This window comes from Corallococcus exiguus (assembly GCF_009909105.1).
Classification (GTDB): Bacteria; Myxococcota; Myxococcia; order Myxococcales; family Myxococcaceae; genus Corallococcus; species Corallococcus exiguus.
Window position 1 is genome coordinate 1 of record NZ_JAAAPK010000018.1, and the last position, 56,235, is coordinate 56,235.

A 56,235-nucleotide genomic window follows, 5' to 3' on the forward strand; every position below is an offset into this window, starting at 1 on the left:
CCGTCAGGAACGCCCGCACCTGCTCTGCGTCAATGGCCACCTTGCGCCTCATGGTGGATGCACTCTTTGCCCGACTGACACCTCCGCCGCACTCAGCTACCGAGCGAGCGTATGCTGATCAACTCGCTAAATGAGGGGATCCTTCAGGCCATGGTGTCCAGTCACTTTATCCTCAACTGGGGGCAATCCCCCTTCTGGGGGAGAGGCAGCCGCCCAATGGCGCGCTACAAGACGCGGGCACGCAGCACTTCGTCGAAAGCACCACCAGAACCGACTGCGAGGAACGCTCGAAATGCTGAGGGCCGTTCAGGGTTCTTGGTCAGACAGGCATGTTGAGGCGAGCCGCCTGGTAGAGAAGGTCCAAGCGGCCGTCGACGCGCAGCGTGGCGAAGATGCTTTTCACGTGGCTCTTCACCGTGTTGCGGGAGATCCCCAGCTCCTCGGCGATTCGCTGGTCGTTCCAGTTGCTGAGCATGCCCATGGCGACAGTGACCTCGGTGGGGGTGAGCTCGCACTTCATCTGCTCGGGGAGCGGGATGGAGTTGGGGAGCTCGTTCATCATGAGGGCCCATTTCCGGGGACCCTCGGGGGCACGCAGTTCGATGAACCGGACCACGCGGGAGCAATTCCCGTGCATGCGGACCCAGGTGTCCTTGCCGAGCCGGGCATCTGGCGTCATGCGCACCAGGGCCTCCAGCTGCTCCTTGAGGGGGATGGGAATGCCAGACGAGTGGAGGTCGGAAGGGGCGAACCATTGCTCCAAAAGGACGGCGGCGTTCGGGGAGCGCAGCACCTCGCGGTGGGGTGGCTCCACGACGAGGATGGCGCCATTGGGGCGGCGGTAGAGCTCCTCGAGGATGTTGGCGTAGGTGGCGAGGCCCTGGGTGACACCGCATTTGCGGATGGCTTGGGTCAGGTGCCGGGTGATGCTCGCGAGAGCGTCGGCATTCTGGGCGGAGAACGGCCGTGGCAGGTGTCTATAGAGCGCGAGGGCGGCGACGACGCCGGGGCGGATGGTGAGGAGGACGGCCATGATGTGCTCCATGGGCGGCCCCAGCTCGATGCTGCGTTGGCGGATGAAGCTCCCCTCGAACTCCTTGCGGGACATGAGCTGCGAATCGCGGACGACCCAGTTGGGCCGTTTGATGATGGGCTCCCGGAAGAAGTCATGTTTGATCACCTCGTCGTACCGCTCGAGGATGGGAAGGCGATGGCCCGGAACGTGCCATTCGTTCCCTGGCGAACGCCCATCCTCCATGAGGCACAGCGCCATGGCGTCTGCCTGCGCGAGTTGGAGGAGGTGGGGGCGGAGTGCCTTGAGGGCTTCAGGAAGGCTCAGCGGGTCATGGAGGGCGAGGAGTGCCTCGTCCCTGAGCGAGTACTCGGCGGCAGTGAGATTCGGTAGACGGACCATTCACCCTCCTGGAGTAGGCCACCCCTCAAGTTGTACGAGGTGACCTCTCATCCATAGCCACCGACTGAAAACCTGTCCCCCACTCTCCAGAGGGATTGACTGGAGCGGAACACGGCGTCCCCAGTCGGTGCCTCAGAGCCGGCGCAGGAACGCGATCAGGTCGACCTGGCCCAGATACGTGACGAACGCCGAACCGATACTCATGAACCCGTCGCTCGGAGTGGCCGCGAGCTCCCACACGCGGGAGCAGAGCCGAAGCCGGAAGAGGCAAGTGCGCCGCCTTTAGCAGCGGCGAGGCAGGAGCGATGCGTTGCCTACGGGGTGCAGAGCGACTGACGCGGGCTGGACGGGCTTGCCCACCAGGAGACGCAGGCCTCGACGTTGCCGGTCGGACCGGGCTTCGGCGCGAAGACGTTGCCGTACACGTCGCTCCGATTGACGAAGTGCGTGGTGGACTCGGAGACGGCGATACCATTGTCCGTCACATGAACCCCCATCAGGGGCCACGACCCGCTGGGATTGGTCCCGTACGCGACGTCGGCCTGGGCGAAGTAGACCGTCGGGGCGCCCACGGAGCCCGGCGTGCACGTCGCCGAGTACAGCCTGACGCAGGCGGCGCCCTGGCACTTGTTCTTGAGCAATGTGACGTTGCTGCACACGCCCAGGGGCTGCGTGGGCGGATTGGCGGGGCAGAAGGCCGGACGGGTGGAGGTCCCCAGCAACGCGCAGATGTCCTCGCCCGGCTGGGCGGAGGCTTCGGCGTAGAGCGGGCGCAGTTCCGAGATGTGGACCTTGCGGTCACCGCTGTTCCGGGTCGCGCGCACGACGAACGTCTGGGCGGTGATGGGGTTGATGAATCCCAGCGTCGCGAACTTGAAGCCCTGGACATAGTCGAACGTCGCGGGCGAGCGAGCGTCCTCGACCACCCATCGGTACGTGCTGGTCGCTGCATCGAAGTATTGGACCGCCCAGCTGTTGTCCCAGGGCGTGGAGCTGCTGGGGGCCACGCCCCCGACGATGCCGGCGAACCCCGTCAGCTTGACCGGGGTGGGGAACGTGAACGTGATGTCCAGGGGCGAGCCTGAATAGTCGATGACCGTGAACTGGTTCGGCACGCAGTCGAGCAGACCGATGGTGTTGTAGAGGCCGCTGGGCGGCGGAGAGATGGTGATGTTGCTCGGCGCATTCCCCATGGGCACGAGTGGACAGGCACTCTGGGCCCAGGCCGCGCTCGTCGGAAGCATGATGGCCAGGAACACGGTCGCCAGACGGTAAAGCCATGCGTTGCGCATGCGAAACCCCCTTGGTGATGGTCCACCCAGGGGGAATGCATACGCAGTCATGAGTCAAATCCAGGCCAGGACTCCGCCCCCTCCAGAATAATACACCCCGTGCTCGGCCTTCGGGGATGGGAGGACAGTGCCAAGGAACAGCAGTGAAAGAGAGCGGGCGGATTGAACGTCAAACAGACACATGATTGAAGCCGTTCAGGTCCATGACAACCCAAGACCCCAATCCGACGCTCGCTCCGTTCCCGCGTGTGCCTCAATCCTTGGTGTTTGCTCAAGCGTGGGCAGAGCCGACGCCGGAAGAGGCAAGTGAGCCGCCTGATGCAGTGGCGAGGCAGGAGCCGACCCAGGAGCACCCGCCGCGGCTGGATGGGGCCGGCTTCTGCGCAGGAGCTTTGCGCTGGACGTGTTCGCGTGCGGCAGGTGTGGAGGCAGGCTCGAGGGGGCAGGTGTAGCTGAGGAAGGGGAGAAACACCGCGCCATCCAGATGATGGAGGAGGGGTGGGATGCGTCCCCAATGGGGAGACATGCTGGAGACGCTTCGGGGCCAGAAAAGACCGAGGCCGGAAACCGCTGGGTCTCAGCGGCTTCCGGCCTCGGTCCTTCAGTGTCCCCGACGGGATTCGAACCCGTGTTACCGGCTTGAAAGGCCAGCGTCCTGGGCCTCTAGACGACGGGGACGTCGTCACTGCTTGAGTCGCGGGGGGCTCGAACCCCCGACCCTCGGCTTAAAAGGCCGGTGCTCTACCAGCTGAGCTAGCGACTCGCTATTCTTTTTTTGGCACCGGCTGCGGATCCGCCAGCGGCCCCGCGAGGCGCTTCCTACCAGCAGCGCCCGGGGAGTTCCACTGGCGATCGCAGGCGCCCCTTCCTGACACGCTCCGTCCCGCCCCTGGGTGAACATCCGCTCGCCGGGCACCCGCCGTCCGTCAGCGTCCGGCGCTATACACAGGGCATGTCCCAGGAAGCTCCCGAACCGCCCGACGACGCCGCCGAGGACGAAGAGGCAGGGGAGCAGGCCCCGTTCCGCCGCTACCTCACCCGCGCGGGCGCCGAGCGCATGCACCGCGAGCTGCTCCAACTGCTCAACGAGGCCCGCCCCAAGGTCACCGCCGAGGTCTCCGCCGCCGCCGCCCAGGGCGACCGTTCAGAAAACGCCGAATACATCTACGGCAAGAAGCGCCTGCGGGAGATCGACCGGCGCATCCGCTTCCTCTCGAAGCGCCTGGACACCGCCACCATCGTCACCCCCTCGGAACAGGCGGACCGCTCGAAAGTCTACTTTGGCGCCACCGTCACCCTGGAGGACGAGGGCGGAATCCGCAGCACGTACCAGATTGTCGGTTCGGACGAGATCGACGCCGCCGGAGGCCGCATCAGCGTCGAGTCACCCATGGGACGCGCGCTCCTGCGCAAGGCCCCAGGCGACACCGTGGAGGTGCGGCGCCCGCGGGGGGAGATTGAACTCACCCTGGTGGACATCCGCTACGACTAGGACGCTCCCATGCCCCGGACGCCAGAGCTCACCACCCATGCTCGCCGCATCTATTCGCGCCTGAACAGCGCGGACCTGGCCGCGTCCGCGGGGGAGTCCCTGTCCCTGGAGGACCTGGGCCTGGAGTCCGGCGGCGACCGCGTGGGCCTGGCGTTCGGCACCTACAGCCGCGAGGGCCTGGAGCACGCCCTCCGGGCCTATGGCTTCGCGCAGCGCCTGGAAGAGCGGGTAGGGCCCGTCGAGCTGCGCCTGTCCTGCCAGGACCCGTTCCAGCCGCGCATCACGCTCCTGAGCCGCCGCTATCACGCTGCCGTCGTGGACCTGTCCCTGCGTCAGGCCATGGGCGCGGAGGTCGGCTTCACCCGCTCGGCCGCGGAGGCGCCGCTGCTCTACGTGGACAGCCTCCTTCTGCAGCACCCGGGGCGCCCCTTCGACTGGAACCGTCCGCCGCTGCCGGGACAGCTCCATCCTGGACTCTCGCTGTCGCGCGACCTGCTGGAGCTCCTGCACCTCATGGCCCGCCGCATCGGCGCGGAAGGCGTGGCGCTGATGCCCGCGACCTTCTCCGCCGCGTGCGTCTACGAGCGGCGCTTCACCTTCGCGGACGGCGTCGCGCAGGGGCACTTCAGCGCCCTTCGCCGCGCGGGCCGCGGCTGGCCCCGCTGGATGCTGGCGTGGGCGGTGGAGTTGGGCTGCATGCGGGACGCGCAGGGACAGCCGACCCTCTTCACGCCCACGCCGATGATCAGCCCCCTGTCGCGGCGGGTGGCCCGGCGGCTCGACACGGGCGGTTGGCACAAGGCCTGGCGCCTCCACGCGAAGCAGGCGCTGTCGCTGGACGAAGAGGCGTTGCAGGCGCGCTTCCCCTGGGCCCGCATGCCTCCCGGCCCTCCGCCCGAAAGGGTGGTGGAGGTGCTCGGGTATGATCCGCTGGCGCCCGCGTCGCTCTTCCAGGACGCCAGCGAGCCCGCGCCGGCCCCGGTGCGCTCGGCCGCGACGTCCTGAGGGGCCCGCGGTAGCGCCCCGTTTCCGGAACGCCCGTGCTGTTTCGGACGGACCTTCGCGCTTTCAGACGGGAATGCGGCTGCTGGCCCCTCGTTCGGTGCCTATATTCAGCGGTGTTGGTCCTCCACGGTCGTCGCTCGCCGTCAGCAATCGCACCCGAACCAGGTCAGGTCGCGAAGCCCTCGATGCGAAAGAACTTCATCCTCGACACGAACGTCCTCCTCCATGACCCCCGCAGCATCTACGGGTTCAAGGACAACAACGTCATCATCCCCATCTACGTCATCGAGGAGATCGATCAGTTCAAGCGCGATCTCTCCGAACTGGGGCGCAACGCGCGACTGGTGGCGCGCTACCTGGATTCCTTCCGCGCCGAGGGCTCCTTGAAGGAGGGTGTCCCGCTGCCGCACGGCGGGATGCTCCGCGTGGCCTTCACCGACCGTTCGCTGCCGTCCTCCATGGCGGACAGCAACCTGGTGGACAACCGCATCCTCGCGGTGGCCCTGGACATGATGGAGACCGAGCCGGAGACCCAGGCCGTCTTCATCACCAAGGACACCAACCTGCGGATCCGCGCCGACGCCCTGGGCCTCTCCGCCCAGGACTTCGACACCGAGCGCGTCGAAATCACCGACCTCTACACCGGCTTCACGGAGCTGCTCGTCCCCACGGAGATGGTGGATCAGCTCTACAAGCCCGGCGGTGAAGTGGAGGTGCCGGCCCAGGACCGGCTCTTCCCCAACCAGCTGGTGCTGCTCAAGGACGAGCTCAACCCGTCCCACACCGCCATGGCCCGCTTCAGTGGCGCCAAGGCGCGGCTGGTGCCGCTCGCGCGCAACAGCAAGGAAGGCACCTGGGGCATCCGGCCGCGCAACATGGAGCAGGCCTTCTGCCTGGACCTGCTGCTCAATGACGAGATCAAACTCGTCACGATCGTGGGCAAGGCAGGCACGGGCAAGACGCTGCTCGCCATCGCCGCGGGCCTGCAGAAGGTGACGGAGGAGGGGCTGTACCACAAGCTGTTGGTCAGCCGTCCCATCTTCCCCCTGGGCCGGGACATCGGCTACCTGCCGGGCAGCGTCGAGGAGAAGCTCAACCCCTGGATGCAGCCCATCTTCGACAACGTCGAGTTCCTCATGAACCTGAGCCGCGCGGACAAGAAGGCCGGGCGCGGCCACCATGAGCTCATCGACCTGGGGCTGATGGAGATCGAACCGCTCACGTACATCCGCGGGCGCAGCATCCCCAACCAGTTCATCATCGTGGACGAGGCGCAGAACCTCACCCCGCACGAGGTGAAGACCATCCTCACGCGCGTGGGCGACAACACGAAGATCATCCTCACCGGCGACCCGTTCCAGATCGACAACCCGTACGTGGACTCCACGAACAACGGGCTCGTGCACGTGGTCAACCGCTTCAAGAACGAGAAGATCGCCGGCCACATCACCATGGCCAAGGGCGAGCGCAGCATGCTGGCCGAGTTGGCGGCCAACCTGCTGTGAAGCGCCCAAGGCCCGTGCCTGATAGAGACGAGTCATGACCCAGGACGGCACCGACAAGCCCGACGCCCCCGGCGAGGAGAAGAAGCCCCTCGTCGAGTACCCCTCCGTCTACGAGTACAAGGTGATGGGCAAGGCGACGGTCGAGGAGACGCCCGGCTTCGAGGAGCACGTGCGCTCGCTCTTCCGGCGGAAGCTGGGCTCGGAGGTCTCCCCGGACTCCATCCACGTGCAGCACAGCCGCAAGGGGAAGTTCGTGTCCCTGAGCGTGTCCGTGCTGCTGTTGTCCGAGGAGCAGCGCCGGGGCATCTACGCGGTGCTGCACCAGGATCCCCGCATCGTCTACTACCTGTGAGGCAGGCGGTGCGCGGGCGGATGCCCCAGGGCGCCCGGAGGCGGCCGGCGGCTGGAAGTCCGGCCGGGGTGCGTATATGAGGGTGGAATGAGTCCCGCTGAGCAATTCCCGCTGTACCACCCGCCGGGGGCGCAGCGCGCGTTCGGATCCGACGACGCCACGCGCCGCTTCGCCAAGGTGGCCCAGTTGGAGCAGGGCTCCCGAGTGCTGGTGCTCGGCTGTGGTCCGGAGGGCGGCGCCGCCGTGCTGCTGGCCCAGGAGCTCAAGTGCTCCGTGGTGGCCGTGGACACGGATGAGACCCTGGTGTCCCCCGTCCGCGAGCGCGTGCGCAGCCAGGGCCTGACGGATCGCATCGAAGTGCGCCGCGTGGCGCCGGACGCGCTGGGCATGCTGGACGGCCCCTTCCACGGCATCCTCGTGCCGGGGCGCGTGCAGTACCCGCTGGACGTGTCGCTGCGCGTGTTCCGCCCGCTGCTGGGCAAGCGCGGCCGCGTGGGCTTCACCTTCCCGGCGCGCGTGGGCCGCTTCACGCCCAAGCCCGTGCTGGACTTCTGGGAGAAGCGCCTGGGCGCGCCGCTGCTGCTTCCGCGCGAACTGCTCCAGGCGCTGGAGACCTCCGGCTTCGAGCCGGAGTCCGTGGAGTCGCTGCACGACACGGAGCTGGACGCGCTCTACAAGGACATGGAAGCGAACCTGCCGGAAGGCGCCTCGCCGGAGAGCGCCACCTTCCGCGAGGAGCTGGCCCTGCACCGCGAGCACAACCAGCGGCCGGGCGTCAGCTACGCGTTCGCGGTGGGCCGTCGCAAGGAACCGGGTGAGAAGCCCCCGGCGTCGCGCGACCGCGGCTGAAGTCTGTCGGAGTCTTGATGCGTGGGGGAGGGCCCGGAGACGCGGGCCCTTCAACCGCCGGGACTACTGCACGCCGTTGAAGTCGAGCAGCTCGATGGACTCGGGCGCCACGGACAGCGTGACCTGCTCGCGGTAGCCGGCCGCGTCGCCGCCGACCTGGAAGGGCATGGGGCGCGCGAAGCGGATGGTGACCTCGCGGGCGTGGAAGTCGTGCAGGCCTTCCGGAGCCCAGCGGCCGTTCCAGAGGCGGGGGAGGTTGGCCAGCACCTGCGTGGGCGACACCTGTCCCAGGCGCAGCTGTAGGAAGCCCCGGCGGTCATTCGCGTGGGGGAACATGCGGAAGCCGTAGCCGTAGAAGGGCATGGTGCCCGCGGCGGCCATCATCAGCTTGCCCCGGAAGAGCAGCGCGCCCGGCGCCAGCGGCCCGCCCACCGTCTGGCCCTCCGCGCCCAGGCGGTAGGCTTCCGACGGGCCGTTGACGACTTCGCACTCCACCAGCACGGAGCTGGTGAGGTAGTGCGGCACCGTCTTGAAGGCCACCGCGGAGAAGTAGCCGCCACCGCCGGACATGACCCGCTTGAACAGGCCCTTGCCCAGCGACTCCTTCACGGCGATGTAGTCGTTGAGCACCTTGCCATCCACGCCCAGTCCCGCGAAGGGCGCGCGCTGGCCGTCCACCTGGACCAGGTCCATGGTGCGCACGCTGGGGATTTCCGCCGCGCGGGCGCGCACCACGTCGTTGAGGATGCCGTCGCCCCGGGTGCTGGACGCGTTGACGAACGCCGCGATGCCGTTGCCCGTGCCCAGCTTGAGGATGCCGAAGCGCGGCGCGGTCTGGCCGGCGAACTTCCCGCGCGGGCCCACCTGCTGCAGCACCTCGTTGACGAAGCCCATGAAGGTGCCGTCGCCGCCGCCGGTGAAGACCGTGGGGTAGCCCCGCTCCAGTACCGTCTGCGCGATGCGCCGCGCGTCCAGCGGCGAGCGCGACAGGAACAGGTCCTCCTCCGGCACCACGTGCGACAGCAGCTTGACCACCCGGGCGTCCACCTTGCGGGCGTTGGCGTTCAGCAGCACCGCGACCTTCGGTTCGACGGACGGAAGCGCCGCGGGGGAGCGGCGGAAGTCCGTGGAACGCAGGGGCTGAACCAGCATGGACGACTCCAAAGGGGCGGGGAGCGGTATGACAGCGCTGACGCGGTTCGGACTGTGCACTTTTCTCGCCAACCCCTGACGCGTGGTGTCAGGCGGACAGGTGGAAGTGATTCCGAGGGGTTGAACGGTCCGCTGGTGTCCAAAATGCCCGCCCGGTTGCTACCGCGGGGTGACGGCAGTGTAGAGCGCGTTACGCACCCGTGGCGCTCGGATGGCGTTCCAGTGACACGCGGTCGGCCGGGCCTGCGCACTGCGCTACGCAGCGGGCGTCATCACCTTTGCGCTGGGTGCCCGGGCCTACGGGAAACCCGTCCTCGCGTTTGACACGCCGGGGGGGGTGGTTACGTTGGGCTTACATCGGGATTTCGCAGGAAAAACGCAGTCATTTCCAGAGGATGGGAACCGTGGGCAAGATTATCGGAATCGACCTGGGCACCACGAACAGCGTGGTGGCGATCATGGAGGGTCGCGAGCCCAAGGTCATCGTCAACGAAGAGGGAGCCCCCACCACGCCTTCGGTGGTCGCGTTCACGAAGGACGGGGAGCGCCTGGTCGGTCAGGTGGCGAAGCGCCAGGCCATCACCAACCCGGAGCAGACCGTCTACTCGGTGAAGCGCTTCATGGGCCGCCGTTTCGAGGAGACGACCGAGGAAGCGAAGCTCGTCCCCTACAAGGTGGGCCGTGGCCCCAACGGCGACGCGCGCGTGGACATCGCCGGCAAGCAGTACAGCGCGCCGGAGATCAGCGCGCAGGTGCTGCTGAAGCTCAAGCGCGCCGCGGAGAACTACCTGGGTGAGAAGGTGACGGAGGCGGTCATCACCGTCCCGGCGTACTTCAACGACGCCCAGCGCCAGGCCACCAAGGATGCCGGTGAGATCGCCGGTCTGACGGTGAAGCGCATCGTGAACGAGCCGACCGCGGCGGCGCTCGCGTACGGCATGGACAAGAAGAAGGATGAGAAGATCGCCGTCTACGACTTCGGCGGCGGCACCTTCGACGTGTCCATCCTGGAGGTGGGCGAGAACGTGGTGGACGTGCTCGCGACCAACGGCGACACGCACCTGGGCGGTGACAACATCGACCTGGAGATCATGAACTGGCTGATCAGCGAGTTCAAGAAGGACACCGGGCTCGACGTCAGCAAGGACAAGATGGTCATCCAGCGCCTGAAGGAGGCGGCGGAGAAGGCCAAGATTGAGCTGTCCAGCGCGACGCAGACGGAGATCAACCTGCCGTTCCTCACGGCGGACGCGTCGGGTCCGAAGCACCTGAACGTGAAGCTCACGCGCGCCAAGTTCGAGCAGATGATTGGCCCGCTGGTGGAGCGTTCGCTGGAGCCGTGTCGCAAGTGCCTGAAGGACGCGGGGCTGGACCCCAAGGAGCTCAACGAGATCGTCCTGGTGGGTGGCTCCACGCGCATCCCCATGGTGCAGGAGGCGGTGAAGAAGCTGTTCGGCAAGGAGCCGAACCGCTCCGTGAACCCCGACGAGGTCGTGGCGCTGGGCGCCGCGGTGCAGGCGGGCGTGCTCGGCGGCGAGGTGAAGGACATCCTCCTGCTGGACGTGACGCCGCTGTCCCTGGGCGTGGAGACGCTGGGCGGCGTGATGACGAAGCTCATCGAGCGCAACACCACCATCCCCACGCGCAAGTCGGAGACCTTCTCCACGGCGGCGGATGGCCAGACGCAGGTGGAGATCCACGTGCTGCAGGGTGAGCGCGAGATGGCGGGCGACAACCGCAGCCTCGGCCGCTTCCACCTGACCGGCATGCCCCCGGCGCCGCGCGGCGTGCCGCAGATTGAAGTGACGTTCGACATCGACGCGAACGGCATCCTCAACGTCAACGCGAAGGACAAGGCGACCGGCAAGGAGCAGAAGGTCACCATCAGCCACTCGTCCGGCCTGTCGAAGGACGAAGTGAGCAAGATGGTCGACGACGCGCGCAGCAACGAGTCCGCGGACAAGGCGCGCCGCGAGCTGGTCGAGGTGAAGAACCAGGCGGAGAGCCAGTCCTACGCCGCGGAGAAGATGATCAAGGAGAACAAGGACAAGCTCACCCCCGAGGTGGCGAAGGCCGTCGAGGACGGTGTCGCGGAGCTGAACTCCGTCCGCGAGGGGCAGGACAAGGACGCCATCAAGGCGGCCCTCGAGAAGCTCCAGCAGGCCAGCTACAAGGCAGCGGAGGAGATGTACCGGGCCACCGGCGGCGCGCCGGGCGCCACGCCTCCTCCGGGCGCCGAGCCCTCCGCGGCTCCGGGCTCCAGCGCCCAGCCGTCCGCGAAGGACGACGTGGTGGACGCCGAGTTCCGCCAGTCTTGACGCCGTGAGCCTCCCGCTCCGTGGCGGGGGCTGAAGTCCCAAGGGCCGGTGCTCCGACGAGGGGCGCCGGCCTTCTTCTTTTCTCCGCGGCGGTGGACGGGTGTGCCGGACGCGGGATGAGGGCCGGTAGCAACCCCGCGAATTCACGCGGGAGCGTGTGGCGGAGGCACTGCAAGGGGAGGGTGGGTTCCTCGCTGTCCACCACGAAGGTGTCCCGCCATGTCCCGCATCGACTCCCTGCTGTCCGGCGTCCTCCCCGACCTCGCCGCGCCCAAGGGCGCATCGCTTCCCCTGGCCTCGCGTTTGGAGGCGCCTTCACGGACGTCGGCTGCTCCGGCCAACTCCGTGGAGGTGTTTCGGGGGACCGGCGCGCAGGCCACGACTCCCTCGAGGGCGCCGCAGGTGGCGCCCCGGGCGCGGGAGGGCAACGGCTTCGACTTCGGCGTGGGGGGCGCGTTCCCCCCGAAGCCCACGGGCTCCATCCAGGAGCAGCTGAAGCAGGGGGCGCGGCTTCTGGAGCAGACCCAGGCCGCCGCCTTCAGCGTGACGTTGGACAAGGGCGCCTCGATGGATGCCTACGCGCGCAAGCAGCTGGGGCACCTGGACCCGAGCCCGCCGATTGCTGGCGCTCCCACGGCGCTCACCGACTACACCAGCACCATCCCCGGCGTGTCCGCGAGGGACGCCTTCGAGGCCTTCGTCAGCAACCCGGAGCTGCTCTTCGGGGCGGCGGGCATCTCGCTGCGGCCGGCGGCGAGCGCGCTGACGGATGGCGCCCGGCTGTTCCTGGAGGAGCAGGGGCCGCCGCCGGTGTGGGCGCCCATCGCCGTGAAGCTCAACGAGACGGAGCGCGTCGTCCACATCACCACCCTGGACGGACACCCGCTGCGCGGCACCAACCAGTTCGTCTTCGACGACGACGGCAGTGGCGGCACGCGCATCCGACAGTACTCGGCCTTCCAGGGCAGCTCCCCGGCGACGTCGGTGGGCATGGCGCTGATGGATCCTATTGAACGGCAACACGACATCTGGCGCAGCGTGCACGGACAACTGCATGAGATGCTCAAGCCGCGTTGACATACTGGGCGCAAGGGGACGCTGACGCATGACGACGCTCCAGACGACACCGCCGGGACATGACGTGGTGCTCTACGACAGCCACTGCCGCGTCTGCAGCGGCGCCGCGCGGGAGATGCGCAAGGTGGTGGGCGGGCAGGGTACGCGGCTGCTCTCGTTCCGCGACGAGGGCGTCCTGGACGCTTTCCCAGGGGTGAGCTTCGAGCGCTGCGAGAAGGCCATGCAGCTCATCCAGGCGGACGGCCGCGTCCTTGAGGGAGCGGAGGCCATCGTCCGCGCGCTGGGCCGGCGGCCGTTGGGGCGGCTGCTCTACGTGTACTACGTCCCCGGACTGCGGCAGCTGGCGGACGCGGTGTATGGGGTGGTGGCCCGCTACCGCTTCCGCATCGCGGGTCGCAACTGCCCCGACGGGGCCTGCGCGGTGCACTTCAAATAGGGGGAGGGGCGCGGGTAGCATGCGGCCTTCCCCGCATCCTCCTCTGGCCCTTTAGTGACTTCGCCTCCTCCCAACCTGCAGGCCGCCCAGTCCTTTCGCCGCTTCTTCGGGGAGCTGAGAGAGACGTACCTGGAGCGGGAAACGCTGTTCACGCAGATTGAGCTGGCGCTGCTCTGCCGCGAGCACGTGCTGGTGGTGGGGCCGCCCGGGACGGCGAAGAGCGCCGTCGCCAGCGCCGTCCTGGGGCGCATCACCGACGAGGTGTCCGGCCTGCCGTCGCTGTTCTCCAAGCAGATCGCGGAGACGACGCTGCAGACGGACCTCATCGGTCCGGTGGACTTCAAGGTGCTCACGGAGACGGGGCGCACCGAGTACCTCACCGACGAGGGCATGCTGGGCGCGGTGCACGCGTTCCTGGACGAAGTCTTCGACGGCCGGGACATGCTGCTGCGCTCCATCCTCAACGTGATGTACGAGCGGGAGCTGAAGCACGGCCGCAAGGTGACGGCCGGCCGCACCGAGTGCGTGGTGATGACGAGCAACCGGTACCTCACGGAGGTGCTCGCGCGCTCGCCGGAGCTGCTGCTGGCGTTCGCGGACCGGTTGAGCTTCATCAGCTTCGTGCCCAAGGCCTTCGCCCGGCGGGAGAGCCGGGCCGCCATGCTGCACCGCTTCGTGCACGGGACGCGGCCGGACCTGCGCGCCACGCTGACGCTCCAGCAGTTGGACCTGCTCCAGGACGCGGTGGCCCAGGTGAAGGTGCCCGGCCACGTGCTGGAGGGCGTGGAGATGCTCACGGACGCGCTGGAGCGCGCGCTCGTGGCGCAGGTGTCGAAGCTGCCGGACTACGTGCCCACGAAGTACTTCTCCCAGCGCTCGGTGGTGAAGGCGCTCTGGACGTTGAAGGCCGCGGTGGTGCGCGATCAGATCTACCGCCGTCCGGACCGGCCGCTCGAAGCGACCGTGGAGGACCTGGACGCGCTGCGCTGGTTCTTCCTCCTGGGCGGTCCTCCCGCGGCGGAGGCGGACGCGCTGCTCAAGGCGGCAGTGGACCCTCGTGAGCGGGCGCAGCTGGAGATCGTCCGGCTGGAGCAGCGCACCTTCGACGAGGTGCTGGGCAAGGTGCGGCAGGAGCTGGGCGGTGGCGTGGAGCGCGAGGCGACGACGCTCGCGGCCGCGGACGACGTGAACGCCGCGGAGGGCCTGAGCCGCAACTGGCAGGCGGGTGTGGTGTCCACCACCGCGCGCGGCGTGTTGGGCAAGCTGGTGCCCGGGCCTCGCCACGGTCAGAACCGGGCGCTGCTGCTGGTGGCGGCGCGTGCGCTGGTGGCTGCCCTGGAGCAGCGGCTGTCTCGGGGCATGACGGTGGGGCAGGGGGAGGGGCGCGGCGGTGTGGCGTTGCTCATCGCCATCCGCGACGTCCTGGAGCTGAGCCGGTCGGTTTCGGAGCTGAAGCCGGGCTACCCCGCGCTGTGCGAGTCGGCCGCGCGGTTCCTGGAGCAGGCGCTGGAGATGAGCGCGTCCGCGGCGGAGGGGCTCGCGTTCGAGGACAGCGTCAAGATGGAGTGGCTGGTCGGGCTCGCGGAGAACCTGGAGGAGGAGCTGGGCGTGATGGGCTCGCTGGCGGCGATGCTCAGCGAGGCGGTGCCCTCCCTCCACGAGCGGCTGCGCGACGCGGACAAGGACACGCGCCGCCGGGTGGTGGCCGCGCTCCGGCGCCGCGTTTCGGCGGCGTTCCCCGCCCAGGCGCCCCGGGGCCGCAAGGATCCGCTGGATGCTCTGTCCGCGGACTCGCGGCGGCTCACCCAGCTGGAGAACGCCCTGACGGCGTTGGATCCGTCCCAGGCGGGGTTGAAGCAGGAGCTGCTCCGGCCACTGAGCGTGGCGTACGCGCGCGAGGTGCTGGGCGCGACCCCGTTTGAGCGCATCGAGCAGTACGGCCGCGCGGTGCAGGCGGTGGCGGAGAACCTGCGCCGCGAGGGCGTGACGGCGGAGCCGGTGCTCGCCGAGTGCCGCGACCTGATGGAGAACCGCCTCCGGGAGCATGCTCGCGTGCTGTCTCGCGAGGTGGCCAGCCCGCCGCCGGCACCCAACGCCGTGCTCAATGGCGACGCGTACACCTACTACCGGGGCGAGCTGTCCGCGCAGGCCCCCGACGGCGAGCTGACCGCGCTCGTGGGCCTGGACGGACAGCTGATGGCGGCACGTCCCGCGTCCGCGTCCGCGTTCCTCTCCGACACGGTCCGCGCTGCCGTGGCCGAAGCGGAGCTGTCCTTCATCCAGTCGCGCATCAAGTACCTGCGCAGCTGGCTGACCCAGCTGCTGTCCGCGCTGCCCGCCCCGGAGGCGCTCAACGGCCGTGCCGACGCGGAGCGCACCTTCGAGCGGCTGGTGCGCAGCCGCTTCCCCCAGCTCGCGCTCAAGGAGGGCGAAATGGTGCGGCTCAAGGCCACGCTGAACATGCTGGAGACGCTCCCGGGTGAATTGGGGGAGAGCGCGCGCAAGCTGTCCGCCCAGCTTCGCGGCATCGACGAGGACTTCGGACGCTTCAGCCGGCAGGTGCTGGAGCGGCGGACCGCGCAGTGAGCGCTGGGGCCATGTTCGGAAGGCGGCGCTGAGACGTGCTGGCGCGTCGGCTCACTCCCCTGCGGCAGCGCCTGGATGCGCTCCGCCAGCCCGTGGCGGCCCGTGGCGGCCCGTGGTCCTGGCCCTTCGGCCGCAAGCTGAAGGGGCCGGAGGACATGGGCCTGCCGGTGCTCGTGGCGCTCGACCGCGAGTTGGATCGCGTGGGCGTCCACACCGCCGCGGATGCCCGGCTGCTGCTCGCGCTGGGCACCCAGCGGGGCAGGGCGGGGGCGCTCGCGCAGGGGCTCGCGACGCGCGCGAACCAGGCCCTGGAGGAGTACGAGGAGTGCCTGCGCCTGGTGGAGAAGGCGCACCGCTCCGGCGAGATGCCTTCGGGGGCCCTCACCGCGCTGGACCGCGGCTTCGTGCGGCTGGCCCGCGCGGTGAAAGTGGCGGATCTCTTCAGCCGGCCGCTGGAAACGCAGGGCGGTGAGGACGCGCCGTTCGAGATCTTCGAGCGCCCGGCGGGGACGACCCGGGAGCGGCCCCCAGCCAATGCGCGCCTGGCCGTCGCGGAGTTGCTGGCCGCTCGTGCTCGGGACAACGTCATCGACCTGGTGCAGAAGCGGCGCGATCTGGACCTGGCCCACGAGATGCTGCTTCGCCTGGGCACCACGGACGCGGATCGCGCGCGGAGCATGGCGCTGCGCACCGACGTGGCGGAGGCGCGCGAGCGGGTGCGCGAGGTGCCGCCCACGCGCTCCCTGGAGGCGCTGGTGCGCGGCGTGCGGAAGGCCGCCCAGGAGGATCCCCGGGAGGCCTATCGGTCGTTGCAGGGCCTCTACGAGCGCGCCATCGAAGCGGGAGACGCGGAGCTGGCCTCGGCGGCCCGGCGCGCGCTGACGCCGCTGCTTCCCCCGGAGTCCCGGCTGACGCGGATGGTGGAGGAGGCGGAGGCGGGCACGCGGCTGCAGTGGCTGGGGGAGGCGGATGCCGAGGCCGACTCCGGACGCGAGGCGGAAGACGCTCCGGACGAGCAGCTCGCGGACCTGGCGTTCTCCCTGAAGCCGGAACAGCTGGCCACGTTCGACCTGGCGGCGGGGTGCGCGCGCTTCTTCGACGTGGAGGACGCGTTGTCGGAGGAGATCGTCGAGAAGGATGCCGCCTCCGTGCGGGCCGTCCCGCGCCAGGTGCCCTATCCGACGCAGACGATGTCGTTCGACACGACGGGCAGCCTGGATGAGATCCACCACTTCGTCATCACGGATCCACGGCGCCTGCTCCAGGACCTCGCGGGGCACCGGCAGCTCGTGCGCACGTACCTGGACGACGCGCCGCCCCCCAAGCCGCGCAAGGTGAAGCGCACCGCCGTGCGCGTCTACGTCTGTGACGCCTCCGGCTCCATGCACGGCGCGCGGGCGCGCTTCCGTGACGCGTTGATCATCGCGGAGCTGAACAACCTGCGCGTGAAGGCGCGGCGCGAAGAGAACTTCGATCCGCTCTACTTCAGCTTCTTCAACGACGTGCCCACGGAGTTGGCCCGCGTGGACACCGCCGCGGAGGCGACCCGGCAGATTGAGAAGCTCTTCCGGGACTCTCCCGCGGAGGGGCAGACGGACATCTCGCTGGCCCTCCTGTCCGCCTTCGACTCCATCCGAGCCGCGCAGGGGCGCGACCCGTACCTCGCGCGCGCCACGGTGGTGCTCATCACCGACGGCGAGGACCGCGTGGACCTGGACCTCATCCGCCGCACGCGCGCGCCCATGGGGGCCCTGGACATCGCGCTGAGCTTCATCTCGCTGGGCGAGGAGAACCCGGACCTCAAGTCCCTGGTGCTGGAGCAGCGCGCCGCCGGAGGCCGCGCCTTCTACCACCCGCTCTCCGACGAGGAGATCCGCTGGGCACGCACGGAGTTCGACACGCCCTGGCGAACGCTCCTGCCTCGCGACGTGCCGGCCTCGCTGGAGGCCCTGGAGGCCCTGGCTCCGCACCTGGACGCGCTGGAGGCGGTGGCGGCGGGCCGCGCGCCCGGTGCGGGCGTGGCCGTGGAGGCCTCGTTCGACGCGCTCTTCCCGTCCACTCCCGCGGCGTCCACCGTGCCGGAGACGCCCGGGGCGGAGTTGGTGGCGCGGGTGACGGACATCCTGGAGGCGGTGGGCGAGGCCGCGTCGCTCGCCTCCGCGGACCGGCGCGCGACGGAGAGCGTGGTGCTCCTGCAGCACCTGCTGTCCGTCTACGGACTCACGCCCGCGCGCTACCTGGCCGTGCTGTCCGGCGGAGGGCGTCCGGTGGCCGAGGCGTTGGAACGGGTGCGGTTGCTCTGCCGCCCGTTCGGGTAGGCTTCAAGGCACGCGCCATGTTCGGCTTCCTCAAACGCAAGAAGACCCCCGCGGCGCCCGTGGACCCATTGGCCACGTTCGACCGGCTCATCGAGGACCTGGAGCGTCAGGCGGCCGAGGTGCGCAAGTCCGCCGCCACGCTGCTGGCCCTCAAGGGCGAACTCTCCCGCGGAGTGACGCGCTACACGGCCCGCCTGGGCGACATCGCCGGACGGCGTCAGACGGCGCATGACCGGGGGGACGCGAAGGGCGTGGGAGTGCTGGAGCGCGACCGCGTGCAGACCGAACGTCTGTTGGAATCCACGCGGGAATCGCTGCGGCGCGCGGAGCGGGACTCGGCGCTGCTGCTCGGCGCGGCCGGCGAGTTGGGCGAGCGCGTGGCGGACCTGCGCATCGAGCGGGAGAGCGCATCCGCGCGCATGGCCGCGGGCGGCGTCGTCACGGAGGCGCTGCGCGAGCAGGTGGAGCGCTTCGACCGGGTGATGGCGCTGGATGCGGCCCGCGACGAGGTGGAGAAGGCGCACGCGCTGGCGGACATCTACCGCGAGGAGCACCAGCCCCACGCCGCGCCCGAGCGCGTGAAGTAGGGCAGGGCGCTCAGGTCCGCCGCGCCGTCTGGTGCAGCTCCAGCACGATGTTGCCGCCCTTGAAGAGCCGCACCGCGCCGGAGGTCTGGCTCACCGTGAGCGCGATGCAGTGCGTGGAGGACGTGATGCCCGCGGAGGCCGCGTGGCGCGCGCCCAGACCCAGGGGAATCTTCACCGTGTCGTCGTTGGCGGACAGGTAGCGGCCCGCGGCCAGCACCACGCCGTCCTCGCGGATGACGAACGCGCCGTCCAGCACGGAGAAGTTCTTGATGGCGTCGCGAATCTTCGGGTCGAGCACGTTGCGCTCGGACTCCGACAGGCCCTGGAACGGGTTGATGGTGAGCTGCCGGCTCTTCTCCAGCACGCTCGTGTGGTCGCCAATCGTGATGATGGTCCCGATGGGGTGGCCCTCGAAGCCCTCCTGGCCAATCTGAAGGGCCAGTTGAATCAGCGCGTCCACCACCTGCGAGTTGAACTCCTCGCCCAGCTTCACGCCCTCGATGGCCAGCCGGTCGTCCAGCGATCCTCCGATGCGCATCTGCATCAGCATGTCCGGAGCGCGGCCCACCTTTCCCGTCATGCAGAGCACAAGGTCGCTTTCCTTGAACGCTCCCTGGGACAGCGCGGAGACGAGCGCCACCTTCACGCGCTCCGTGCGCGAGTAGTCATACGCGGGAATGACGAGCGCGCGGGCCTTCTTGCGCAGGAGTTCCTGCGCCAGCGGCTCCAAGGTCACTGCGTACACCAGCTTCTTGCGTGCGGGCTTACCCCGGAGGTCGTCCGGCGAAATGGGCGTGTCGCAGATGTAGAGGAAGTGGTCGACGTCGCTTTTGGCGGCCAGGGAGAGCGCCGAGCGCAAGAATTCCCGATCGAACTTCGTGTTGTCGCTCAAGGCGCCCCTCGTGCACCCACGTTTTAAAGCAGGTCAGCTTGACACTGGGAACTGCATGAATAAAGCTTTCGGGCCCTTTTTTTCGGGGTCAGGCCCCCTCTACCCGTCCAACGGAGCCGCAGGCTGTGAACCAGAAAGATCTCAAGCGTTACAAGAAGATGCTCGAGGACAGCAAAACGAGCCTGCTCGAAAGCGCGAAGAAGACCCTGGTGGAGGAATCGTCCTTCGACACGGACGACCTGCCTGACGAAATCGACCAGGCCGCTTCCGAGTACACCCAGTCCATGGTCTTCCGTCTGAGGGACCGCGAGAAGTTCCTCCTGCAGAAGATCGACGGCGCCCTCAAGCGCGTGGAGGACGGCACCTTCGGCATCTGCGAGCGCTGCGAGGAGGACATCTCCCCCAAGCGTCTGGATGCGCGTCCGGTGACGACGCTCTGCATCCGCTGCAAGGAAGAGCAGGAGAAGAAGGAGAAGTCCTACGGCTGAGGCCGTGGCTTCACCGGGCCGCACGGGGCTCCGATGCCCGTGCGGTCCGCGCCTCTCAAGCGAAGCGCCGTTGCTTCAGGCCGCCGCGGGCTGGATTTCCACCCGCAGCAGCTGACGGCCGATGAGGAAGTGGTCGCCGTTGTCGACGAAGGTCGGCCCCGCCAGGCGGATGAAGGTGCCGTTGGACGAGCCGACGTCGCGCACCATCAGCCGGTCCCCGCGCACCTGCAGCAGCGCGTGCCGCCCGGACACGAAGCCGTCCGTGGGGAAGGCGATGTCGCCCTGCTCACGACCCAGCAGGTTGTCGCCGTCCTTGAGCGGGAAGGCCGCGCCGCGCAGGCCGCCCTCCAGCAATTGGATGAGCCGCAGCCGGTAGCCGGGATCCGGCGAGCCCCACACCTGCGTGCCGCCGGGCCCCAGCGCCGCGGCGGGGATGGGCTCCAGCACCATGCGCTGACGGCCCAGGCGCAGCTCACCGCCGGCGGGCAGCTCGCGCTCATTGCGCAGGCGCACGAAGACGCCGTTGGCGCCGCCCACGTCCTCGATGGCGAGGCGGGCGCCGGAGAAGAAGAAGCGCGCCTGCACGGGCATGATGAACGGGTCGTCGTTGAGCGCGATGTCCGCCTGCTGTCCGCAGGTGAGGGTGTCGCGCTGCATGCGCACGAGCGCTTCAGGGCCGCCGTCCGCGCGCACCACGCGGATGGACACCTGTGGGCGCGACGAGATGTGCGCCACGGCCATCACCATGGTTCCGGAGCGCAGCGCCGAGCCGCAAGCTCGGCAGACAGTGGCATCCCGGGAATTCTCGGTGTCACAGCGGGGGCAATAGTCCACGGCGTCCATGCGAGTTTCCCTTCTAGCAGGCCGGCGCCGCGTTGGGGGGCCCGACAGCGTACGGCTTGCCCCCACCCGAGGGGCATGGTGAAGTCCCGGGCCCACTGACTGGACGCTGACGTGTACTGCCCTTCCTGCGGCGCCGACGCCGAAGATTCCTCCCGTTACTGCCCCGCCTGCGGCGCGACGCTCCTGCGCTCGGCGGAGGGCGGCGACGAATACGTGGGCAAGACGATTGCCTCCAAGTACCGGGTGGAAGCCCTCATCGGCGAGGGCGGCATGGGCAAGGTGTACCGCGCCCGGCAGCTCGCGCTGGACAAGGTGGTGGTGCTGAAGGTGCTGCGCCACACGCTGCTGTCGGACGAGCGCACCGTCGCGCGCTTCCAGCGTGAGGCCAAGGCCGCCAGCCGCCTGAATCACCCCAACTCCATCAGCGTGCTGGACTTCGGCCAGGCTGACGACGGCGCGCTCTTCATCGCGATGGAGTACGTGGCCGGGCAGGACCTGCATCAGATCCTCAGCCGCGAGTGGCCGCTGGGCGAGGCGCGCGTGGTGCGCATCGCCCTCCAGATCCTGAGCGCGCTGTCGGACGCGCACGGCGCGGGCGTCATCCACCGGGACCTCAAGCCCGAAAACATCATGGTGGAGCAGCGCCGCAACGAGCCGGACTTCGTGAAGGTGCTGGACTTCGGCATCGCGAAGATCACCGACTCGCAGGACGAGGGCCCGGCCCTCACGCGCGCGGGCTTCGTGTGCGGCACCCCCGAGTACATGTCGCCGGAGCAGGCGCGGGGCGCGGTGTTGGATCACCGCTCGGACCTGTACGCGGTGGGCGTCATCCTCTACCAGCTGACGACGGGCCTGCTCCCCTTCGAGTCCGACTCGGCGGTGGGCTTCGCCACCAAGCACCTCACCGAGGAGCCGCCCCCGCCCACGCGCCGCCGCCCGGACGCGCGCATCTCCCCGGGCATGGAGCGGCTGATCCTCCGCGTCCTGTCCAAGGACCCGGATGACCGGCCGGCCAACGCCGGGGCCTTCAAGGCGGAGCTGCTCGCCGTCGACAAGGAGCGCCGTCGCGGAGGGGCCGCCGCCAACGACACGGGCGGACGCCGTCCCCAGGCCTCTGGCGTGCTGGCCCCCATCCCGCGCAAGTCCCAGGCCGCGCACAACGCCGCCCGCAACAACACGGCCTGGAACGACGTGACGGTGGAAGCCACCGTGCAGGGCCTGCCGCATTCGCGCACCCCTGTCTCCGAGGAGTCCACGCTCGCGCAGGAGGGCACACGGACCTCCGTGGCCGCGCCCGCCTCCGGTGGCGGCGACGGCATCATCCTCTTCTTCAAGGCGCTCACCACCGTGCTGGTGCTGGGGGCGGTGGGCTTCTTCGTCTACTACTTCGGCATTGGCGCGGGCAGCGGCTCCGAAGGCAACCAGTACGTGGCGCCGCCCAACGCGCCCCGGTTGCTCACCTCCGGTTCGGATCAGCCGGACTACCTGCGGCAGATCCCCAGCAACGCGCGCAACGTGGACAAGGCGCGCAAGCTGACGCAGGACGGGGACCGCGACGTGATGGCCGGGGAGCTGGGCCGCGCGACCTCCAGCTACAAGGAGGCCTTCAACTTCAACCCGGAAGCGGAGCTGGCCCTCAAGCTGGGTGAGCTGTACTGGCAGCGCGACAACACGGACGAGGCCCGCGGCTGGTGGGTGCGTCACCTGACCGACATGCCCGACTCGCGTGCGCGCGCGTACATCGAAGTCCGGCTCGGCAGCCCGGTGGCGCGTCCCTCGTCGCCCTGAGTGCCGGTAGTACCCGGCCCGGACCGACTCGGCCCGGTGCCGCGCGGGCCGCTTCCCGTCAGCCCAGCGTCTCCACCTGCATGACGTGCTGGCCCAGGCGGACGCGGTCGCCCGGACGCAGGGGCCGCTCCGTCGCGGGCGGGATGCGCACGAAGGTGCCCAGGCCGCCAGAGAGGTCGCGCAGCATCGCGCCGGTCGCCGTGGGGCTCAGCTCGCAGTGCCGGCCGGCGAGCCCCTCGTCATTCGGGTACGCCAGGTCGCAGTGGGCCTGTCCGATGGTGAGCAGCGCCGCGGCCGTCACCACCGCGCGGCCCGCCCTGCCACCCATGTGAACCTCTTCCACGCCGTACAGCGCCTGGCCGAGCGGCGCGGGCGAACCATACGGGGTGGGCCGGCCCGCCACGGGTGCGGGGGACTCCACGCGGCCGGTGAAGCGGAACAGCCGTTGGCCCGCGCTGAAGAGGGCTCGCGGCGCCAGCGGCTCCGTGCCGGCGAAGGTGACGTAGACGCCCGACGCGCTCGACTCGTCGCGCACGTAGAGGGCGCCGTCCTTCACCAGGAAGGTGGCGTGCAGCGGCGACACGAAGACGTCGTCCGGGAAGAGGATGGCGCCGCGCTGGCGGCCCACCACGCAGCCCGTCACCGGCAGCTTGTAGCGCTGGCCGCGCGTCGTCCCGGCGATCACCGCCAACCCGAAGCGCGACGCCACGGGCGGAGGACGCGCCGTGGCGCCCGTCGTCGCGGGGGGCGTACCCGCCGGAACCGGCGCCGTGGCTCCCGTACCGCCGCGAGGGGGCAGGGCGTTGTCCGGCACGGGCGGAGGCGGGCGGGTGTTCGCGGGCGGCAGGGCCGGCCCGTAGCCTGCTCGGGGAGGAGGCGGCGTCCCCGTGGCCGGCGGCGCGGCCCGGCGGGCCTCCACCATCAGCCCCTGGGCGGCGGTGGGCGGCGGGGTGCGCGCGGAAAGCTTGAGCCCGGGCGGCACCGCGCTGGGCGGCGGAGGCGGCGTGGGGGGCGCGAAGGGCTCGCCCGGGCGCGTGAAGCTGGAGACGGCGGCGGGACGGCCCGCGCCAGGGGGCGGCGTCACCGGCCGGGGCGGGGTCGTGGCCGCCGGACGGGGGGCCGGAGCGGCCTCTTCCATCGCCTGGCCGCACAGTGCGCAGGTGGCCGAGCGTGCCGGGTTGAAACCGTCACAATTCGGGCAGACCACCGGGAGCGCGGACAGCAGAAGCTGAGACATGGGCAGAGGGCCAATCTAGGGGGGCGTGAAACGCCGGGTCAACGAAAGCCTCGGACCAATTTCCAGGGCGCCCGGGCCTCCAGGACCCGGCGGGGCACGCGATGTTCCAGGGTAACGTTGCCCCTGCTGTTTGAGGCAGTTACGATTGTCACCGCCTCGATGATTCGCCTGAACGACATCCTGCAGCGGGTTGCGTCGTACCACCCGGACCCCGACCTGGACATCATCAAGAAGGCGTACGTCTACTCGGCCAAGGTCCATCAAGGGCAACTCCGCAAGTCGGGAGAGCCCTATCTCGTCCACCCGCTGGAGGTGGCGGGCATCCTCGCGGAGCTGAAGCTGGACGAGGCGTCCATCGTCACCGGCCTGCTCCACGACACCATCGAAGACACGCTCGCCACGGCGGAGGAGCTCACGGAGCTGTTCGGTCCGGAGGTCGCCCAGCTGGTGGACGGCGTGACGAAGCTGTCCAAGTTCTCCGCGTCCGCGACGCTCTCCCAGGAGGAGAAGCAGGCGGAGAACTTCCGCAAGATGATCATCGCGATGGCGCAGGACATCCGCGTCATCCTCGTGAAGCTGGCGGACCGCACGCACAACATGCGGACGCTGGATCACATGTCCGAGGAGAAGCAGGCCCGCATCGGACAGGAGACGCTGGACATCTACGCGCCCCTGGCCAACCGCCTGGGCATCTCCTGGATCAAGACGGAGCTGGAGGACCTGTCCTTCCGCTACGTGAAGCCCCAGGAATTCTTCGCGCTGGAGGAGCAGCTCAACAAGCGCAAGAAGGAGCGCGAGGCGTACATCGAGGACACCTGCGACCTGATGCGCGCCAAGCTCCAGGAGCGGGGCCTCAAGGGCGACGTCAGCGGGCGCTTCAAGCACGTCTACAGCATCTGGAAGAAGATCAAGTCGCAGGGCATCGACTTCGATCAGATCCACGACATCATCGCGTTCCGCATCATCGCGCCGTCGGTGCCCTCCTGCTACGAGGCGCTGGGCATGGTGCACCAGATGTGGAAGCCGGTGCCCGGGCGCTTCAAGGACTTCATCGCCATCCCGAAGCCCAACATGTACCAGTCCCTGCACACCACGGTGATTGGTCCGTTGAGCGAGCGCGTGGAGGTGCAGATCCGCACCTCGGAGATGCACAAGATCGCCGAAGAGGGCATCGCGGCGCACTGGGCCTACAAGGAAGGCCGCGCGCCCATCTCCAAGGACGACGAGAAGTTCGCCTGGCTGCGCCAGCTGATGGAGTGGCAGCAGGACCTCAAGGACCCCAAGGAGTTCCTGGAGACGGTGAAGGTCGACCTCTTCACCGACGAAGTCTTCGTCTTCACGCCCAAGGGCGACGTGCGCAGCCTGCCGCGCGGCGCGACGCCGGTGGACTTCGCGTACGCCATCCACTCGGACGTGGGCGGCCGGTGCGTGGGCGCCAAGGTGAACGGCAAGATTGTTCCCCTGCGCTACAAGCTGAAGAACGGCGACACGGTGGAGGTGCTCACCAGCCCGCAGGCGCACCCGTCCAAGGACTGGCTCACCTTCGTCAAGACGAGCCGCGCGCAGCAGCGCATCCGCGGCTTCATCAAGCAGCAGCAGCGCGACAAGAGCCTGCAGCTGGGCCGTGAGCTGGTGGAGCGCGAGTTCAAGCGCTTCCAGCTCAACTTCAACAAGCTGGTGCGCTCCGGCGAGGTGAAGAAGGTCGCCGAGGAGCTGGGCTTCCGCGTCGAGGACGACATGCTGGTCGCCATCGGCTACGGCAAGGTGACGCCGCAGCAGCTGGTGATGCGCCTGGTGCCGCAGGAGAAGCTGGCGCAGGCGGAGCCGCCTCCGCGTCCCACGGACGGCAACGGTACGGGGGCGAACGCGTCCATGCTGCCGGGCCTGTCGCGCATGACGGACCTGGCCAAGCGGCTGGTCGGGCGCAACAGCCGCAGCGGCGTCCAGATTGGCGGCGTGGACGACGTGCTGGTGCGCTTCGGGCGCTGTTGCAACCCCGTTCCCGGAGACCCCATCGCGGGGTTCATCACCCGGGGGCGGGGCGTGACGGTGCACACGGTGGGGTGTGAGAAGGCCCTGGCCACGGACCCCGAGCGGCGCGTGGACGTGTCCTGGGACGTGAAGGGCGACTTCAAGCGGCCCGTCACGCTGCGCGTGCTGACAGCGGACCGGCCGGGCCTGTTGGCGGACATCACCAACACGTTCTCCAAGAAGAGCGTCAACATCTCCCAGGCGAACTGCCGGGCCACCGGCGACGACCGGGCGGTGAACACCTTCGAGGTCACCATCTCCGACCTCAAGCAGCTGACGGACCTGATGCGCTCCATCGAGCGGTTGACGGGCGTCTACTCGGTCGAGCGAATCTAGCCCTGTCCTGTGCTACAGCCCGCGGCGGACCCGCGGCCCCCGTCCTCCTTGGGGGCCGCCGCAACGCGAGGTGTGCTGCATGGCGCGCAAGGCAATCCACTCCGACGACGCCCCCAAGGCGATTGGCCCCTACTCCCAGGCCGTGCAGGTGGACGCCGGGAAGATGACGTTCCTGTCCGGCCAGATTCCCCTGGATCCGAAGACGATGGAGTTGGTCCCCGGTGACGTCGTCGCGCAGGCCGAGCAGGTGATGAAGAACCTGCAGGCCGTGCTCGCCGCCAGCGGCCTGGACTTCAGCCACGTCGTGCGCTGCACCATCTTCCTCACCAACCTGGGTGACTTCGCCAAGGTGAACGAGGTGTACGCCCGCGCCTTTTCCGGCTCGCCGCCGGCCCGCGCCACCGTGCAGGTGTCCGCGCTGCCGCGCGGCTCCCAGGTGGAGATCGACGCCATCGCCGTCTCCTGACGCCGCACCAGGGACTCGCTGGAAACACGAAGGCCGCCGGTTCCCGCTGAGGGAGCCGACGGCCTTTGTGCTTCAACAGCGGGGGAGGGCTACTTCGCTTCCGCCGCCATCGCGACGCCGGCCTTCTTCAGCTCCTCGTCGATGACCTTCTTGAAGGCCTCGAAGGGCTGCGCACCCACCAGCGTGCGGCCGTTGATGAAGAACGTCGGGGTGCCGTTGGCGCCCTTGGAGGAGCCATCCGCCATGTCCGCCTCGATCTGCTTGTCGAACTTGCCCGACTCCAGGTCCGTCTTGAACTTGTTCACGTTCAGGCCGATTTCCTGGGCGTACTTCTCCAGGCTGGCGCGGTCCAGCGCGCGCTGGTTGGCGAAGAGCTTGTCGTGCATCTCCCAGAACTTGCCCTGCTCGTTCGCGGCCATGGAGGCCACGGCGGCGAGCTTCGCGTTCTGGTGGAAGGGCAGGGGCTGGTGCTTGAAGGCGAACTTGACCTTGCCCTTGTAGACCTTCTCCACCTGCTCGATGGTCGGCACGGCGCGGCTGCAGAAGGGGCACTCGAAGTCGGACCAGGCGACGATGGTGACGGGCGCGTTCTTCGGGCCACGCACCGGGGCGTTGCCCACCTCCACCTTCTGCACTTCCGGCTCGGCGGGCGCCGCGGGGGCGGCCGGAGCGGCGTTCACGTTGTCCTGGTTCAGCTTGGCGTAGAGGTCCTCCGCCTTGGTGCCGGCGGCGAGCGCCTTGTCGGCCTTGGCGATCTCCTGGTCGATGAGGGGCTTGAAGGCCTCGAAGGGCTGCGCGCCGGAGAGGAAGCGGCCGTTGATGAAGAAGGCCGGCGTGCCGTTGGCGCCCACCGCCATGCCCGCGGAGGAGTCCGAGTCCACCTTCGCGGAGATCTTGCTCGACTCCAGGGCGGCCTTGAACTTGTTCATGTCCAGGCCCAGCTCCTGGGCGTACTTCTCCAGGTCACCGCGCTCCAGGGCGCGCTGGTTGGCGAAGAGCTTGTCGTGCATCTCCCAGAACTTGCCCTGCTCGTGGGCGGCCATGGAGGCCTGCGCCGCGATCTTCGCGTGCGAGTGCATGGGCAGCGGCTGGTGGCGGAACACCACGCGCACGTCCTTGCCGTAGGTCTCCTTGATCTTGTTCAGGGTCGGCACCGCGCGGCTGCAGAACGGGCACTCGAAGTCGGACCACTCGACGATGGTCACCTTCGCGGTGGCCGGGCCGAAGGAGGGGGAGTCCGCGGGGACTTCCACCTTCTTCGCGGCGGCGGCGGGCTCCGCCTGCTGCTGGGCGGGGCGGGACGGGGCGCGCTCGACGCCCTTCTCGATGGTGCGCGCGTACACCTGCGACGGCGCGATGCCGCTCTTCACCAGGCCCTCGGCCTTGGCGAGCTCCTCGTCGATGAGGGCCTTGAAGTTGTCGATGGGCTGCGCGCCGGAGAGGAAGCGGCCGTTGATGAAGAAGGCCGGCGTGCCGCTGGCGCCCATCTGCTGGGCCAGGGCCTGATCCTTGTCGATGGTGGCGCCCAGGCGCTCGTCCGCCATGTCCACCTTCCACTTCGCCACGTCCAGGCCGATCTGCTTGGCGTAGCCCTCCAGGCTCTCCCCATCCAGCTTCTTGTTGTTGGCGAAGAGCAGGTTGTGCATGTCCCAGTACTTGCCCTGCTCACCGGCCGCGAGCGCCGCGAGGGCCGCGGGCTTGGCGTGCGGGTGGAAGGACAGCGGGTTCTGGCGCATCACGACGCGCAGCTTGTTGCCGTAGTCCTTCAGGAGCTGCTCGACGGTGTTGTGCGCGCGGCTGCAGAACGGGCACTCGTAGTCGGAGAACTCCACGATGGTGACGAGCGCGTTGACGCTGCCCTTCGTCGGGGCGCCTTCGACGGGCACCTTGAAGACGGTGGGGTCCACGGCGCGCGCCGCGGGCTTGTTCGCCGCCTGCGCGATGGAGGGCGTATTGCCGGTGGAGGGCTTCGAGCCGGTGGCGGCACGGCCGCCAACGAACCCGAGCACCAGGCCGACCAGCAGGGCCACGATGACATTGGGCTTCATGGGTTGGGAATGCTCCTGCGCCATAGGTCCGACTCCGGGCCCCAAGCGGGTGTCTGGGTAGGGAAAGGGCGGGGTACTTAACAGAGGGAATTCCAGACACGCAAGCCGCGATGACCGCCTGCGTCCGCCCGTTATCCAGAGGCCTCGAAGGGGCGGACAACGACGTTGGGGACAGCAAAATTCCCTCTCAGCGCGCGTGTCGTGTCGCTTTGGCAGGCGGGGTTCCAGGCCCCATGACAGGATGCACGCGAATGGAAGCCGGTGTGCGCGTGGATACGTCCGGGGCCCTCTGCCCGGTGCCCATCCTGGAGATTGCCAAGGCGATGCGCCGCCTGCCGCCCGGGACGCTGGTGGAGCTCGTCTCCACCGACCGCGGGCTGGAGGCGGACCTGCCCGCGTGGTGCGACGCGACGGGCAACGAGCTCGTCCGCATGGAGCGCAGGGGAACCCACTATGTGGGCTGGGTGCGCAAGGCGGGGTGAGCGTCCGTGGGGCGCGGGCCTACAGCAGCTGAAGGACGCGGTCCTCCAGGCGGCGGCCGCGGCTGACGCCGAGGATGAGCACCTGGTGCTGGATGAGGTGGCCGACGGTGTGGCTGATGACCTCCTCGGCCTTGTGGGCCTGGCCGTCGAAGCGCACGCGCAGCACATCCGTGCCCTCCATGCGCGCGTCGGTGACGCCGGGCAGGGAGGTGATTTCGGGGATGATGACGTCGCCCCGGGCGATCTGGACGCGGAACTCGGCGCCCTGGCCGGTGAGCTCCGACATGGTGCCGACCTGCGCGAGCGAGCCCTTGTCGAGGATGGCGGCCGCGTCGCACAGCTCCTCCAGCTCCTGGAGGTTGTGGCTGGAGACGACCACCGTCTGCGTGCCCTTCATGTCCTTGATGATCTGACGCACCTGCGCGGCGATGCGCGGATCCAGGCCGGCGGTGGGCTCGTCCAACAGGACGAGCGGCGGGCGGCCCATCAGGGCCTGGGCCATGGCGGCGCGCTTGGCCATGCCGTGGCTGAGCGCCTGGGTCTGGACCTTCCAAGCCTCCATCAGGCCGACCTTCTCCAGGGCGCCGCGGGCCTCGTGCTCGGGCTGGGGCAGGTCCGACAGGCGGGCCCAGTACATGAGCAGCGCGCCCACCTCCCAGCCGGGGGGCAGCACCGCGTCCTGGGGCAGCGCGCCCACACGGCCCTTGAGGGCGCCGGGCGCGGTGGGGGACACGCCCATCACCTGGAGCGAGCCCTCGGACGGGTAGAGGTAGCCGCACATCATGGAGAAGGTGGTCGTCTTGCCGGCGCCGTTCGGGCCGATGAGACCGAAGACGTCGCCCTGCCGCACCTGGAGGCTCACCGCGTTGACGGCGACCTTGGGGCCGAAGTGCTTGGAGACGTTGTTCAGCTGGATGGCCAGGTCGCTCACAGGTCCCTCGCGCGCAGGACGCCGTAGGCGCCGAAGAGGAAGACGGCCGCGAAGGCCGCGTAGGCCGCGCCGCTCATGGCGAACTCGGCGAGCTTCGGGTGCAGCAGGTTGCCCGAGTAGTACGACGGGGACAGGTAGCGCAGGAAGCGCAGCACGTTCTCCTCGCTCACGGAGCGCCCCACGGAGTCCATCAGCCAGAAGACGAAGAGCAGGATGAAGTTGAAGACCAGGCTCACCGCGGGGCTGCGGAAGAGGCTGGAGCACAGGGTGGTGAGGGACACGTACGCGAGCGAGAAGACGACGGTGGCGCTCCAGAACTTCAGGAGGTTGAGCACCAGCACGCCGAAGGCGAAGTCGTCGTTGATGATGCGCGCGTAGATGAAGATGGCCAGGTCGATGATCAGCACCAGCCCCACCAGCAGCGTGGCCTGGGAGAGGAACTTGCCCAGGAGCACCGACGAGCGGCGCGCGCGCACCGTGAGATAGCGCATGGAGCGCGGCCCCACTTCGCCGCTCACCTGGTCGAAGCCCATCAGCGCGACGTAGGCGGGCAGGAAGAAGAGGGTGATCTTGAAGACGATGAGCACCACGATGGGCACCTTCGCCAGCGCCTCCATCATCGCGGCGTCGTTGCTGGCGAGGAAGCCCAGCACCCCCTGGTGCATCTGCTCCGCGGCCTGCGCGGCCATCTCCGAGTCCCCGCCGGATTCGGCGAGCTTCGCGTTCACCTGGGCCTGCAGCTCCCGGGTGACGAAGCCCACCACGAGCAGCACCAGCGCGGAGAACATGCTGTAGAGGCCGAGCAGCACGATGGCCCGGCCGCTCTTCATGGCCCGACGCAGCTCGGCTGCCCAGATCACCAATGTCTCTTTGAGTCCGTCCAAGGTGCACAGGACCCTACTGGACCTCCGGGCACCTTCCCAGGTTTCTCGCGGACGAAGGCAGCAGTCGAGGAGGCAAGCCGTGGACAGCGCGCTCTCAGCGACTAGGATCCGGCGGCTTGCTCCCTGCCCCCCAAGGAGAGCCCCGACGCATGACGATTCGCCGCCTCTTCGCCGCCCTGCCGCTGTTCCCCCTCACGCTGCTCCTGGGCGCCTCCGCGCCCGGGCCGGACGCGAACACCGCGCCGTCACCCGCCGCCCCGTCGGATGCCCAGGTGCTGGCGCAGTCGGTGAGCGCCCTGGGAACGGACGCGGGGCCCGTGGGCGCCCGTGCGCTGGTGGAGAAGGTGGAGGCCGAGCAGCGCGCCCAGTCAGCTTCGCTGGACGCGGGGGGCTCCGCGAGCGTCGCGCAGGCTCCAGATTCCGGGACCGCCGGTGAAGCCGTGGCGGTCACTCCGCCCGAGGATTCGCGCCCGGTGGATGCCCGCGCGCTGGCGGAGGCGCTGGCTTCGAAGGACGCCGCCGCGTTGGAGCCCGGGATGGTGCCTCCGATGCCGGTGCCCTCGCGGGAGAAGGCGCCGCCGTTCGGCAAGCTCCAGGGGCTGCCGCGCGCGCAGGACCTGGTGGCCCGCGCGAAGCTGGAGGGCAACAAGCTGGTGGTGAAGGGCGGCAAGAACGCGCCGGATCAGGTGCTCACCATCGACCCTGGCCTCCAGGCGTCGCTCACGAAGATCATGCAGAACTACCAGGTGCCCTACGGCGCCGCGGTGGTGCTGGAGCCCTCCACCGGCCGCGTGCTCGCGATGGCGGAGCACTCGGAGGCGAAGCCGGAGCTTCGCGGGCTGCCCATCCGCGCGGTGTACCCGGCCGCGAGCATCTTCAAGATCGTCACCGGCAGCGCGCTCCTGGAGGCCGGCGTGTCGGCCGACACCGAGGCCTGCTTCCACGGCGGCAAGCGTCGGCTGAACGAGCGGCAGCTGGAGGACACCGAGCGCGACGGCGCCTGCTATTCGCTGGCGCTGGCCATGGGCAAGAGCGCCAACGTCATCTTCGCCAAGATGACCAGCAAGCACCTGACTGCGGACTCCCTCAAGCGCATGGCGGCGCGCCTGCGCTTCAACCGCGAGATTCCCTTCGCGCAGCCGCTGGACGTGTCGCTCGCGTACATCCCGGAGGACGGCTTCGCGCTCGCCAACACCGGCGCGGGCTTTGGCGACGTGTACCTGTCCCCGCTGCACGGCGCGCTGCTGGCGTCGGTGGCCGCCAACGAGGGCCGTTGGGTGGACCCCGTGCTGGTGGAGCCGGAGCCCTTCATGCCCCTGCCGGAGCCGGAGCCCGTACTCACCCCCACCGCCGCGCATGAGCTCACGCGGATGCTGGAGGAGACCGTCACCCACGGCACCGCGCGCGGCGTCTTCCGTGAGCGCGGCTTCCAGGTGAAGGATGCGGTGGGCAAGACGGGCACGCTCGCGGACCGCGAGCCCTTCCGCGACTACTCGTGGTTCGTGGGCTTCGCGCCCAAGGACAACCCGCGCGTGGCCGTGGCCGCCCTCATCGTGAATGACCCGAAGTGGCGCATCCGCGGCTCCTACCTGGGCCGCGAGGCCCTGCGCCTGGCGTTGGAGCGCATCCCCGCGCCGGTGGAGTTGACGGCCCCCGCGGGCGCCGCCGGCAAGCACTGAAGCGGGACGTCAGGACAGCGGACGCGCGGTGAGCTTCACCAGCCCCGTGGCCACGAAGCCCTGGAAGAACTTCAGGGCCTCCAGCTCCTGGAGGGGCGACACGTGCACGATGGCGGCCACGTCCCGCCGCCCGTCGATGCGCGACAGCAGGTAGCGCTCCGGTGACGTGAGGGGCAGCGTCTTCAGGTGCGCGGGCGTCACCATCAGCGCCGGCACCCGCGACGGCTCCATCAGCGCCTTGCGCAGCTCCGCGAGCAGCCTGCCTTCCGCTTCGCGCAGCAGCTTCGTGGTGTGCTCGCTGGGCGCGATTTCGTGCGCGCGCCGGGCCAGCGCCTCGCCGTCGCGCAGGTTGCCCGCGTCCAGGAAGAGCTGGGCGGCCTGGAGCACCTCGTCGGAGGAGGACTCGGAGCCGATGACGCCGCCGGAGTCCAGGGCGTCCTCGTCGTCCTCCTCCACCACGACGACGGTGGGCGCGCCGGGATCCGGGGAGGGCAGGGGCGCTTCGTCGGACACCCGCAGCGCGTCCTGGCGGTAGAGCGCGTACAGCCGTTGGTAGAGGAAGAAGTCGGTGGCGTGCAGCGCCAGCGCCATGCCGTCGATGCTGAGGCCTTCCTTCGCGAGCTGCACGATGCGCTCGTCCATGCTGCCGGCCTTGCGGTCCGTCAGCTTGCGCTCGTCCACCTCCAGGCGCACGCGGCCGGAAGGGAACACCGCGCGGATGGCCTGCCAGGCCGTCTCTCGGAACTCGCCCTCGCGGTGCACGTCCAGCAGGTCCACGCTGACGTCCAGGCCCTCCAGCTCTGGCGCATCGTCCGTGGGGCGGAAGTCGAAGCCGCCTTCCTCCCACGTGAAGGCGTCCAGCAGCATCTCCCGGAACTTGTGGGAGAGCACCGTGCGCACGGTGGCTTCCGACACCGTGCCCGTCATGATCAGGATCTTCCCCAGCAGGATGTGCGTCTCCGCCTGCGTGGAGAACGCGCGCTCCAGTTGATCCTCCGTCAGGTGACCCTGGTTGATCAGGAACTGGCCGAAGTACTCGCGGGGCTGGTTGGAGCTGGCGGTGATGACGTTGCCGTCGCGCAGCAAGAGCTGCTTGCGCACGTCTCCCCGCTCCACGTTCAGGGTGCCGGTGGCCCGGCGATTCCCGAGGTGGACGACCAGGTCCTTGAGGGGCATCGTCGAAAAATCACCACACACGCCGCGCATCGAGCGCCCATCCTGCAACGCATGCGAGTCGATATCTACTCGAAACCCCGGTGTTCCCTCTGTGTGAAGGCCATTGCCGTGGTCGAAGAGGTGCGGACCCGGCTGCCGTTCGAGCTCTACGTCACCGACATCCTCCAGAGCCCGGACCTCTTCGAGGCCTGGCGTTACGACATCCCCGTGGTCCTCATTGATGGGGTGCCCGCCTTCAAGCACCGGGTCGACGCGGAGACCCTGGAAGTCCGGATCCGCGAGGTGATGAATGGCATACCCATTGCTAAAACCGTGGGCCAGGATGGGTAACGAAGTGCCCTTCCCTAAGAAATCCAAGGGGATACGGAGGGCGCGAAAGTAGCGGGGCTGTAAATCTGGGCAGGCGGGCAGGGTGGCGGGGCAGAAAATGCTGGAAGGGAGGGCACGGCGGTGGGTGTGAAGCGCAAGGGAGCGGGAAAGTCGGGCCAGCCGCCTACGGTGCTGCTGGTGGAGCCTCGCGCGGAGGACCTGGAGCGCACCCGGGCGCTCCTGGGGGAGGCTGGTTTCCGAGTGGTGCCCCTGACGCGCTTCGACGCGGCGGTGCCGTTGTTCGAGGTGATCCGTCCGGATGCCGTACTGCTGGCCGCGCAGCCGCCGGACTACGCGGCGATCCAGACGGCGCGGCGCCTGCGTCAGGTGGGCAAGGGCACGGTGCCGATGATGTACCTGGTGGATTCGCACGACCGGGACGCGTGGCGCTTCTGCGTGGAGAAGGGGCAGTGCGTGGACGTGGTGCCTCGCACGGTGGATGGCGCGGAGCTGTCCATGAAGCTGCACGCGCAGATGCGGCTCAAGCAGTCGGTGGAGCGCGCGGCCGCGGGTGAAGAGGCCGGCACGGCGCTGGCGCTGCACGACCCCGTGACGGGGCTCTACAACCGGCCCTTCCTGCTGGCCCTCATCGGGCTGGAGGCACGGCGGACGGAGCGCTACGGCGGGACATTCTCGGTGGTGGCGGCGGAGGTGACGGGTTGGAGCGCGCTTCGCAAGGAGCACGGCAAGAGCATGGCGGAGCGGCTGCTCGTCTACAGCGCGGTGGTGCTGGGGCAGACGGTGCGCGAGGCGGACGCGGTGGCGCGGGTGGGCGACAGTCAGTTCGCCATGCTGCTGCCGGGCACGCCGGCGGAGTCGGTGCCGGAGGTGCTGGCCCGGGTGGAGGCCCGGTTCGAGGCCGCCCGGTTCCAGATGGAGGGTCGCGTGGTGCGTACGTCGCTGGAGCTGGGAGCGGTGAGCTTCCCGGACACGGTGGGGGCTCCCACCCAGCTGTTGGCCGCGGCACTGCAGACCTTGAGGCGTACACGCGAGCTTCGGCGGGCAGCCGGTCCAGCCCGTCTGATGTCGGTTTGATTCAGTTCACGAGGGTTTGATGCACAGGGCGAGCGGAGGCGTGGGGATGGATCGGATCGCGGTGCTGGTGGTGGATGACGAGGAGTCGGTGCGCACGTTCCTTTCCGAGCTGCTGGGGAGCTCGGGGTACCAGGTGCGCTGTGCTTCGAGCGGTTCGCAGGCGCTGGAGATGCTCTCTGGCGGCTCGTTCGACGCGGTGCTGCTGGACGTGGTGATGCCGGAGATGAGTGGTCTGGAGGTGCTGCGCCGCTACCGGAGCACGGGCGGCGCGGCTCCGGTCATCGTGTTGAGCGCGCTGTCGGGCGCTGACGACGCGGTGCGCGCGATGAAGATGGGCGCCTCCGACTATCTGGCGAAGCCCTTTGGCAACGACGAGCTGCAGGACGTGCTCGCGCGCGCCCTGGGGACCCGCGTTCCGGAGCGGCAGGCGACCGCGCCCGCGCCCCGCGTGGTGTTGACGCCCGCCGAGGCCGCGGCGGAGGCCCGCGTGCTCATCTCCACGTCGCCGGCCATGCGCCGCGCGCGTGCGCTGGTGGAGCGCATCGCGGACACGGACGTGCCGGTGCTGCTGCTGGGTGAGTCCGGCACGGGCAAGGAAGTGATTGCCCGGGAAATCCATGCGCGCAGCCAGCGCCATGGCCGGCCGTTCATCAAGGTGAACTGCGCGGCGCTGCCGGGCGAGCTGCTGGAGAGCGAGCTGTTCGGCCACGAGCGCGGCGCCTTCACGGGCGCCACGGCGGAGAAGCCGGGCAAGTTCGAGCTGGCGGATCAGGGCACCATCTTCCTGGACGAGATTGGCGAGATGGCCATCCGCCTCCAGGCGAAGCTGCTCCAGGTGTTGCAGGACGAGGAGTTCTTCCGCGTCGGCGGCAAGAAGAGCGTCCGCGTGGACAGCCGCGTGGTGGTGGCGACGAACCGCGACCTGGAGAAGGAGATCGCGCTCGGCAACTTCCGCGAGGACCTGTACTACCGCCTCAACGTGGTGGCCATCCGCCTGCCGCCCCTTCGCGAGCGCCGCGAGGACGTGGTGCCGCTCACCGACCACTTCCTCAAGAAGTACGGCAAGGGCTTCATGACGAACGTGTCCGAGCTGCCCTCGGAGGTGCTCCACGCGTTCAGCGACTACGAGTGGCCGGGCAACGTGCGCGAGCTGGAGAACATGGTGCGCCGGCTGTGCGTGCTGAAGGACCCGACCCTGGTGCTGGATGAAATCCGCGCCGGTGGCCGTGCTCCGGCGAGCGCCCCGTCGCTGCCCACGTCGTTCGGCGGTGGGGACGAGTTCAGCCCGCCTCCGTCGCGCTACGTGGACGAGTCCGCTCGCGTCTTCGCGGCTCCTCCATCCGCGCACGCGACGGCTTCGGGCGCCGGTGTGCAGGTGCTGGAGATGCCCGCGCGCGGCGTGGTGATGACGCCTCCGCCGGTGATGACGGATGCAACGCCGTTCAACGCCGTGGCGCCGCAGCGCTACGCGAACCCGTTCGATGCTCCGCAGCCTCCGCCTCCGCCGCCTCCGGCCGGGGAGCTGTCGCTCAAGGACATCGGCAAGCGCGCGGCGATGCTCGCGGAGCGCGAGGCCATCCTCGCGATGCTCCAGCGCACCGCGTGGAACAAGCGCCGCGCGGCGGGCAAGCTGCGCATCAGCTACAAGGCGCTGCTCTACAAGATCAAGGAGTGCGGCATCATCGACCCTCGCGCGAGCGCGGAGTTCTAGGCCGCGACTGACAACGTGAAATGACGGCCCTTCTTCCGGATGACGGGAGGAGGGCCGTTCACTTTGGGCGTGGGCCTTGCGCGGGGCGGGCGTTGCCCGGTATCGCGGAGGCCATGACCGCTCCGCTCCTCCTGCTTGGCTGTGGTTACACGCTCACGCGGTTCGCGGTGGCGGAGGCCCGCTCGGGCCGGGAGGTCCTGGCCACGACTCGGGACGCCGCTCGCCGTTCGGTGCTGGAGAGCGCGGGTGTCCACGTCGTGTCGATTGACGACGCGCTGTCACGGGTAGAGGGCGCGCACGTCGTGACCTCCGTTCCTCCGGAGGCCGGGTTGGATGCCCGCTTCGCGGAAGCACTGTCCCGCTCGCGTCCCGCCCGGCTCGTCTACCTGTCTTCCACGGGCGTCTATGGCTCCGCTCGCGGACACGTGGATGAGTCCACGCCGGTCGACAATACCTCCACGGTCTCCCGCGCACGCCTGGAGGCAGAGGACCTCTTCCTCCCCCTGGGTGCGAGCGTCATGCGCATCTCGGGCATCTACGGCCCGGGGCGCGGCACGTCCGGACGCTTGAAGGCGGGCACGCTGCGCATCCCTGACTCGGGTGGAGGACGGCTGTCGCGCATCCACGTGGACGACCTGGTGGGCGCGGTGCGCGTGGTGCTCGAACGCGGCGCTCCTGGGGAGGTGTACTGCGTGGCCGACCGCCGCCCCGCGACGCAGGAGGAGACGGCCTCGTGGCTCTGTCAGCAGCTGGGCCTCCCCATGCCGCCGCGCGTGCCCTTCGAGTCCCTCCATGAATCGCTGCGCGGCGACCGCGCCATCAGCGCCGCGAAGCTGGAGGCCCTGGGCTGGACGCCGCGCTACCCGGACTTCACCACGGGCTTCCTCGCGGCGATGGAGGAGGAAGCGCGCGGCTGAGAACTACTCGGGTGACTCCGCCCTCAGGAGCTGTTGCAGGTCGAGCTCCGACCAGTCCAGCTCCTGCTCCACCTGCTGGAATGCCGCGTCCCCGATGGTGCCGTTCGCCCGGAGCTCCGCCAGCTTCCGCCGTCCCGCGGCCATCGCGGTGCGCACCGTCTCCGCGTCCGCGGTGGGCGGCCCCCAGGGAGAGCTGGGACTCGCGGAGCCCATGAGGGCGTGTTCATCCAGGAGCTGGCGCGCGCGCCGCAGCTGCAGTTCGTACCTGCGGCGAACGAGGGTCGCCATCTCCGTGCCTTCGGACTCGTTCGTGGCCTCCAGCCCGGCGCGCAGCGTCTCCACCCGGGCGAGCCGCACCTCGTGGTCCACCTCGCCGTCGTCGTCCAGCTTCAGCCGCGTCATCAGGGGCTTGAGCGTCATCCCCTGCACCACGAGCGTCCCCAGCACCACGGAGAAGGACGTGAAGAGGATGAGGTCCCGGTAGGGGAAGGGCGGGCCGCCTTCGCCTCCCGTGGGCAGCGCCAGCGCCGCCGCGAGCGTCACGATGCCTCGCATCCCGCACCAGCCCACCAGCACGGCCGCGCTCGGCGAGAGCGTGACGGGGCTGGACTTCGACTTGCGCTGTCTCCAACGGTTGAACGCCGCCGCCCCCATCACCCAGGCGATGCGCGCGAGGATGGCCGCGCCCGTCACCACCGCCGCGATGGCGCCGTACTCCAGCCACGTCTCCCGGTCGAAGCGCGCGACGATGCCCTTCAACTGGAAGCCCACGAGCACGAAGGCCAGCACGTTCAACACGAATGTCGCCACCTCCCACACCGCGTAGGACGGGATGCGGATCCGCGCGGGCGTCACCACGGAGGCCGTGCGGGAGATGGTCATCGCGTAGACCACCGTCGTCAGGATGCCGGACAGGTGCAGCCGCTCCGCGAGGATCCACACCGCGAACGTGCTGCCGAACTGGGTGATGACCGCCGTGGACACGTCCTCGACGCTGGCGTTGATGCGCAGGCTCACCCGCGACAGCACGACGCCCAGGAGCACGCTGGCCACCGTGACGACGAGCAGCGTGGGCACCGCGCTCCAACCCAGCACGCCGCCCGCGGCCACGGCCCCCAGCGCGAGCCGGTAGATGAGCAGGGCGCTCGCGTCGTTGAAGAGGCTTTCGCCCTCCAGGATGACCATCAGCCGGTGCGGGGGCTTGAGCTGCTTCAGCACCGCCGTGGCCGCCGCCGCGTCCGGAGGCGCGACGATGGCGCCCAGCGCGATGGCCGCGGCCCAGGGCATCGCCGGCACCATCCATTTCACCGCCACCGCGACGGCGATGACCGTGAGCACCACCGCCCCCAGGGCCAGGCTCGCCACCGGCCGCCAGTTCGCGCGCAGGTCGCGAGGCGACGCGTCGAACGCCGCGTCCAGCAGCACCGGCGCGACGAACAGGGTGAGCGCCAGCTCCGGATCCAACACCAGCTCCGGACTGCCCGGCACGAGCGCCAGGACCGCCCCGGCGAGCGCCACCAGTGCGGGGTAGGGCGTGCCAAGCCGCCGGGACAGCGCCGCCAGTCCCGCGCCTCCCAGCAGCAGCGCGATGACGATCTCGAACACCAGCATGAGGGCCTCGGGGAGGAGTCCACCCTGGACTTCCGGCGACGTAGCGCAGGAGGGCCGGCTGGGGACAGTGGCGAATTCCGGACGACGGAAACCTGCGTCATGCGGGAGGCCGCCCGCGTCATCAGCCGAACGCGATGGGTGCCATCAGCCGGGGAAGGGGCGCACCTTTGCGAGGCGTGGGCCCCCGGTGACAGGCTTGCGCTTTCGGGCCGCGTGAAGCGCGCGGCCTTGCGAACCCTGTCCGATGGGGGAACCGAAGATGTCCAGGTCGTTGCTGTTGGCGTCGTTCAACGAGGGCGTCCACCGTTCCATGTCCGGCAACCACGAGGCCGCGCTCCAGTCGTTCGAGCAGGTCCTCGCCGTGGATCCGCGCCACTTCCCCGCGCTCACCTCGAAGGCCTTCGCCCTCAAGCAGCTGGGGCGTACCGACGAGGCCTTGAAGGGCTTCCAGCGCGCCATCGAGCTGGATCCCTCCGCGGCGGACCCCCACCGCGAGGCGGCCCTCTGCCAGTTGGAACTGGGAGAGCCCGAAGCCGCCTCCCTCCTGATGCACCGGGCGGTGCAACTCAACCCCACCCCCGGCTACCGCGAGGCCGCCGCCATCGAGGTCTACCACCTGGGTAACGCGCTGCTGACCCAGGGCCGGCGGCCGGACAAGGCCCGGTACCGGCTGGCCCGCCAGGTCTTCGAACTGGCGCTGGAGCTGTCCCCTGCCTACGTGGAGGCGGCCAAGGCCCTGGCCGACGTGTGGGAGCACCTGGGTGACTCTACCCAGCAGGAGCACTACACCCTGCTGGCGACCCGGCTGCGCCCCGCCTCCTCCTGAGGCGCCTCGCGTCAAATTCCATACAAATGCGGAGGGAAAGGGCGGGATGCCGGTGTTGAATGCCGAAGCGGCCCCCCACCAGGAGAACCCCCCGCATGATCGTGATGCTCGAGCCGGATTCCCCGGAATCCGTCGTGAACGCCGTCCTCCAACTCGCTTCGCAGTACGAGGGCGTCACCCCGCGTGCCCACGTCGTCCAGGGCGCCGAGTCCACCATCACGGAGCTGTATCTGCTGGGCTCCACGTCGCAGGTGCCGCTGGAGCCGTTCCAGCAGCTGCCCGGCGTGCGCCAGGTGGTCCGCGTCTCGCAGAAGTACCGCATCATCGGCCGACACGGTGGCCAGCGCACGACGGCGGGCTTCGAGTACAACGGCGTCAGCTTCGGCGACAACTCGGTGAACCTGTTCGCCGGGCTGTGCGCGGTGGATTCGCTGGAGAGCGTGGACGCGATGATGGCGGCGCTCGCTCGCTGCGGCATCAACACCACGCGCATGGGCGCGTACAAGCCGCGCACCAACCCGTACGAGTTCCAGGGCCTGGGCGCGAAGTGCCTGCCCTGGGTGTTCGACTCCGCGGGCAAGCACGGCATCAAGGTCGTCGCGATGGAGGTGACGCACCCGCGCCACATCGACGAGATCAACGACGCGCTGAAGAAGTCGGGGGCGCCCACGGGCGTGATGCTCCAGGTGGGCACGCGCAACGCGCAGAACTTCGAGCTGCTCAAGCAGATTGGTCAGCAGCACGCCTTCCCGGTGCTCTTCAAGCGCGGCATGGGCATCACGCTGGAGGAGTCCCTCAACGCGTGCGAGTACGTGGCGAGCGAGGGCAACCCCAAGATCGTCTTCTGCCTGCGCGGCGTGAAGACGCACCTGGGCGACCCGCACCGCAACATGGTGGACTTCGCGCACGTGCCGGTGGTGCGCCGCCTCACGCGCATGCCGGTGTGCGTGGACCCCTCGCACGCGATTGGCCGCGCGGAGGCCCCGCCGGACGGGCTGCCGGACATCTTCCACGCCATTGGCCAGGGCCTCATCGCGGGCGCGTCCATGGTGCTGGTGGACTTCCACCCCACGCCGGAGAAGGCGCTGTGCGACGGGCCGCAGGCGCTGCGCCTGGAGCAGCTGGGCGCCCTCCAGCGCTACACGAACATCGTGCGCGCCGCGTACACGGAGGCCGTGAGCAACGGCGACGGGACGCAGGCCGCCGCTCCGGCCAAGGCCGTCAGTCGCTGAGCGCGTAGCTGCCCAGCACCCGGAGCGACGTGCACATGCTCCGGGCTTCGCCCAGGGCTGACTTCACCGGCGCGGAGTCCACCGCGCCGTCCACGTCCAGGCACCAGCGGTAGTCCCAGGCGCGGACGCCGCCGGGCCTCGACTCCAGCCGCGCGACGTTCACCCCGTGCGCGGCGAAGGCCGTGAGCACGCCCGCGAGCGCGCCAGGGCCGTCGTCGAGCGTGAGCACCAGCGACGTCTTCCACCGCGAGCCCAGGTTGGGCGGCACGGCCGGGCCCACCGCGAGGAAGCGGGTGGCGTTGTCCGGCGAGTCCGCGATGCCCTCCGCCAGCACGGTGAGGCCGTAGAGCTCCGCCGCGGTCCGGCTGGCGATGGCCGCCGTGCCCTCCAGCGACTCTTGTGCCACGCGGCGCGCCGCCACGGCGGTGTTCGCTTCGGGCATGGGGTGCAGGTGGTGCTTTCGCAGCCAGCCTCCGCACTGCGCCAGCGCCTGCGGATGGGACAGCGCGCGTGTGAGGCCCTCCAGCGTGCGGCCCGGCGGCGCGAGCAGGCAGTGACGCACGGGCAGGCGCAGCTCGCCGGAGAGGGCCGGGGTGAACTCCAGGAGCAGGTCCACCACCTCCGCCACAGGCCCGGCGAGCGCGCTCTCCATGGGCACCACGCCACCGTCCACCGTGCCTTCGGCGACGGCCTCGAAGACAGCGCGGAAGGTGGGGCAGGGGATGCGTGTCACGGAGGCGCCGAAGAGCGCGCCCGTGGCTTCGTCGCCGTACGCGCCGCGCTCACCCTGGAAGGCGATGCGGCGGGGGGCGGCGTCAGCCATCGATGGGCTCCGCGCGCGGGTACGTGCCCAGCACGCGCAGGGACGACGTGAGCGGGCGCAGGTCCTCCAGCGCGGCCGTTACCGAGGCGGACGCGGCGTGGCCCTCCACGTCCAGATAGAAGCGGTACTTCCACGGCGCACCGGGGATGGGGCGCGACTCCAGCTTGGAGAGGTTCACTCCGCGCTGCGTGAGCCGCTGCAGCACCTGGCCCAGCGTGCCCGGGCGATGCTCCAACACCACCAGCAGCGACGTCTTGCACGGCACGTCCGGCGCGAGCGGCGTGGGCTGGCGCGAGACCTCCACGAAGCGCGTGAAGTCCGAGCCGGGCTGCAGGTCGCTGGCGAGCACCTCGAGCCCGAAGCGGCCCGCCGCGGACTCGCTGGCGATGGCGGCCACGGTCCTGTCATTGCGATCCGCGACCATCTGCGCGGCGACGGCGGTGTCTGGCCCAAGCACGGTGCGGGCCCAGGGTACGTGCGTGCGCAGGAAGTCCTCGCACTGCGCCAGGGCCTGCGGATGGGACAGCACCTCGCGCAGGTCCTCCAGCTTCGCGCCCTTCACGCCCAGCAGCCGGTGGTCCACCTGGCTCACCACCTCGCCGGTGATGACGCCATCGCCCGCGGCGAGCACGTCGTACGTCTCATTCATGCTGCCGGCGGTGGTGTTCTCGATGGGCAGCAGCAGCACGTCCTGCTCACTCTGCTTGAGGGCCTCCACGGCCTGGCGGGCGGTGTCGAAGCCGGCGAGGAGCACGCCGCCCGGCCGGTGGCCGTAGCGCTGGCGGGCGGCCAGGTGGCTGTAGGAGCCCTCGACGCCCAGGTACCCCACGCGCAGGGGCGTGGTGTCCAGGCGGGTGACCAGGGCCTGCTGCCGGGCCACGGACATGTCCAGGATGACGCGGTAGAGGCGCTCCACTTCGTGCGGATCCAGGCCTCGCTCCGCCGCCCGGCCGCGCAGCTTGCGCAGGAGCAGGTCCTCGCGCTGCGGATCCCGGAAGGGCCAGGCCGTCACCAGCTTGGCGCGCGCCACGTCGTCGGCCAGGGCCATGCGCCGCTGGAGCGCATCGAGGACGTCCTCGTCGATGCGCTCGATTTGGGTCCGCAGGGTCTCCAGGGAAGGGATGTCCGCCATGCCCGGAACATAACAACTCGCGTCGAAGGCGCGGACTCCTCTGACGCGCTGTCACATTTCCAGGCGCCGGGCGAGGTCCGAAGGGACCGGGTAGACGGACTCCTTCGGCAGGTGGCGCGTGGCCTGATCCGCGCGGCCGTCGTCCAGGTGCTTGCGCAGCTTCTGGACCAGGGGCGTGAGGTCGGTGATGGACACGGTCCAGTCATCGACGAAGCGCTGGATGACGGCGCGGCTCAAGCCCACCTGGATGCTGTCGTGGGGCAGGCCCGCGCCGCGCAAGCTGCGCTCCGGGTCCCACTGGATGTGGACGGGTGCGGTGTCGAAGGCCTTGCGCCACGCGTCCGGTGAGCCGTGGGCCTTCGGCTCGAAGCCGGTGAGGACGCCGGAGGCCAGGGCCTCCTCCCAGCCGGAGCGCTTGATCCGCACCGCGAGCGTGCGCTCCTGGCCGCTCTTCCGGCCCCAGTTGGAGCGGTGCATGAGCCACAGGAAGCTGGGTTTGATCCACGTCATCCGGCCCACGGAGAAGGGCGGGCCGAACTTCTGCTGCTTCACGGCCACGTCCGCGATGGCGTCCGCGTAGGCCTGATACACGACGATGGTGGCTCGGTCGAAGTCGGCGCGGACTTCGCGGGCTGCGCTCATGGGCGGGCTCTGGGTTTGGCTTTCGGCTTCGGCTTCGGCTTCGGCTTGGGTTTGGCGGCGGCGGTCGTCGGGAGCTTTGTCTTGCCCATCTTGAGGACGAGCTCGAAGTGCTCCGCGGGGGTGGGCGTCACGCTGAGGCGGCTGCGGGTGATGAGCGGGAAGTCCTTGAGCGCGGGCGTGGCCTTGATGGTGGCCAGGGGCACCGGCGTGGTGAAGGCCACCACGGGGCCCACGTCCACGGAGGCCCAGTCCTCGCCGGGGGCGGTGGGGTCGGGGCCCGGCTTGGAGAGGACGCACGCCACGCCGACGACGGCCTTGTCCTCATTGGAGTGGTAGTAGAGGCACAGGTCCCCGGGCGTCATGGCCCGGATGTTGTTGCGCGCCTCGAAGCTGCGCACGCCCGTCCACTCCGTCCTGCCGTCCTCCTCCAGCTTCGCGTACGCGTAGACGGAGGGCTCGCTCTTGATCAACCAGTACCGCGGAGTCGCCATGGCGGCGCACCCTAGCTCAGGGGGGCGTTTCCTGCGCCAGCGCCGCGCCCTGTTGCTTGAAGAGCTCGAAGACCCGCTCCTCGTCCATCGCCGCGACTTCACGCCGTGTGGGATCCGCTTCCGTGTAGCCCACACGCCGGGCCGCGTCGTCGAGTCCCGGGAAGCGTTTCCGCGCCTCGGCCCAGAGGGTCCGGTCGTCTTGAGCCATGGATCAGGGAAGGGGAATCAGGATGCTGGCGCTCGACCCCGGGGAAAGTGAATCCGGCAGTTCGTTGAAGGAGAGGACCGCTCCCCGAGGAAGCCAAATGGGGCTCTCCGTCTGGGTGAATACGTCCACCACGGGCAGGGTCCGGATGTAGACGCCGTCCAGCGGTGTCCGAGTGGAGCGTGCGGGCTGGCCGTAGGTCAGGGCCGACATGTCGATCTGCACGGGGCAAAGGTCCGGATGGACGGACAGCACGAGGGCCTCGCCCTCGCGGATATCGACCTCGAAGTCGCGGGAGCTGTCGACGCTCAAGTCCTTCAGGAAGACGGCATGTCGACCGCTGGGGACCGGAAACGCGAGGTGATGGTCGGCGTGGAGCACCGGCGCCACGGGCTGGTCATCCACGCGCAGGACGATGTCGCGGTCAGGTTGTGGGCCCGTGGCCACGACGTGGAGGAGCCCACCCTCGGGAGCGGGAGGGCCATCGCTGTCGCTGAGCGCGAACAGCCCCCACAGCACCAGCGCCGCCGCGAGAAGCCCCAGCGCCACCTTCGCGTAGCCCGGCGAGCCAGAAGGGTCGTCTGGCTCCGGTCGTGCGTGGCCAGTCGTGTGCGCGGTGAGGAGGGAGAATACCCACCACACCACGAGGACCACGACAAAGATGGCCAGGGCCTCCAAGGCGTTGCCGTCGATGATGGGCCGGATGAGCCTGATCATGTTTCCCCCCTTGAAGTGGCCTTCCCGCCACCTCAGAGGGGTTCAGGGCACGTCTGGTTTTGGAGCGTCAAGCCACGGGGCTCACACCCCACAGACCCACGGTTCCATCCCCCTGGGCCAAGGCAATGAATCGGCCATCGGGTGAGAAGACCGCATCTCCGGTAGGGAGTTCACTGTCGTCCGAGTGGTGGAACAGCACCTCCCCGGTATCGAGGTGGTGGACAACCAGGCCACAGGAATCAGTGGAGGAGACCATCAGTTCCCCGTCGGGGCTGAGGTCGAGGTTGCTCACGTAATAGTTGTAGTCGTTGAACGTCTTCAGGACGCGACGTTCATTCACATCCATCACCACGACCTCGTGGGCGCCTCGCGCAACCAGCAGAGGCTGCGTGGGATGGAATGCAACGCCCGCCGCGATCCGAAACCCAAGGGGATGAACCCAGGGGCGGGAGCTCGCCTTCAGGTTCCAGAGGTAGAGATACGCCAGGTCGTGGTCGTAATCCGTCACCACCACCGCCGCGAATTGAGAGTCACGGGAGAATGTGCACGCCTTGACCGAGACGTGCCACTCAGCGCCGTGCAGGTCACGAATCCGTTTCCAGCCCGCCACGTCCCAGAGGAGGGCCTCGCCACGTTCCAGGATGGCCAGCAACATGCCGTCCCGGGACATGGCCAGGCCTATGGCGGGCGCGGAGAGGGTTTCCTCACGCCAGAGCGAACCGTCCGTCGCGGACAAGGCCATGAGCCGAGGCCGCCAGGTGACCGCGGCCTCCTCGACCGGCGGCCCCGCCGTCACGATGTGAGTCGAGCCGTGGAAGAGGGCCTCGGTGGGCTCCATCTTCAGCTCCACCGAGCCGCTGGCGACGTCCGTTGCCGTGTCCAGGTTCCACCACCGCAGGCGGGAGTCGGCTTTCGCGAGCAGCCAGGTGCCTGACGGGTCAAAGCAAAGCCTTTCCCAGCGGACGATGCCGAGCTGGGAACCCAGCTGCCGCACACGCTTCAGGCCGGGCGTATTCGCAGGAGTGATGACCGCACGGGTCAGGTCTGTCTGGCTCATGTCGTGTAGGCCGGAATGGAAACGCGCGTACGAAGGAAGACTCCACCCGTGAGGTCCCTGGCGGATGCGGCCATGGGCAGGGCGTGGACGATCGAGGAGACGCGGCCTGACGACCGCAAGGACCTCTTCGAGGCGTACCTCACGGCGGCGCGGCTCGGGAAGATGGAGGCCATGACGAACGTGGGGCTTCATTTCCTCTACGGAGATGGCGTCCGGCGTGATCCAAAGCGCTCCCGGATGTGGACGGAAAAGGCAGCCGGACTGGGGGACGACGTGGCGGCCTTCAATCTGGGCCTCGCCTATGACTATGGACGGGGGATCCGAAAGGACAAGACCCTGGCTGAAGCCTGGTATCGCCAGGCCGCCGCGATGGGATTCGCTGTCGCCGAGGGAAACCTGGCGTATCTCCTGTTCGCAAGCACCGAGGCCCAGCAGCAGCAGGAAGCGGTCCGGATCTACCGGAAGCATGCACGGCAGGGACACGCGATTCCGGCCTACAACGTCGGTCTTGCGTATGAACTGGGAAAGGGCGTCCGCAAGAGCCTGAAGCGAGCCAATGCGTATTACGAAATGTCCGCGAAGGGCGGTTACGCGGAAGCGCAGTTGGCCCTGGGCTACAACTATTCCAATGGCGTGGGCCTTCCAACGGATGCCTTGCGCGCCTTTGCCTGGTTCCGGCTGGCGGCGGGGCAGGGGCATCCCAGCGCGTCGTTCAACCTGGGGCTGATGTTCGCGAACGGGGAGGGCGTGCCCAAATCCAAGGCGCGTGCCATGCGTCACTTTCGTGATGCCGCGAGCCAGGGGCATGTGAAGTCCGCTCGATGGTTGCGGAAGCTCCAGAAAGCCTGATCACCCCACGTTGGTCTTGCTGAATACCCGCAGCGCCTCCGCGACACTCCAGGCCTGGGCGAAACAGCCTCGCGGACGGTAGGGCTCCGTCGCATCGAAGATCTCCGAGATTTGTCCAATCCCCGCGTGAGACAGGTGGTCCTCCATTCCAGACAGCAGGGCCCTCGCGGCCTTGATGTCCGGGGACACCTTCAACGTCGCGTCCACATAATGGCCAATCAGCCAGCCCCACACCGTGCCCTGGTGGTAGGCCGCGTCGCGGGCCCGCAGGTCTCCGTCGTACTTCGGTTTGTAGTCCCTGCTCCCCGGCGCCAGACTGCGCAGGCCCACCGGTGTCACCAGTTCGCGGCGCACCACCTCCAGCACCTGCGCCCACTTGTCTCGCTTGAGCACCGGATGCTTGAGCGAGATGGCGAAGACCTGGTTCGGCCTCACGCTCACGTCCTCGCGGCCATCCTCTCCGTCCACCACGTCGTAGAGGCACCCGCCCGCTTCATTCCAGAAGCGCTGGTTGAAGCTGCCCTGTGCCTTCTCCGCCGCGGCCCGGTATGGCCCTGATTCCAGCCCCAGCCGCTCCGCCCAGCCCGCCATCAGGCGCAGGGCGTTGAACCACAGCGCGTTGATCTCCACAGCTTTGCCCCGGCGCGGCGTCACCACCCAGCCCTCCACCTTCGCGTCCATCCAGGTGAGCTGGTAGCCCTCCTGTCCCTGTCGCAGGAGCCCGTCCGCGGGGTCCACGCCGATGTGGAAGCGCGTGCCCTTCTGGTGGTGCGCCACGATGTCCCGCAGCGTCGGGAACAGGTCCTTCAACAGCGCTTCGTCTCCCGTCTCCTCCAGGTAACGGTCCACCGCGTGGAAGAACCAGAGCGTCGCGTCCGCCGTGTGGTAGACGCCCTCGTTTTCTCCATCCGGGAAGTAGTTCGGAATCAGGCCGTCCCGCACGTAGTGCTCGAACGTGCGCAGGATGGCCGCCGCCTCGCGGTAGCGCCCCGTCGCCAACGTCAACCCGTCCAGGCTGATCATCGTGTCCCGGCCCCAGTCCGTGAACCACGGGTAGCCCGCGATGACGCTCCTCGCGTCCAATCCCATCGACCGTGCCCACGCTGCGTCCGCGGGCCTTGGCGGGTCGATGATGAACTGGTCCGCCGCCAACACCAGCCGCGCCGGCACCCCCGTGCGCCCATGCTCCGGGGCGCGCTCCAACAGGCGCTCCTGCCTCCCCAGCTCCCGTTCGAACACCTCCTTGGGATTCCGCTCCAGCAGGTGCCCCGGCGCCTGCGTCGTGAGCCCGAAGTAGAGCGCGCTCCCGGGCTTCAGCGTCGCCGTGAAGTAGCCCGGCGAGTGCTGCACCTCCGTGAAGTCATAGCCGCGCGCCTTCTCCGTCCGCAGGTGCTGCGGCTGGGACGTCTCCGCCAGGCTCACGTACGGCGTGGGCCCGTCCGCATACAGCCGCATCCGCTGAGTCGGACCGTCCTCTCCGTTGCGCAGCTCCACCAGCGGGCCTCGCAGCGTGACGATGGGCTCCCCCACGGCCTTCAACAGTGGCCCGTCATGCGGGCGCATGACCGGGAACGGCCGCAGGTGCAGCGTCACCTCCGGACCGGACAGGTGCTCCCACGCGAGGAACACCGTGTCCTCGCCGTGCACCATCACGCAGCGACGCCTCAGTCGCGCACGCCCCACCGCGTACTCCCAGACGGGAATCAGTCCCTCCAGGTGGAAGTGCCGCAGGTGCCTCGCGCCGTCCTCCACCGTGGTGCCGTCCTCGTGCTCCTCGGACGTGAGCCGGTAGCGCTCCCCGTCCACCAGCGCCGTCTCCTCCATCCGCGCCATCAGCACCGTGCGGCCCAGCTTCTCCAACGTGGGGATGAACAGGCCGTGGTAGCGGCGCGTGTTGCAGCCCACCACCGTGCCGGAGGCGTAGCCCCCTCGGCCGTTGGTCAGGAGCCACTCGTGGTTCACGCCGTTGCTGAAGTCGGCGCCTTCCGGGAAGTCGAACGACAGGCGGGGCAGGGCAGGGGCTGATTCGTTCACGCCTTCGTCTCCTCCTCGCCCGTCCCCCTGGGCGGAGACGCGCGGGAAAGGGTAGGAAGCAGGAATCCGTCGGACATCGTTCTCGTGGAGAGGTTGCTCATGCATCCCCGCGCCACACAGCGCATCCCCCGGTCCCCGGACTCGAGGGGAGGTCAGGCGGGCAGCCAGGCCCTCGACGCTGCCTCGAGCGCGCTGGAATCCGTTCACGCGAAGCCCTTGCGACCGTCCCAAGGGGACCGCACCTCACCCAGAGCCTTCGGGCGCGCCCCGATTTCCCGAGGAGACACGCCGTGGGCATCGTGAAGTCATCGGGCATCAGCGGCCGGCAGCACAACCTCGCCGAACAGGTCTTCTCCCGTGCCGCGGGCGCACCGCTCGTGCCGGGCAACGACGTGCACCTGCTGCGCGACGCTCGCGAAAACTACCCCGCGTGGCTGCGCGCCATCCAGCAGGCCCAGCGCTCCGTCCTCTTCGAGAACTACATCATTGAAGACGACGACGTGGGCCGCGCCTTCGCGGACGTGCTGGCCGCCCGTGCTCGCGACGGCGTGCAGGTCCGCGTCCTCTATGACTGGCTGGGCTGCCAGGGCACTGCGTCCCGCCACTACTGGCGCACCCTGCGCGACGCGGGCGTGGAGGTGCGCTGCTTCAATCCCTTCCAGTTCGACCGGCCCCTGGCGTGGCTGGGCCGCAACCACCGCAAGACGCTCACCGTGGACGGCGAGGTCGGTTTCGTCTCCGGCTTGTGCGTGAGCCACAAGTGGGTGGGCGACGAGCAGAAGGGCGTGGCCCCCTGGCGCGACACCGGCCTGGAGATTCGCGGCCCCGCAGTGGCGGACCTGGTGCGCGCCTTCGCCCAGGGGTGGAGCACCGTGGGCCCTCCTCTAGATGAAGAGGGCTGCCTGTCCGCTCGCGCCTCCCTGACCATGGGCGACGTGTCCCTTCGCGTGGTGGCCGGCGTGCCCTGGAGCGCGGGCCTCTTCCGCGTGGACCAGCTCATCGCTTCGCTCGCGCGCAAGCGGCTGTGGCTCACCGACGCTTACTTCGTGGGCACCGCCACCTATGTGCAGGCGCTGCGGGCCGCGTCGCGCGACGGCGTGGACGTGCGGCTGCTCGTGCCCGGCAGCAGCGACATCCCCGCGCTTCGCCCGCTCACCCAGGCCGGCTACCGCCCCCTGCTGGAGGCCGGCATCCGCGTCTATGAATGGAATGGCACCATGCTCCACGCCAAGACGGCGGTGGCGGATGGCACCTGGGCGCGCGTCGGTTCGTCCAACCTCAACCCCGCCAGCTGGCTGGGTAACTCCGAAATCGACGTCGCCGTGGAGGACGCGCCCTTCGCCCGGTGCATGGAGGACATGTACCTCCAGGACCTGGAGCACGCGACGGAGGTGGTGCTCAGTGGAAGGGCGCGTCGCATGAGCGCCGCGCCTCCGCTGCCGCGTGCACAGCGTGGGACTCGCGGCCGGCGGGGCAGCATGAGCCGCGCGGCCGCGGGCGCGGTGCGCCTGGGCAACACCGTGGGCGCCGCCGTCACCAACCACCGCGAGCTGGGCCGCACCGAATCCAAGGTCGTCTTTGGCGCGGGCGTGGTGCCGCTGGCCCTGGCCGGCGTGGCGCTCTACTGGCCCCACGTCGTGGCCGTGCCGGTGGCGCTCGTAGGCGCGTGGGCCGGTATCGCCTTGTGGAGCCGGGCCGTGCGCCTGCGCCGCCAGGAGTCGCAGGGCACCGCACAGCAGCCGCTGCCGGAGCAGGAGGTTCCGCCGCGAGCCTCCGTCCAGGAGCCGCGCGAGCTGCCGGACGCGCAGGCCTCCCACGCTCCGGAAGCCGAGCCTCGTCAGCCTTGAAGTGAAGGGGAGGGCAGGGCCCGGATACGACACGGGCCCACGGGCCGGCAGCGGGGGAAGCCTGGCTCCCCACTTCGCTGATCCGGCCCGAAGGCCCTGTGCTTCCTACAGCGTTTCAGTCAGCGCTGACTTGTGGCGCTACGCCTGCTTCGCGACGCCCGCGGGCTCCGCCGCCCTGCCGCTCAAGAGCGAGCTGCCGCCGTACAGGGCCAGGCCGACCATGCCCAGCACGCCCGCTTCGACGCCGTTGCCCAGCGAGGCCCCCATCAGACCCACGATGCTGGTTCCGAGCATGAACACCACCCCCACCGCCCCTGCCACCTTGCCCATCCGCTGTCCCCCTCTGGACTGAATTGGACCCCTGAACCACTACCGCTGTCCGACGCCCAATCCCTTATCAAGTCCCGTGCCAGGGCCCTGGCTCGGGGGTCCCAGGGGGAGCCCGAAAGGGCGTGGAAGGTACGGGGCTCACGTTGGGCAATCCTCTTCCACCCTGTGGAAGCGATCGGCAGAAAGCACAGGGGCGAACACCGGGGTAGGACCGGAATTTTTCCCGGATGCGCCCATGTGCGCCTGATGTGGCACGCCGTAACCCACTGCATTCCAAGGGTTTTCCCTCCCCCCAGCCGCTGGCACACGCGCTGCTAAGAGCCTCCGCCAGAAGCGAACCACCCGGCCCTTCAGGGCGTGTGAACGGTGGATCGCACGGAACATCAGTGAACGAAGGAGAGCGGAAGATGGGAATGCGGCGCACGGGGTTCTGGACGGTGATGGGGATGCTCCTCCTGTCGGGTTGTGCTCACCAGCAGACGCTGAAGGTCGACAACGCGGAGCAGCCCTACCGCATCGGCCGCGAGGACGTGCTCGACGTGAGCGTGTGGCGCGATCAGGAGCTGTCGCGCACGGTGCCGGTGCGCCCCGACGGTTTCATCTCCATTCCGATGGTGGGGGAGATCCAGGCCGCGGGCAAGACGCCCACGGAGCTGGCGGAGGCGCTCAGTTCGGGCCTGCAGCCGTACGTGCAGGAGCCGCGCGTGACGGTCATCGTCCGCGAGGTCAACAGCAGCCGCGTCTTCGTCACGGGCGAAGTGGCCCACCCGGGCGCCTACCCGCTGCGCGGCCGCGTGTCGCTGCTGCAGGCCATCGCGCTGGCCGGCGGCTTCACGGACTTCGCCAACTCGGACGGCATCGTCGTCATCCGCACGGACGGCAAGGGCGGGCAGATTCCGGTGCGCTACAGCGACCTGGTCTCCCCCGACGGCGAGAGCGTCATCCTGCGGCCGGGTGACACCGTCGTCGTCCCGTGATGCGGGACGGGCTCGAAACCATCAAAGACAGGCATCGGGAAGCAGCGAACATGGGCGTGGGCGTGGGTCAGGACGGGAGGGCGGCGGTGAGGGGCAACTGGAAGCGGGCAGTGATTGCAGGCTGTCTCATCGCCGCGCCGGCCGCGCAGGCGGCCACCATCCTGGAGCCTCGGCTCCGCCTCACGGCGGAGGAGCGCTTCGACAACGACATCCGTCTGGGCGGGACTGGCACCAACGGGCAGTTCATGACGAAGCTGTCTCCGCGGCTGGGCCTGGACGTGAAGAACGAGCAGCTGACGCTCGAGTCCTTCTACGCCACGGACCTCCTGGCCCGGCACGGCTCCGGGACGACGACGGTGGACCACCGCGCGGGCGTGGGCTTCCGGGACGTGCTGTCCCGGCGGCTGCGGCTGGACGCCAGCGCGCGGGTGTTCCGCGTCACCGACCCCACGTCGCTGCCGCGTGACGGCCTGGCGCGCTCCACGGCGCCCACCTTCTATGCACAGACGAAGGTGGGGCTCACGGGGCGCGTGTCGGAGCGGCTGGACGTGCGCGGCAACTACATGTTCGAGGCGACGCGCATCATCGAGCCGGGACGGGTGGCGGGCTACGCGCACACCCCGTCCGTGGAGCTGTGGTACCGCACCACGCGCCGGCTGTCCTTGGGCGCCGAGTACCGTTACCAGGGCTTCCTGTACGACCAGGACTACAGCCAGGCGCACGGCGCTTCCGCGGCCCTGCGCTACCGGCTGACGCGGCCCACCACGCTCACCCTCCGGGGCGGGCCGGTGCGCTACCTGCCTTCGGACGCGACGCGCGGCGGGTGGATGCCCCGCGTGGCGGTGGAGCTGGTGCGCGAGGGCGAGCGCAGTGACTTCGGTTTCGCCGTGGGCCACGACCTGGTGGGCGCGAGCGGTTTTTCCGGCGCGGTGTGGGCGGATTACGCGTCGGTGATGGGGGCGCATCGTTTCACGCAGAAGCTGTCGGCCTTCGGGGCGGCCAGCTTCTTCCGGAACGGCACGGCGCCCGGTGAGAACTACACGCAGTGGCGAAACACCACGAACGTGTCGCAGGGCTATGCGGTGGGTGGAGGCGTCGAGTACCGGCTGAGCCGGAAGCTGGCGCTGCAGGGCGCGTTCGACCGCATCGCGCAGGTGGGTGCGGCGGATGTCGCTGGGGCGGGGGACCTGACACGCAACGTGTTCGCCCTCCGTCTGGTCATGACAGCTTGGTAGGCAACCTTTGAGAGCTACGAGGATGGAGGAGCGGATCATGGAGCGTGGGATGACGGCGGACCAGTTGCTTTCGGCGCTGTGGCGCCGCAAGGCCCTGGTGGGGGCGATCGCTGCAGCAATCTTCGTGTTGGGTGCGGCCATCGTGATGACCCGGCCGAGCATTTATGAAGCGTCCGTGGTGGTGCGTGTGGAGCCGCAGCGCCCTGGCGAGGAGATGGTCCAGCGCACGGTGAGCGAGCTCATCGAGCAGCGGCTCGTCACCGTCCGCCAGGAGCTGCTGGCGCGGCCGGTGCTGCAGAAGGCCATCGAGGAGATGAACCTCTACCCGGAGCTCGTGTCCGATAAGGGCATCGAGGCGGCGGTGGAGCAGATGCGCAAGGACCTCACCGTGCGCGTCGAGGGTGAGACGGCCTTCGAGCTCACCTACGCGGGCCGCGACCCGCAGGTGGTGGCGCAGGTGGCCAACCGCCTGCCGGCCATCTTCTCCGAGGAGACGCTGAAGATCCGCCAGACGCAGGCGGCCCGCGCCACCGACCTCTTCACCGAGGAGATGGTCGCCATGGGCAAGGCCGTGTCCTCCTGGGAGACGAAGATCTCCAAGTTCAAGGTGGACCACCTGGGCGAGCTGCCCGAGCAGATGGAGATGAACATGCGCGGCCTGGAGCGCATTGGCGCCCAGCTGCAGATGAAGTCCGAGGAGCTGCGCACCGCCGAAGCGCGCCGCTCCGACCTGGCCCGTGCTCGCAACGCCGCGGACAGCGAGGCCGGCCGCCTGGAGGCCACGGAGAGCGGCCTGTCCCGCACCCTCACGCAGGCCAAGACGCAGTGGACGCCGGATCACCCGGAAGTGAAGCGGATGGAGCGTGAGCTGGGTGACATCAGCGCCCAGCGCAAGGACGCCGAAGGCCGCATGTTCGCCGAGCGCAACGAGCGCACCCGCGTGTCCACGCTCATCAGCAACGTGCAGAAGGACATCGTGGACCTCCAGAAGCAGGCCGAGGCGTACCAGGCGCGGCTGAACAACACCCCGCGCTGGGCCCAGGAGCTGGCGGTCATGAACCGGGACTACGAAATCGCCCGCACCAAGTACCAGAGCGTGGTGAGCCGCAAGGTGGAGGCGGAGATCGCCCAGGAGCTGGAGGCCAAGAGCGCCAAGAGCCTGTTCAATGTCATCTCGCCCGCCGGTGTGCCTTCCTCGCCTGCTCGCCCTGACCGCATGACGGGCCTGCTCATCGCCGCCCTGGTGGCCCTGTCGCTGGGTGTCCTGACTGGCACCGTCCTGGAGATGCGCGACGACAGCCTGCGCGATGGCACCGAGGTCCGCGAGCGCATCACGCTCCCTGTCCTGGCGGTGGTCCCGAACATGCAAGGCAAGACGGAGAAGCGGATTCTGATGCCGATGGCTGGGAGCAAGAACAGCGTCTCCTCGCCTACTTCCCTGAACTAATTGCCGACCCCATACGGAAAGGATTGGAGAACTCAGATGGATTCGACGATGGAGCGGGCCGGTAACTTCCTCCCCCGCGTGGATGAGAGCGCGGCTTCCTCGAACGCAGTGGACCGCCGGGTGGTGACGCTCACGGCCCCTGCTTCCGCGGCCGCCGAGCAGTACCGCACCCTGTATTACCGCCTGGAGCGGATGCGCGAGCAGCGTCCGATGAAGGTGGTGGCGCTCACCTCCGCGATGCCCGGCGAGGGCAAGACGGTGACGAGCGTGAACCTGGCCCTGGCCGCCGCCCGGGCGAACCCGGAGCGCCGCATCCTGCTGGTGGACGCGGACCTGCGCCGGGGGCAGGTGGCCCCCACGCTGGGCATGCGCAACAAGGTGGGCCTGGCGGAGCTGCTGGCCGGTGAGTGCGACGTGCGCGACGTGGTGCGCCGTTTCAACTCCACGCGGCTGGCGGTCATCCCCGCCGGCTCCACGCCGGAGGAGAGCACCCAGGTGCTGGCCAGCGCCCGCATGAAGCAGTTCCTCAAGGCGGTGCGTGAGGGCTTCGACGAGGTGTACGTGGACCTGCCGCCCACGCTGCCGTTCGCGGACGCGGCCATCCTGGGCCACCAGATGGACGGCGTGCTGATGGTCATCCGCGCCAACGTCACCCCCTCCAAGGTGGTGAACCAGGCGGTGGAGCAGCTGGCGGGCGCGGCGCTGGTGGGCTGCGTGCTCAACGGGGCGGAAGTGAACGCGACCCCGTACCTGAAGAACTACGTGAAGAAGTAGCAGTCGGTTGTCGAGTTGAAGTGATTCGTGGCCCGACCCGCTCCTCGCACCGATGAGGTGCGATGGGCGGAGGGCCTGGAGCGGCGGCGGGTTGGGGTTGGAGGAGTCACGTGCTTCGCGTTTTCCACCACTATTTTTCAGCCAAGAAACTGACGTTCTTCCTCGCCGAGTCCTCGGCGATCGCGCTGGCCTGTGTCGCGGGTGCCGCGGCCTGCGCGGCCCTCTTCGCGCCCCTGGGTTCCCAGCCGCCGTTCGCCACGCTGTGGCCGACGTTGGTGGGACTGGGCCTGGCCTTCGTTGTCACCTTCCA

General features: G+C 69.2%; 50 protein-coding genes and 2 tRNA genes (1 of these 52 only partly in view). 30 read left to right on the top strand and 22 right to left on the bottom strand.

The features are described from left to right. Nucleotides 1-319: 319 nt before the first annotated feature. From GTZ93_RS40370 to GTZ93_RS40385, 4 genes are all read right to left on the bottom strand, one after another. Nucleotides 320-1,414, bottom strand: a complete 1,095-nt coding sequence (locus GTZ93_RS40370) for a LuxR C-terminal-related transcriptional regulator (RefSeq protein ID WP_139920905.1) — start codon at nt 1,412-1,414, stop codon at nt 320-322. Between the two features lie 314 nt (nt 1,415-1,728). Next, the gene (locus GTZ93_RS40375; RefSeq protein ID WP_139920903.1) at nt 1,729-2,706 is read right to left on the bottom strand and encodes a hypothetical protein; all 978 of its coding nucleotides are present in this window, start codon (nt 2,704-2,706) and stop codon (nt 1,729-1,731) included. A 605-nt stretch (nt 2,707-3,311) separates the two neighbouring features. Beyond that, nucleotides 3,312-3,384: transfer RNA gene (locus GTZ93_RS40380), tRNA-Glu, on the bottom strand. 12 nt (nt 3,385-3,396) lie between these two features. Beyond that, nucleotides 3,397-3,469: transfer RNA gene (locus GTZ93_RS40385), tRNA-Lys, on the bottom strand. A gap of 189 nt (nt 3,470-3,658) precedes the next feature. Here GTZ93_RS40385 and greB point away from each other — a divergent pair. The 5 genes from greB (at nt 3,659) to GTZ93_RS40410 (ending at nt 7,909) form a co-directional block, all read left to right on the top strand. After that, nucleotides 3,659-4,198, top strand: a complete 540-nt coding sequence (gene greB, locus GTZ93_RS40390) for a transcription elongation factor GreB (RefSeq protein WP_139920902.1) — start codon at nt 3,659-3,661, stop codon at nt 4,196-4,198. Between the two features lie 9 nt (nt 4,199-4,207). After that, on the top strand, nt 4,208-5,203 hold the full coding sequence (locus tag GTZ93_RS40395; protein WP_120575118.1) for a deacetylase: 996 nt from the start codon (nt 4,208-4,210) through the stop codon (nt 5,201-5,203). A 185-nt stretch (nt 5,204-5,388) separates the two neighbouring features. Beyond that, nucleotides 5,389-6,708 (top strand): PhoH family protein, encoded by a 1,320-nt coding sequence (locus GTZ93_RS40400; RefSeq protein ID WP_120575119.1) that lies wholly within the window; start codon nt 5,389-5,391, stop codon nt 6,706-6,708. Between the two features lie 34 nt (nt 6,709-6,742). Beyond that, on the top strand, nt 6,743-7,060 hold the full coding sequence (locus GTZ93_RS40405) for an HP0495 family protein (protein ID WP_139920900.1): 318 nt from the start codon (nt 6,743-6,745) through the stop codon (nt 7,058-7,060). A gap of 87 nt (nt 7,061-7,147) precedes the next feature. Further along, the gene (locus GTZ93_RS40410; protein WP_120575121.1) at nt 7,148-7,909 is read left to right on the top strand and encodes an SAM-dependent methyltransferase; all 762 of its coding nucleotides are present in this window, start codon (nt 7,148-7,150) and stop codon (nt 7,907-7,909) included. A 63-nt stretch (nt 7,910-7,972) separates the two neighbouring features. Here the strand turns inward: GTZ93_RS40410 and GTZ93_RS40415 are convergent, their stop codons facing one another. Beyond that, the gene (locus tag GTZ93_RS40415) at nt 7,973-9,061 is read right to left on the bottom strand and encodes a diacylglycerol/lipid kinase family protein (RefSeq protein ID WP_121779285.1); all 1,089 of its coding nucleotides are present in this window, start codon (nt 9,059-9,061) and stop codon (nt 7,973-7,975) included. Nucleotides 9,062-9,465: 404 nt separating this feature from the next. On the opposite strand from GTZ93_RS40415, the gene dnaK reads away from it, so the two are divergent. The 6 genes from dnaK (at nt 9,466) to GTZ93_RS40445 (ending at nt 18,383) form a co-directional block, all read left to right on the top strand. After that, on the top strand, nt 9,466-11,379 hold the full coding sequence (dnaK, locus tag GTZ93_RS40420) for a molecular chaperone DnaK (protein ID WP_120575131.1): 1,914 nt from the start codon (nt 9,466-9,468) through the stop codon (nt 11,377-11,379). Between the two features lie 219 nt (nt 11,380-11,598). Continuing rightward, nucleotides 11,599-12,456, top strand: coding sequence for a hypothetical protein (locus GTZ93_RS40425; RefSeq protein WP_139920898.1), 858 nt, complete (start codon nt 11,599-11,601; stop codon nt 12,454-12,456). Between the two features lie 28 nt (nt 12,457-12,484). Beyond that, nucleotides 12,485-12,892, top strand: coding sequence for a thiol-disulfide oxidoreductase DCC family protein (locus GTZ93_RS40430; RefSeq protein ID WP_120575124.1), 408 nt, complete (start codon nt 12,485-12,487; stop codon nt 12,890-12,892). A gap of 54 nt (nt 12,893-12,946) precedes the next feature. Next, the gene (locus GTZ93_RS40435) at nt 12,947-15,478 is read left to right on the top strand and encodes an AAA family ATPase (RefSeq protein WP_161663339.1); all 2,532 of its coding nucleotides are present in this window, start codon (nt 12,947-12,949) and stop codon (nt 15,476-15,478) included. A 35-nt stretch (nt 15,479-15,513) separates the two neighbouring features. Beyond that, a complete protein-coding gene (locus GTZ93_RS40440) occupies nt 15,514-17,796 on the top strand; it encodes a vWA domain-containing protein (RefSeq protein WP_139922617.1) in 2,283 nt (760 codons plus the stop codon). 17 nt (nt 17,797-17,813) lie between these two features. Beyond that, nucleotides 17,814-18,383 (top strand): PspA/IM30 family protein, encoded by a 570-nt coding sequence (locus GTZ93_RS40445; protein ID WP_139922615.1) that lies wholly within the window; start codon nt 17,814-17,816, stop codon nt 18,381-18,383. 10 nt (nt 18,384-18,393) lie between these two features. Here the strand turns inward: GTZ93_RS40445 and GTZ93_RS40450 are convergent, their stop codons facing one another. After that, complete coding sequence (locus tag GTZ93_RS40450) at nt 18,394-19,275, bottom strand: DNA integrity scanning protein DisA nucleotide-binding domain protein (RefSeq protein ID WP_121779280.1); 882 nt, start codon at nt 19,273-19,275, stop codon at nt 18,394-18,396. Between the two features lie 125 nt (nt 19,276-19,400). Between GTZ93_RS40450 and GTZ93_RS40455 the strand changes: the two genes are divergently transcribed. After that, nucleotides 19,401-19,763: a TraR/DksA family transcriptional regulator gene (locus tag GTZ93_RS40455; protein ID WP_120564404.1), complete on the top strand. Its 363-nt coding sequence runs from the start codon at nt 19,401-19,403 to the stop codon at nt 19,761-19,763. Between the two features lie 75 nt (nt 19,764-19,838). On the opposite strand, the gene GTZ93_RS40460 is transcribed toward GTZ93_RS40455, so the two are convergent. Further along, on the bottom strand, nt 19,839-20,606 hold the full coding sequence (locus GTZ93_RS40460; RefSeq protein WP_014395768.1) for an FHA domain-containing protein: 768 nt from the start codon (nt 20,604-20,606) through the stop codon (nt 19,839-19,841). A 111-nt stretch (nt 20,607-20,717) separates the two neighbouring features. Between GTZ93_RS40460 and GTZ93_RS40465 the strand changes: the two genes are divergently transcribed. Beyond that, nucleotides 20,718-22,394: a serine/threonine-protein kinase gene (locus tag GTZ93_RS40465; protein ID WP_120575129.1), complete on the top strand. Its 1,677-nt coding sequence runs from the start codon at nt 20,718-20,720 to the stop codon at nt 22,392-22,394. A 58-nt stretch (nt 22,395-22,452) separates the two neighbouring features. On the opposite strand, the gene GTZ93_RS40470 is transcribed toward GTZ93_RS40465, so the two are convergent. Beyond that, nucleotides 22,453-23,631 carry an FHA domain-containing protein gene (locus GTZ93_RS40470; protein ID WP_161663340.1) on the bottom strand — a complete coding sequence of 393 codons (1,179 nt, stop codon included), beginning with the start codon at nt 23,629-23,631 and terminating at the stop codon, nt 22,453-22,455. 159 nt (nt 23,632-23,790) lie between these two features. On the opposite strand from GTZ93_RS40470, the gene GTZ93_RS40475 reads away from it, so the two are divergent. Both GTZ93_RS40475 and GTZ93_RS40480 read left to right on the top strand, forming a co-directional pair. Further along, a complete protein-coding gene (locus GTZ93_RS40475) occupies nt 23,791-25,998 on the top strand; it encodes a RelA/SpoT family protein (RefSeq protein ID WP_120581530.1) in 2,208 nt (735 codons plus the stop codon). Between the two features lie 79 nt (nt 25,999-26,077). Further along, nucleotides 26,078-26,464 carry a RidA family protein gene (locus tag GTZ93_RS40480; protein ID WP_120564408.1) on the top strand — a complete coding sequence of 129 codons (387 nt, stop codon included), beginning with the start codon at nt 26,078-26,080 and terminating at the stop codon, nt 26,462-26,464. 89 nt (nt 26,465-26,553) lie between these two features. On the opposite strand, the gene GTZ93_RS40485 is transcribed toward GTZ93_RS40480, so the two are convergent. Then, on the bottom strand, nt 26,554-28,512 hold the full coding sequence (locus tag GTZ93_RS40485; protein WP_139922103.1) for a DsbA family protein: 1,959 nt from the start codon (nt 28,510-28,512) through the stop codon (nt 26,554-26,556). 251 nt (nt 28,513-28,763) lie between these two features. Here GTZ93_RS40485 and GTZ93_RS40490 point away from each other — a divergent pair, with 251 nt between their 5' ends. After that, nucleotides 28,764-28,994, top strand: a complete 231-nt coding sequence (locus GTZ93_RS40490) for a sulfurtransferase TusA family protein (protein WP_120578537.1) — start codon at nt 28,764-28,766, stop codon at nt 28,992-28,994. A 19-nt stretch (nt 28,995-29,013) separates the two neighbouring features. Here GTZ93_RS40490 and GTZ93_RS40495 read toward each other — a convergent pair whose 3' ends face one another. Together GTZ93_RS40495 and GTZ93_RS40500 are read right to left on the bottom strand one after the other, a co-directional pair. Next, nucleotides 29,014-29,925: an ABC transporter ATP-binding protein gene (locus tag GTZ93_RS40495; protein WP_139922105.1), complete on the bottom strand. Its 912-nt coding sequence runs from the start codon at nt 29,923-29,925 to the stop codon at nt 29,014-29,016. After that, nucleotides 29,922-30,755, bottom strand: a complete 834-nt coding sequence (locus GTZ93_RS40500; RefSeq protein ID WP_390625032.1) for an ABC transporter permease — start codon at nt 30,753-30,755, stop codon at nt 29,922-29,924. The genes GTZ93_RS40495 and GTZ93_RS40500 overlap by 4 nt, the downstream gene beginning before the upstream one ends. A gap of 203 nt (nt 30,756-30,958) precedes the next feature. Here GTZ93_RS40500 and GTZ93_RS40505 point away from each other — a divergent pair, with 203 nt between their 5' ends. Then, entirely contained in the window at nt 30,959-32,488 is a 1,530-nt protein-coding gene (locus tag GTZ93_RS40505) for a penicillin-binding transpeptidase domain-containing protein (protein ID WP_139922109.1), read from the top strand. 9 nt (nt 32,489-32,497) lie between these two features. On the opposite strand, the gene GTZ93_RS40510 is transcribed toward GTZ93_RS40505, so the two are convergent. Beyond that, nucleotides 32,498-33,694, bottom strand: a complete 1,197-nt coding sequence (locus GTZ93_RS40510) for a DUF4388 domain-containing protein (RefSeq protein WP_139922112.1) — start codon at nt 33,692-33,694, stop codon at nt 32,498-32,500. Nucleotides 33,695-33,715: 21 nt separating this feature from the next. Between GTZ93_RS40510 and GTZ93_RS40515 the strand changes: the two genes are divergently transcribed. The 4 genes from GTZ93_RS40515 to GTZ93_RS40530 all read left to right on the top strand — a co-directional run bounded on the left by GTZ93_RS40515 (nt 33,716) and on the right by GTZ93_RS40530 (nt 37,696). Continuing rightward, nucleotides 33,716-33,994 (top strand): glutaredoxin family protein, encoded by a 279-nt coding sequence (locus tag GTZ93_RS40515; protein WP_121752205.1) that lies wholly within the window; start codon nt 33,716-33,718, stop codon nt 33,992-33,994. Nucleotides 33,995-34,114: 120 nt separating this feature from the next. Beyond that, nucleotides 34,115-35,068, top strand: coding sequence for a GGDEF domain-containing response regulator (locus tag GTZ93_RS40520; protein ID WP_139922228.1), 954 nt, complete (start codon nt 34,115-34,117; stop codon nt 35,066-35,068). A gap of 46 nt (nt 35,069-35,114) precedes the next feature. Then, nucleotides 35,115-36,779: a sigma-54-dependent transcriptional regulator gene (locus GTZ93_RS40525; RefSeq protein WP_139922230.1), complete on the top strand. Its 1,665-nt coding sequence runs from the start codon at nt 35,115-35,117 to the stop codon at nt 36,777-36,779. Between the two features lie 113 nt (nt 36,780-36,892). Continuing rightward, a complete protein-coding gene (locus GTZ93_RS40530) occupies nt 36,893-37,696 on the top strand; it encodes an SDR family oxidoreductase (RefSeq protein ID WP_139922232.1) in 804 nt (267 codons plus the stop codon). 3 nt (nt 37,697-37,699) lie between these two features. On the opposite strand, the gene GTZ93_RS40535 is transcribed toward GTZ93_RS40530, so the two are convergent. Further along, the gene (locus tag GTZ93_RS40535) at nt 37,700-39,307 is read right to left on the bottom strand and encodes a Na+/H+ antiporter (RefSeq protein WP_139922234.1); all 1,608 of its coding nucleotides are present in this window, start codon (nt 39,305-39,307) and stop codon (nt 37,700-37,702) included. Nucleotides 39,308-39,566: 259 nt separating this feature from the next. On the opposite strand from GTZ93_RS40535, the gene GTZ93_RS40540 reads away from it, so the two are divergent. Together GTZ93_RS40540 and GTZ93_RS40545 are read left to right on the top strand one after the other, a co-directional pair. After that, complete coding sequence (locus tag GTZ93_RS40540) at nt 39,567-40,133, top strand: tetratricopeptide repeat protein (RefSeq protein WP_139922236.1); 567 nt, start codon at nt 39,567-39,569, stop codon at nt 40,131-40,133. Nucleotides 40,134-40,228: 95 nt separating this feature from the next. Next, nucleotides 40,229-41,365 carry a 3-deoxy-7-phosphoheptulonate synthase gene (locus GTZ93_RS40545; protein ID WP_120578547.1) on the top strand — a complete coding sequence of 379 codons (1,137 nt, stop codon included), beginning with the start codon at nt 40,229-40,231 and terminating at the stop codon, nt 41,363-41,365. Here GTZ93_RS40545 and GTZ93_RS40550 read toward each other — a convergent pair. The 7 genes from GTZ93_RS40550 to GTZ93_RS40580 form a co-directional block, all read right to left on the bottom strand. Next, nucleotides 41,355-42,188: a prephenate dehydratase gene (locus tag GTZ93_RS40550; protein ID WP_139922238.1), complete on the bottom strand. Its 834-nt coding sequence runs from the start codon at nt 42,186-42,188 to the stop codon at nt 41,355-41,357. The two genes, GTZ93_RS40545 and GTZ93_RS40550, sit on opposite strands and share 11 nt — an antisense overlap. Further along, nucleotides 42,181-43,320: a bifunctional chorismate mutase/prephenate dehydratase gene (locus tag GTZ93_RS40555; protein WP_121761202.1), complete on the bottom strand. Its 1,140-nt coding sequence runs from the start codon at nt 43,318-43,320 to the stop codon at nt 42,181-42,183. Before GTZ93_RS40555 ends, GTZ93_RS40550 begins: the two co-directional genes overlap by 8 nt. Nucleotides 43,321-43,371: 51 nt before the next feature. Next, nucleotides 43,372-43,962, bottom strand: a complete 591-nt coding sequence (locus GTZ93_RS40560; RefSeq protein WP_139922240.1) for a DUF4291 domain-containing protein — start codon at nt 43,960-43,962, stop codon at nt 43,372-43,374. Beyond that, entirely contained in the window at nt 43,959-44,453 is a 495-nt protein-coding gene (locus GTZ93_RS40565) for an EVE domain-containing protein (RefSeq protein ID WP_161663341.1), read from the bottom strand. Before GTZ93_RS40565 ends, GTZ93_RS40560 begins: the two co-directional genes overlap by 4 nt. A 16-nt stretch (nt 44,454-44,469) precedes the next feature. Beyond that, nucleotides 44,470-44,661, bottom strand: coding sequence for a hypothetical protein (locus tag GTZ93_RS40570; RefSeq protein WP_139919511.1), 192 nt, complete (start codon nt 44,659-44,661; stop codon nt 44,470-44,472). 3 nt (nt 44,662-44,664) lie between these two features. Beyond that, nucleotides 44,665-45,375 (bottom strand): hypothetical protein, encoded by a 711-nt coding sequence (locus GTZ93_RS40575; RefSeq protein WP_139919512.1) that lies wholly within the window; start codon nt 45,373-45,375, stop codon nt 44,665-44,667. Nucleotides 45,376-45,442: 67 nt separating this feature from the next. Then, entirely contained in the window at nt 45,443-46,432 is a 990-nt protein-coding gene (locus GTZ93_RS40580) for a WD40 repeat domain-containing protein (protein ID WP_139919513.1), read from the bottom strand. A 48-nt stretch (nt 46,433-46,480) separates the two neighbouring features. On the opposite strand from GTZ93_RS40580, the gene GTZ93_RS40585 reads away from it, so the two are divergent. Continuing rightward, the gene (locus GTZ93_RS40585) at nt 46,481-47,281 is read left to right on the top strand and encodes a tetratricopeptide repeat protein (RefSeq protein ID WP_257979276.1); all 801 of its coding nucleotides are present in this window, start codon (nt 46,481-46,483) and stop codon (nt 47,279-47,281) included. On the opposite strand, the gene GTZ93_RS40590 is transcribed toward GTZ93_RS40585, so the two are convergent. Next, nucleotides 47,282-49,315: an amylo-alpha-1,6-glucosidase gene (locus GTZ93_RS40590; RefSeq protein ID WP_139919514.1), complete on the bottom strand. Its 2,034-nt coding sequence runs from the start codon at nt 49,313-49,315 to the stop codon at nt 47,282-47,284. 290 nt (nt 49,316-49,605) lie between these two features. Between GTZ93_RS40590 and GTZ93_RS40595 the strand changes: the two genes are divergently transcribed. Continuing rightward, on the top strand, nt 49,606-51,162 hold the full coding sequence (locus tag GTZ93_RS40595; RefSeq protein WP_139919515.1) for a phospholipase D-like domain-containing protein: 1,557 nt from the start codon (nt 49,606-49,608) through the stop codon (nt 51,160-51,162). Between the two features lie 138 nt (nt 51,163-51,300). Here GTZ93_RS40595 and GTZ93_RS40600 read toward each other — a convergent pair whose 3' ends face one another. After that, the gene (locus GTZ93_RS40600) at nt 51,301-51,492 is read right to left on the bottom strand and encodes a hypothetical protein (protein ID WP_120578558.1); all 192 of its coding nucleotides are present in this window, start codon (nt 51,490-51,492) and stop codon (nt 51,301-51,303) included. A 407-nt stretch (nt 51,493-51,899) separates the two neighbouring features. On the opposite strand from GTZ93_RS40600, the gene GTZ93_RS40605 reads away from it, so the two are divergent. From GTZ93_RS40605 to exoE, 5 genes are all read left to right on the top strand, one after another. Next, nucleotides 51,900-52,469: a polysaccharide biosynthesis/export family protein gene (locus GTZ93_RS40605; RefSeq protein WP_120578285.1), complete on the top strand. Its 570-nt coding sequence runs from the start codon at nt 51,900-51,902 to the stop codon at nt 52,467-52,469. Nucleotides 52,470-52,519: 50 nt separating this feature from the next. After that, nucleotides 52,520-53,704: a hypothetical protein gene (locus GTZ93_RS40610; RefSeq protein WP_139919516.1), complete on the top strand. Its 1,185-nt coding sequence runs from the start codon at nt 52,520-52,522 to the stop codon at nt 53,702-53,704. Nucleotides 53,705-53,741: 37 nt separating this feature from the next. Then, complete coding sequence (locus GTZ93_RS40615) at nt 53,742-55,151, top strand: GumC family protein (protein ID WP_121752229.1); 1,410 nt, start codon at nt 53,742-53,744, stop codon at nt 55,149-55,151. Between the two features lie 36 nt (nt 55,152-55,187). After that, nucleotides 55,188-55,925 (top strand): CpsD/CapB family tyrosine-protein kinase, encoded by a 738-nt coding sequence (locus GTZ93_RS40620; protein WP_120564433.1) that lies wholly within the window; start codon nt 55,188-55,190, stop codon nt 55,923-55,925. A gap of 110 nt (nt 55,926-56,035) precedes the next feature. Then, a protein-coding gene (gene exoE, locus GTZ93_RS40625) for a polyisoprenyl-phosphate hexose-1-phosphate transferase ExoE (protein ID WP_139919517.1) crosses the window boundary here: on the top strand, nt 56,036-56,235 show its start. Its footprint extends 1,168 nt past the window's final position; 200 of the gene's 1,368 nt are visible here — the first part of the coding sequence; the start codon lies at nt 56,036-56,038; its stop codon lies off the right edge, out of view.

Coding starts and splice junctions, on each gene's coding strand:
- GTZ93_RS40370 (WP_139920905.1), bottom strand. CDS start 1,414: ATGGTCCGTCTACCGAATCTCACTGCCGCCGAGTACTCGCTCAGGGAC.
- GTZ93_RS40375 (WP_139920903.1), bottom strand. CDS start 2,706: ATGCGCAACGCATGGCTTTACCGTCTGGCGACCGTGTTCCTGGCCATC.
- greB (WP_139920902.1), top strand. CDS start 3,659: ATGTCCCAGGAAGCTCCCGAACCGCCCGACGACGCCGCCGAGGACGAA.
- GTZ93_RS40395 (WP_120575118.1), top strand. CDS start 4,208: ATGCCCCGGACGCCAGAGCTCACCACCCATGCTCGCCGCATCTATTCG.
- GTZ93_RS40400 (WP_120575119.1), top strand. CDS start 5,389: ATGCGAAAGAACTTCATCCTCGACACGAACGTCCTCCTCCATGACCCC.
- GTZ93_RS40405 (WP_139920900.1), top strand. CDS start 6,743: ATGACCCAGGACGGCACCGACAAGCCCGACGCCCCCGGCGAGGAGAAG.
- GTZ93_RS40410 (WP_120575121.1), top strand. CDS start 7,148: ATGAGTCCCGCTGAGCAATTCCCGCTGTACCACCCGCCGGGGGCGCAG.
- GTZ93_RS40415 (WP_121779285.1), bottom strand. CDS start 9,061: ATGCTGGTTCAGCCCCTGCGTTCCACGGACTTCCGCCGCTCCCCCGCG.
- GTZ93_RS40425 (WP_139920898.1), top strand. CDS start 11,599: ATGTCCCGCATCGACTCCCTGCTGTCCGGCGTCCTCCCCGACCTCGCC.
- GTZ93_RS40430 (WP_120575124.1), top strand. CDS start 12,485: ATGACGACGCTCCAGACGACACCGCCGGGACATGACGTGGTGCTCTAC.
- GTZ93_RS40445 (WP_139922615.1), top strand. CDS start 17,814: ATGTTCGGCTTCCTCAAACGCAAGAAGACCCCCGCGGCGCCCGTGGAC.
- GTZ93_RS40460 (WP_014395768.1), bottom strand. CDS start 20,606: ATGGACGCCGTGGACTATTGCCCCCGCTGTGACACCGAGAATTCCCGG.
- GTZ93_RS40470 (WP_161663340.1), bottom strand. CDS start 23,631: ATGTCTCAGCTTCTGCTGTCCGCGCTCCCGGTGGTCTGCCCGAATTGT.
- GTZ93_RS40475 (WP_120581530.1), top strand. CDS start 23,791: ATGATTCGCCTGAACGACATCCTGCAGCGGGTTGCGTCGTACCACCCG.
- GTZ93_RS40480 (WP_120564408.1), top strand. CDS start 26,078: ATGGCGCGCAAGGCAATCCACTCCGACGACGCCCCCAAGGCGATTGGC.
- GTZ93_RS40485 (WP_139922103.1), bottom strand. CDS start 28,512: ATGAAGCCCAATGTCATCGTGGCCCTGCTGGTCGGCCTGGTGCTCGGG.
- GTZ93_RS40490 (WP_120578537.1), top strand. CDS start 28,764: ATGGAAGCCGGTGTGCGCGTGGATACGTCCGGGGCCCTCTGCCCGGTG.
- GTZ93_RS40500 (WP_390625032.1), bottom strand. CDS start 30,755: ATGAAGAGCGGCCGGGCCATCGTGCTGCTCGGCCTCTACAGCATGTTC.
- GTZ93_RS40505 (WP_139922109.1), top strand. CDS start 30,959: ATGACGATTCGCCGCCTCTTCGCCGCCCTGCCGCTGTTCCCCCTCACG.
- GTZ93_RS40510 (WP_139922112.1), bottom strand. CDS start 33,694: ATGCGCGGCGTGTGTGGTGATTTTTCGACGATGCCCCTCAAGGACCTG.
- GTZ93_RS40515 (WP_121752205.1), top strand. CDS start 33,716: ATGCGAGTCGATATCTACTCGAAACCCCGGTGTTCCCTCTGTGTGAAG.
- GTZ93_RS40525 (WP_139922230.1), top strand. CDS start 35,115: ATGGATCGGATCGCGGTGCTGGTGGTGGATGACGAGGAGTCGGTGCGC.
- GTZ93_RS40530 (WP_139922232.1), top strand. CDS start 36,893: ATGACCGCTCCGCTCCTCCTGCTTGGCTGTGGTTACACGCTCACGCGG.
- GTZ93_RS40535 (WP_139922234.1), bottom strand. CDS start 39,307: ATGCTGGTGTTCGAGATCGTCATCGCGCTGCTGCTGGGAGGCGCGGGA.
- GTZ93_RS40540 (WP_139922236.1), top strand. CDS start 39,567: ATGTCCAGGTCGTTGCTGTTGGCGTCGTTCAACGAGGGCGTCCACCGT.
- GTZ93_RS40545 (WP_120578547.1), top strand. CDS start 40,229: ATGATCGTGATGCTCGAGCCGGATTCCCCGGAATCCGTCGTGAACGCC.
- GTZ93_RS40550 (WP_139922238.1), bottom strand. CDS start 42,188: ATGGCTGACGCCGCCCCCCGCCGCATCGCCTTCCAGGGTGAGCGCGGC.
- GTZ93_RS40555 (WP_121761202.1), bottom strand. CDS start 43,320: ATGGCGGACATCCCTTCCCTGGAGACCCTGCGGACCCAAATCGAGCGC.
- GTZ93_RS40560 (WP_139922240.1), bottom strand. CDS start 43,962: ATGAGCGCAGCCCGCGAAGTCCGCGCCGACTTCGACCGAGCCACCATC.
- GTZ93_RS40565 (WP_161663341.1), bottom strand. CDS start 44,453: ATGGCGACTCCGCGGTACTGGTTGATCAAGAGCGAGCCCTCCGTCTAC.
- GTZ93_RS40570 (WP_139919511.1), bottom strand. CDS start 44,661: ATGGCTCAAGACGACCGGACCCTCTGGGCCGAGGCGCGGAAACGCTTC.
- GTZ93_RS40575 (WP_139919512.1), bottom strand. CDS start 45,375: ATGATCAGGCTCATCCGGCCCATCATCGACGGCAACGCCTTGGAGGCC.
- GTZ93_RS40580 (WP_139919513.1), bottom strand. CDS start 46,432: ATGAGCCAGACAGACCTGACCCGTGCGGTCATCACTCCTGCGAATACG.
- GTZ93_RS40600 (WP_120578558.1), bottom strand. CDS start 51,492: ATGGGCAAGGTGGCAGGGGCGGTGGGGGTGGTGTTCATGCTCGGAACC.
- GTZ93_RS40605 (WP_120578285.1), top strand. CDS start 51,900: ATGGGAATGCGGCGCACGGGGTTCTGGACGGTGATGGGGATGCTCCTC.
- GTZ93_RS40610 (WP_139919516.1), top strand. CDS start 52,520: ATGGGCGTGGGCGTGGGTCAGGACGGGAGGGCGGCGGTGAGGGGCAAC.
- GTZ93_RS40615 (WP_121752229.1), top strand. CDS start 53,742: ATGGAGCGTGGGATGACGGCGGACCAGTTGCTTTCGGCGCTGTGGCGC.
- GTZ93_RS40620 (WP_120564433.1), top strand. CDS start 55,188: ATGGATTCGACGATGGAGCGGGCCGGTAACTTCCTCCCCCGCGTGGAT.